The organism is Thalassobacillus sp. C254, from assembly GCF_001310615.1.
In genome coordinates, this window is record NZ_BAXQ01000015.1 from 1 (window position 1) to 56,138 (window position 56,138).

The 56,138-nt window shown below is 39.9% G+C and carries 61 protein-coding genes and 12 pseudogenes (1 of these 73 running past the window's edge); 55 read left to right on the plus strand and 18 right to left on the minus strand.

The window, feature by feature from the left end; genetic code table 11:
- Positions 1-713: peptidoglycan-binding protein (locus JCM19033_RS13885; protein WP_198153514.1), on the minus strand; the 713-nt coding region annotated here is incomplete at its 3' end.
- A gap of 766 nt (positions 714-1,479) precedes the next feature.
- On the opposite strand from JCM19033_RS13885, the gene JCM19033_RS25980 reads away from it, so the two are divergent.
- The 3 genes from JCM19033_RS25980 to JCM19033_RS25990 all read left to right on the plus strand — a co-directional run bounded on the left by JCM19033_RS25980 (position 1,480) and on the right by JCM19033_RS25990 (position 2,671).
- A complete protein-coding gene (locus tag JCM19033_RS25980; RefSeq protein ID WP_269758226.1) occupies positions 1,480-1,848 on the plus strand; it encodes a hypothetical protein in 369 nt (122 codons plus the stop codon).
- An 11-nt stretch (positions 1,849-1,859) separates the two neighbouring features.
- Positions 1,860-2,303, plus strand: coding sequence for a hypothetical protein (locus JCM19033_RS25985; protein WP_269758227.1), 444 nt, complete (start codon positions 1,860-1,862; stop codon positions 2,301-2,303).
- Between the two features lie 68 nt (positions 2,304-2,371).
- Entirely contained in the window at positions 2,372-2,671 is a 300-nt protein-coding gene (locus JCM19033_RS25990) for a hypothetical protein (RefSeq protein ID WP_269758228.1), read from the plus strand.
- A gap of 82 nt (positions 2,672-2,753) precedes the next feature.
- Here JCM19033_RS25990 and ytvI read toward each other — a convergent pair whose 3' ends face one another.
- Positions 2,754-3,884, minus strand: coding sequence for a sporulation integral membrane protein YtvI (ytvI, locus tag JCM19033_RS13895; RefSeq protein WP_054636724.1), 1,131 nt, complete (start codon positions 3,882-3,884; stop codon positions 2,754-2,756).
- Between the two features lie 154 nt (positions 3,885-4,038).
- Between ytvI and JCM19033_RS13900 the strand changes: the two genes are divergently transcribed.
- The gene (locus JCM19033_RS13900) at positions 4,039-4,686 is read left to right on the plus strand and encodes a mechanosensitive ion channel (protein ID WP_269758238.1); all 648 of its coding nucleotides are present in this window, start codon (positions 4,039-4,041) and stop codon (positions 4,684-4,686) included.
- Positions 4,687-4,980: 294 nt separating this feature from the next.
- Positions 4,981-5,524, plus strand: a pseudogene (locus JCM19033_RS13905) (cysteine hydrolase family protein).
- Positions 5,525-5,750: 226 nt separating this feature from the next.
- Here the strand turns inward: JCM19033_RS13905 and JCM19033_RS13910 are convergent.
- Both JCM19033_RS13910 and JCM19033_RS25995 read right to left on the minus strand, forming a co-directional pair.
- Positions 5,751-6,524, minus strand: coding sequence for a PD-(D/E)XK nuclease family protein (locus JCM19033_RS13910; protein ID WP_054636726.1), 774 nt, complete (start codon positions 6,522-6,524; stop codon positions 5,751-5,753).
- A gap of 20 nt (positions 6,525-6,544) precedes the next feature.
- Positions 6,545-6,700 (minus strand): hypothetical protein, encoded by a 156-nt coding sequence (locus JCM19033_RS25995; protein WP_269758229.1) that lies wholly within the window; start codon positions 6,698-6,700, stop codon positions 6,545-6,547.
- 182 nt (positions 6,701-6,882) lie between these two features.
- On the opposite strand from JCM19033_RS25995, the pseudogene JCM19033_RS13920 reads away from it, so the two are divergent.
- A pseudogene (locus JCM19033_RS13920) lies at positions 6,883-7,968 on the plus strand (PRK06851 family protein).
- A 154-nt stretch (positions 7,969-8,122) separates the two neighbouring features.
- On the opposite strand, the gene JCM19033_RS13925 reads toward JCM19033_RS13920, so the two are convergent.
- From JCM19033_RS13925 to mreBH, 8 genes and pseudogenes are all read right to left on the minus strand, one after another.
- On the minus strand, positions 8,123-9,274 hold the full coding sequence (locus JCM19033_RS13925; RefSeq protein ID WP_054636728.1) for a 5'-nucleotidase: 1,152 nt from the start codon (positions 9,272-9,274) through the stop codon (positions 8,123-8,125).
- A 20-nt stretch (positions 9,275-9,294) separates the two neighbouring features.
- Positions 9,295-10,092 carry a bifunctional UDP-sugar hydrolase/5'-nucleotidase gene (locus JCM19033_RS13930; RefSeq protein WP_083465462.1) on the minus strand — a complete coding sequence of 266 codons (798 nt, stop codon included), beginning with the start codon at positions 10,090-10,092 and terminating at the stop codon, positions 9,295-9,297.
- Positions 10,041-10,394: a hypothetical protein gene (locus tag JCM19033_RS13935; RefSeq protein WP_054636730.1), complete on the minus strand. Its 354-nt coding sequence runs from the start codon at positions 10,392-10,394 to the stop codon at positions 10,041-10,043. Before JCM19033_RS13935 ends, JCM19033_RS13930 begins: the two co-directional genes overlap by 52 nt.
- 258 nt (positions 10,395-10,652) lie before the next feature.
- On the minus strand, positions 10,653-11,075 hold the full coding sequence (locus JCM19033_RS26000; RefSeq protein ID WP_269758230.1) for a UTRA domain-containing protein: 423 nt from the start codon (positions 11,073-11,075) through the stop codon (positions 10,653-10,655).
- A gap of 93 nt (positions 11,076-11,168) precedes the next feature.
- Positions 11,169-11,366, minus strand: coding sequence for a GntR family transcriptional regulator (locus JCM19033_RS26005; protein WP_269758231.1), 198 nt, complete (start codon positions 11,364-11,366; stop codon positions 11,169-11,171).
- Between the two features lie 24 nt (positions 11,367-11,390).
- Positions 11,391-13,067, minus strand: coding sequence for an alpha,alpha-phosphotrehalase (gene treC, locus JCM19033_RS13945; RefSeq protein WP_054636731.1), 1,677 nt, complete (start codon positions 13,065-13,067; stop codon positions 11,391-11,393).
- A gap of 103 nt (positions 13,068-13,170) precedes the next feature.
- A pseudogene (treP, locus tag JCM19033_RS13950) lies at positions 13,171-14,583 on the minus strand (PTS system trehalose-specific EIIBC component).
- 587 nt (positions 14,584-15,170) lie between these two features.
- Entirely contained in the window at positions 15,171-16,175 is a 1,005-nt protein-coding gene (mreBH, locus tag JCM19033_RS13955) for a rod-share determining protein MreBH (RefSeq protein ID WP_054636732.1), read from the minus strand.
- Positions 16,176-16,443: 268 nt separating this feature from the next.
- Between mreBH and JCM19033_RS13960 the strand changes: the two genes are divergently transcribed.
- The 30 genes and pseudogenes from JCM19033_RS13960 (at position 16,444) to JCM19033_RS14105 (ending at position 39,093) form a co-directional block, all read left to right on the plus strand.
- Positions 16,444-16,806, plus strand: coding sequence for a hypothetical protein (locus tag JCM19033_RS13960; RefSeq protein ID WP_054636733.1), 363 nt, complete (start codon positions 16,444-16,446; stop codon positions 16,804-16,806).
- A gap of 554 nt (positions 16,807-17,360) precedes the next feature.
- Positions 17,361-17,594, plus strand: coding sequence for a hypothetical protein (locus JCM19033_RS13970; RefSeq protein ID WP_054636735.1), 234 nt, complete (start codon positions 17,361-17,363; stop codon positions 17,592-17,594).
- A complete protein-coding gene (locus tag JCM19033_RS26010; RefSeq protein ID WP_269758232.1) occupies positions 17,584-17,742 on the plus strand; it encodes a hypothetical protein in 159 nt (52 codons plus the stop codon). The genes JCM19033_RS13970 and JCM19033_RS26010 overlap by 11 nt, the downstream gene beginning before the upstream one ends.
- A gap of 262 nt (positions 17,743-18,004) precedes the next feature.
- Positions 18,005-18,445 carry a hypothetical protein gene (locus JCM19033_RS13980; RefSeq protein ID WP_054636737.1) on the plus strand — a complete coding sequence of 147 codons (441 nt, stop codon included), beginning with the start codon at positions 18,005-18,007 and terminating at the stop codon, positions 18,443-18,445.
- Between the two features lie 21 nt (positions 18,446-18,466).
- Positions 18,467-18,838 carry a DUF1992 domain-containing protein gene (locus JCM19033_RS13985; RefSeq protein ID WP_054636738.1) on the plus strand — a complete coding sequence of 124 codons (372 nt, stop codon included), beginning with the start codon at positions 18,467-18,469 and terminating at the stop codon, positions 18,836-18,838.
- 69 nt (positions 18,839-18,907) lie between these two features.
- Positions 18,908-19,999 carry a serine hydrolase gene (locus JCM19033_RS13990; protein WP_054636739.1) on the plus strand — a complete coding sequence of 364 codons (1,092 nt, stop codon included), beginning with the start codon at positions 18,908-18,910 and terminating at the stop codon, positions 19,997-19,999.
- A gap of 161 nt (positions 20,000-20,160) precedes the next feature.
- Positions 20,161-20,889, plus strand: a complete 729-nt coding sequence (locus JCM19033_RS13995) for a phosphoadenylyl-sulfate reductase (protein ID WP_269758233.1) — start codon at positions 20,161-20,163, stop codon at positions 20,887-20,889.
- A gap of 32 nt (positions 20,890-20,921) precedes the next feature.
- The gene (gene sat, locus JCM19033_RS14000; protein WP_054636741.1) at positions 20,922-22,061 is read left to right on the plus strand and encodes a sulfate adenylyltransferase; all 1,140 of its coding nucleotides are present in this window, start codon (positions 20,922-20,924) and stop codon (positions 22,059-22,061) included.
- 20 nt (positions 22,062-22,081) lie between these two features.
- A pseudogene (locus JCM19033_RS14005) lies at positions 22,082-23,160 on the plus strand (anion permease).
- Positions 23,161-23,201: 41 nt separating this feature from the next.
- Positions 23,202-23,800 (plus strand): annotated as a pseudogene (gene cysC / locus JCM19033_RS14010) (adenylyl-sulfate kinase).
- Positions 23,801-24,166: 366 nt separating this feature from the next.
- Positions 24,167-24,526 (plus strand): hypothetical protein, encoded by a 360-nt coding sequence (locus JCM19033_RS14015; protein WP_054636742.1) that lies wholly within the window; start codon positions 24,167-24,169, stop codon positions 24,524-24,526.
- A 33-nt stretch (positions 24,527-24,559) separates the two neighbouring features.
- Positions 24,560-25,213, plus strand: coding sequence for a hypothetical protein (locus JCM19033_RS22400; RefSeq protein WP_269758240.1), 654 nt, complete (start codon positions 24,560-24,562; stop codon positions 25,211-25,213).
- A gap of 2 nt (positions 25,214-25,215) precedes the next feature.
- Complete coding sequence (cobA, locus tag JCM19033_RS14025) at positions 25,216-26,655, plus strand: uroporphyrinogen-III C-methyltransferase (RefSeq protein ID WP_198153515.1); 1,440 nt, start codon at positions 25,216-25,218, stop codon at positions 26,653-26,655.
- Positions 26,656-26,667: 12 nt separating this feature from the next.
- Positions 26,668-27,444 (plus strand): sirohydrochlorin chelatase, encoded by a 777-nt coding sequence (locus JCM19033_RS14030; protein ID WP_054636744.1) that lies wholly within the window; start codon positions 26,668-26,670, stop codon positions 27,442-27,444.
- Entirely contained in the window at positions 27,419-27,874 is a 456-nt protein-coding gene (locus JCM19033_RS14035) for a bifunctional precorrin-2 dehydrogenase/sirohydrochlorin ferrochelatase (RefSeq protein WP_054636745.1), read from the plus strand. Before JCM19033_RS14030 ends, JCM19033_RS14035 begins: the two co-directional genes overlap by 26 nt.
- 167 nt (positions 27,875-28,041) lie before the next feature.
- Positions 28,042-28,830: a M20/M25/M40 family metallo-hydrolase gene (locus tag JCM19033_RS26015; protein ID WP_269758234.1), complete on the plus strand. Its 789-nt coding sequence runs from the start codon at positions 28,042-28,044 to the stop codon at positions 28,828-28,830.
- 46 nt (positions 28,831-28,876) lie between these two features.
- Positions 28,877-29,728 carry a hypothetical protein gene (locus JCM19033_RS26020; protein WP_269758235.1) on the plus strand — a complete coding sequence of 284 codons (852 nt, stop codon included), beginning with the start codon at positions 28,877-28,879 and terminating at the stop codon, positions 29,726-29,728.
- A gap of 97 nt (positions 29,729-29,825) precedes the next feature.
- Complete coding sequence (locus JCM19033_RS14045) at positions 29,826-30,593, plus strand: TspO/MBR family protein (RefSeq protein WP_054636746.1); 768 nt, start codon at positions 29,826-29,828, stop codon at positions 30,591-30,593.
- A 67-nt stretch (positions 30,594-30,660) separates the two neighbouring features.
- The gene (locus JCM19033_RS14050; RefSeq protein ID WP_054636747.1) at positions 30,661-30,888 is read left to right on the plus strand and encodes a hypothetical protein; all 228 of its coding nucleotides are present in this window, start codon (positions 30,661-30,663) and stop codon (positions 30,886-30,888) included.
- 161 nt (positions 30,889-31,049) lie between these two features.
- Positions 31,050-32,354 (plus strand): Na+/H+ antiporter family protein, encoded by a 1,305-nt coding sequence (locus tag JCM19033_RS14055; RefSeq protein ID WP_054636748.1) that lies wholly within the window; start codon positions 31,050-31,052, stop codon positions 32,352-32,354.
- 298 nt (positions 32,355-32,652) lie between these two features.
- Positions 32,653-33,990, plus strand: coding sequence for a lysine N(6)-hydroxylase/L-ornithine N(5)-oxygenase family protein (locus JCM19033_RS14060; protein WP_269758236.1), 1,338 nt, complete (start codon positions 32,653-32,655; stop codon positions 33,988-33,990).
- 115 nt (positions 33,991-34,105) lie between these two features.
- Entirely contained in the window at positions 34,106-34,540 is a 435-nt protein-coding gene (locus tag JCM19033_RS24315) for a hypothetical protein (protein ID WP_054636750.1), read from the plus strand.
- Between the two features lie 130 nt (positions 34,541-34,670).
- Positions 34,671-35,024, plus strand: a complete 354-nt coding sequence (locus tag JCM19033_RS14070; RefSeq protein ID WP_157049897.1) for a DNA primase — start codon at positions 34,671-34,673, stop codon at positions 35,022-35,024.
- A 67-nt stretch (positions 35,025-35,091) separates the two neighbouring features.
- A complete protein-coding gene (locus tag JCM19033_RS14075) occupies positions 35,092-35,541 on the plus strand; it encodes a hypothetical protein (RefSeq protein ID WP_054636752.1) in 450 nt (149 codons plus the stop codon).
- 206 nt (positions 35,542-35,747) lie between these two features.
- Positions 35,748-36,143: a hypothetical protein gene (locus JCM19033_RS14080; RefSeq protein ID WP_054636753.1), complete on the plus strand. Its 396-nt coding sequence runs from the start codon at positions 35,748-35,750 to the stop codon at positions 36,141-36,143.
- A 14-nt stretch (positions 36,144-36,157) separates the two neighbouring features.
- Positions 36,158-36,776, plus strand: a pseudogene (rnhA, locus tag JCM19033_RS14085) (ribonuclease H).
- 149 nt (positions 36,777-36,925) lie between these two features.
- Positions 36,926-37,441 (plus strand): type 1 glutamine amidotransferase domain-containing protein, encoded by a 516-nt coding sequence (locus JCM19033_RS14090; RefSeq protein ID WP_054636754.1) that lies wholly within the window; start codon positions 36,926-36,928, stop codon positions 37,439-37,441.
- Positions 37,442-37,628: 187 nt separating this feature from the next.
- Positions 37,629-38,119, plus strand: a pseudogene (gene msrA, locus JCM19033_RS14095) (peptide-methionine (S)-S-oxide reductase MsrA).
- 41 nt (positions 38,120-38,160) lie between these two features.
- On the plus strand, positions 38,161-38,538 hold the full coding sequence (msrB, locus tag JCM19033_RS14100; protein WP_374701251.1) for a peptide-methionine (R)-S-oxide reductase MsrB: 378 nt from the start codon (positions 38,161-38,163) through the stop codon (positions 38,536-38,538).
- A gap of 120 nt (positions 38,539-38,658) precedes the next feature.
- Positions 38,659-39,093 (plus strand): ferritin-like domain-containing protein, encoded by a 435-nt coding sequence (locus JCM19033_RS14105; RefSeq protein ID WP_054636756.1) that lies wholly within the window; start codon positions 38,659-38,661, stop codon positions 39,091-39,093.
- A gap of 98 nt (positions 39,094-39,191) precedes the next feature.
- Here the strand turns inward: JCM19033_RS14105 and JCM19033_RS28295 are convergent, their stop codons facing one another.
- Positions 39,192-39,275, minus strand: coding sequence for an aspartyl-phosphate phosphatase Spo0E family protein (locus JCM19033_RS28295; protein ID WP_083465473.1), 84 nt, complete (start codon positions 39,273-39,275; stop codon positions 39,192-39,194).
- Between the two features lie 199 nt (positions 39,276-39,474).
- On the opposite strand from JCM19033_RS28295, the gene JCM19033_RS14110 reads away from it, so the two are divergent.
- The 3 genes from JCM19033_RS14110 (at position 39,475) to JCM19033_RS14120 (ending at position 40,791) form a co-directional block, all read left to right on the plus strand.
- Positions 39,475-40,158: an alpha/beta hydrolase gene (locus tag JCM19033_RS14110; RefSeq protein ID WP_054636757.1), complete on the plus strand. Its 684-nt coding sequence runs from the start codon at positions 39,475-39,477 to the stop codon at positions 40,156-40,158.
- Positions 40,134-40,397, plus strand: coding sequence for an alpha/beta fold hydrolase (locus JCM19033_RS28300; protein WP_054636758.1), 264 nt, complete (start codon positions 40,134-40,136; stop codon positions 40,395-40,397). The genes JCM19033_RS14110 and JCM19033_RS28300 overlap by 25 nt, the downstream gene beginning before the upstream one ends.
- 64 nt (positions 40,398-40,461) lie before the next feature.
- Positions 40,462-40,791 (plus strand): SCP2 sterol-binding domain-containing protein, encoded by a 330-nt coding sequence (locus JCM19033_RS14120; protein ID WP_054636759.1) that lies wholly within the window; start codon positions 40,462-40,464, stop codon positions 40,789-40,791.
- Positions 40,792-41,105: 314 nt separating this feature from the next.
- On the opposite strand, the gene JCM19033_RS22415 is transcribed toward JCM19033_RS14120, so the two are convergent.
- The gene (locus tag JCM19033_RS22415) at positions 41,106-41,273 is read right to left on the minus strand and encodes an FbpB family small basic protein (protein ID WP_083465467.1); all 168 of its coding nucleotides are present in this window, start codon (positions 41,271-41,273) and stop codon (positions 41,106-41,108) included.
- A gap of 259 nt (positions 41,274-41,532) precedes the next feature.
- On the opposite strand from JCM19033_RS22415, the gene JCM19033_RS24320 reads away from it, so the two are divergent.
- From JCM19033_RS24320 to JCM19033_RS14160, 10 genes and pseudogenes are all read left to right on the plus strand, one after another.
- Positions 41,533-41,679, plus strand: coding sequence for a hypothetical protein (locus JCM19033_RS24320; RefSeq protein ID WP_198153516.1), 147 nt, complete (start codon positions 41,533-41,535; stop codon positions 41,677-41,679).
- 171 nt (positions 41,680-41,850) lie between these two features.
- Complete coding sequence (locus JCM19033_RS14125) at positions 41,851-42,549, plus strand: MBL fold metallo-hydrolase (protein ID WP_083465468.1); 699 nt, start codon at positions 41,851-41,853, stop codon at positions 42,547-42,549.
- Positions 42,550-42,599: 50 nt separating this feature from the next.
- Positions 42,600-42,785 carry a hypothetical protein gene (locus JCM19033_RS22420; protein ID WP_157049898.1) on the plus strand — a complete coding sequence of 62 codons (186 nt, stop codon included), beginning with the start codon at positions 42,600-42,602 and terminating at the stop codon, positions 42,783-42,785.
- A 149-nt stretch (positions 42,786-42,934) separates the two neighbouring features.
- A complete protein-coding gene (locus JCM19033_RS14130) occupies positions 42,935-43,318 on the plus strand; it encodes a hypothetical protein (protein ID WP_054636760.1) in 384 nt (127 codons plus the stop codon).
- Between the two features lie 290 nt (positions 43,319-43,608).
- Positions 43,609-43,890, plus strand: coding sequence for a hypothetical protein (locus JCM19033_RS14135; RefSeq protein WP_054636761.1), 282 nt, complete (start codon positions 43,609-43,611; stop codon positions 43,888-43,890).
- A complete protein-coding gene (locus tag JCM19033_RS14140) occupies positions 43,856-44,410 on the plus strand; it encodes a VLRF1 family aeRF1-type release factor (RefSeq protein WP_054636762.1) in 555 nt (184 codons plus the stop codon). Before JCM19033_RS14135 ends, JCM19033_RS14140 begins: the two co-directional genes overlap by 35 nt.
- A gap of 235 nt (positions 44,411-44,645) precedes the next feature.
- Positions 44,646-45,026 carry an OsmC family protein gene (locus JCM19033_RS14145; RefSeq protein WP_054636763.1) on the plus strand — a complete coding sequence of 127 codons (381 nt, stop codon included), beginning with the start codon at positions 44,646-44,648 and terminating at the stop codon, positions 45,024-45,026.
- Positions 45,023-45,643: a YitT family protein gene (locus JCM19033_RS14150; protein WP_054636764.1), complete on the plus strand. Its 621-nt coding sequence runs from the start codon at positions 45,023-45,025 to the stop codon at positions 45,641-45,643. The genes JCM19033_RS14145 and JCM19033_RS14150 overlap by 4 nt, the downstream gene beginning before the upstream one ends.
- A gap of 28 nt (positions 45,644-45,671) precedes the next feature.
- Positions 45,672-47,044: pseudogene (locus tag JCM19033_RS14155) on the plus strand (MATE family efflux transporter).
- Positions 47,045-47,219: 175 nt separating this feature from the next.
- Positions 47,220-48,011, plus strand: a complete 792-nt coding sequence (locus JCM19033_RS14160) for a YfkD family protein (protein ID WP_054636765.1) — start codon at positions 47,220-47,222, stop codon at positions 48,009-48,011.
- A 58-nt stretch (positions 48,012-48,069) separates the two neighbouring features.
- Here JCM19033_RS14160 and yfkAB read toward each other — a convergent pair.
- Positions 48,070-49,190 (minus strand): annotated as a pseudogene (gene yfkAB / locus JCM19033_RS14165) (radical SAM/CxCxxxxC motif protein YfkAB).
- Positions 49,191-49,360: 170 nt separating this feature from the next.
- Between yfkAB and JCM19033_RS14170 the strand changes: the two are divergent.
- Together JCM19033_RS14170 and JCM19033_RS14175 are read left to right on the plus strand one after the other, a co-directional pair.
- Entirely contained in the window at positions 49,361-49,546 is a 186-nt protein-coding gene (locus JCM19033_RS14170) for an SE1561 family protein (protein ID WP_054636766.1), read from the plus strand.
- Positions 49,547-49,552: 6 nt separating this feature from the next.
- A complete protein-coding gene (locus JCM19033_RS14175; protein WP_054636767.1) occupies positions 49,553-50,164 on the plus strand; it encodes a histidine phosphatase family protein in 612 nt (203 codons plus the stop codon).
- 106 nt (positions 50,165-50,270) lie between these two features.
- Here JCM19033_RS14175 and JCM19033_RS14180 read toward each other — a convergent pair.
- Positions 50,271-51,801 (minus strand): annotated as a pseudogene (locus JCM19033_RS14180) (AbgT family transporter).
- A gap of 288 nt (positions 51,802-52,089) precedes the next feature.
- Between JCM19033_RS14180 and JCM19033_RS14185 the strand changes: the two are divergent.
- A pseudogene (locus JCM19033_RS14185) lies at positions 52,090-53,612 on the plus strand (fumarate hydratase).
- Positions 53,613-53,676: 64 nt separating this feature from the next.
- Here JCM19033_RS14185 and JCM19033_RS14190 read toward each other — a convergent pair.
- Entirely contained in the window at positions 53,677-53,994 is a 318-nt protein-coding gene (locus tag JCM19033_RS14190) for a hypothetical protein (RefSeq protein WP_198153519.1), read from the minus strand.
- Between the two features lie 102 nt (positions 53,995-54,096).
- Here JCM19033_RS14190 and pdaA point away from each other — a divergent pair.
- Together pdaA and JCM19033_RS14200 are read left to right on the plus strand one after the other, a co-directional pair.
- Positions 54,097-54,907: pseudogene (gene pdaA, locus JCM19033_RS14195) on the plus strand (delta-lactam-biosynthetic de-N-acetylase).
- A gap of 94 nt (positions 54,908-55,001) precedes the next feature.
- Positions 55,002-55,388 (plus strand): cbb3-type cytochrome c oxidase subunit I, encoded by a 387-nt coding sequence (locus JCM19033_RS14200; RefSeq protein WP_232725387.1) that lies wholly within the window; start codon positions 55,002-55,004, stop codon positions 55,386-55,388.
- A gap of 49 nt (positions 55,389-55,437) precedes the next feature.
- On the opposite strand, the gene JCM19033_RS14205 is transcribed toward JCM19033_RS14200, so the two are convergent.
- Positions 55,438-55,800: a GAF domain-containing protein gene (locus JCM19033_RS14205; RefSeq protein WP_054636768.1), complete on the minus strand. Its 363-nt coding sequence runs from the start codon at positions 55,798-55,800 to the stop codon at positions 55,438-55,440.
- A 277-nt stretch (positions 55,801-56,077) separates the two neighbouring features.
- Between JCM19033_RS14205 and JCM19033_RS14210 the strand changes: the two genes are divergently transcribed.
- Positions 56,078-56,138: the start of a DNA-3-methyladenine glycosylase gene (locus JCM19033_RS14210; RefSeq protein ID WP_054636769.1), read on the plus strand. 722 nt of this gene lie beyond the right edge of the window; only the first 61 of its 783 coding nucleotides appear in the window; the start codon lies at positions 56,078-56,080; its stop codon lies beyond the right edge, outside the window.

Genomic DNA, 56,138 nt, shown 5'->3' on the forward strand with positions numbered 1-56,138 from the left:
TCTTCTGCAGGCTCTTCAACTGGAGCTTCTTCTTCTGCAGGCTCTTCAGCTGGAGCTTCTTCTTCAGCCGGAACTTCCTCTTCTGCAGGCTCTTCAGCCGGAGATTCTTCAACAGGCTCCTCAGCTACTTCTACAGTTGTTTCTTCAACTGATGCAGTGCCTACGGTCTCAGCATCGCTTCCGTTAACTGCTTCATGGAGTGCTGAGAATGTTTCTGGGCCTGCTAAGCCATCTACAGTAATACCTTGAGATTTTTGGAAATCTACTACTGCCTGATGAGTAATAGGACCAAAGATTCCATCTATTTTATATTCATAAAATCCAAGAGTGTTTAAATCTTCTTGCAGAGAGCTTACTGTTGCTCCTTCGTCCCCTTGTTCAAGAATGGAAAGGGAGCTGATAGTTTGAACGCCTGCTAAGCCATCTACAATCAGACCATTTTTTTCCTGATATGTTGTTACTGCTTGTGTAGTTTTAGCATCATATGTTCCAGTTATGTGCTTATCTTTTAAAAGGTTATTTTCGTTTAACATTGACTGGAGCTCTTCTACATGAACGTGATCCTTGCCTTCATAAAGAAGCTTCGATCCAAGTTCTGCTCCTGCTGCATCGTCATTTGGTAATCCTAAAAATACTGCTGCTGCTAAAGCCGGCGCACCGATCCATTTCATTTGCGGCTTTAACTTGTTTAATGTTGATTCTTTTACCTTCATGTGTGAAAACCTCCAATAGAGAAGTCATGATTTGTTCGACGCTTTGAATCGTATCAAGACTTTCCAGGAGAGACAATAGATTTCTAAGCTATTTAAATGAATTGAAATGTTTATGTAACATTGGCAATGCTGTGTTAATACAAATTGGAAAAAATATCAGGGATAATGAGAAAATAATCGAAAATCTCAAAAAGTATGGGACGAGGTTTTTCCAAAAAAATGGGGAAAAGAAATGAAGAAATATAGGAGAACATGTAAAACAAAATGTCGAATTTACGAGTATGTATTCAGTGTAATAGATATAAGAAGATAGTGAAAGAGCAAATTATAAAAAAATAATAATTAATACTATTCTCCTTTTAGAAGCAAGTTAAACTATGAATTTTTTATAAGCACAAAAAAAGCAAATCAATTAAAAATTACCAGACAGTGGAGTAGAAGAAAGATGGAAAAACTTCTTTTGTAGTTGGTAAGTCTCCTGTTTTTTAGGTGAGAAGGCTGGGCAATTGAAACGATAGATTAATAAGCGTAAAGTAAATGGGTATAAAAAGAAGCAATCTACTAAACATTTAGCAATAAAAAGGAGCAGCATCACGATGAAACGAATAAGTAGGCAATTATATATTTTTATTCTTTAGTTCTGCTTTTATATATCAGCAATGTATTTATTGAAAATCGGGCATTAGAGTACATTATAGGTACCCTTGCGATTCCCATGCTTTTCATATCGTTCCATGGAGCTGCAAATCTATTTCGTATCTTAGGTTTGCTATTTATTAGTGCAGGGGTCGGGATGTTTATTTATGCGGGGCTTCCTGTCGTGGAACTTCCATTTTATATGACTTCTACAATGCCGCTTCTTGCTTTTTTGACCATTCTTCCTTGGATGAATGGGGTAGTTCGTGCCGGTCGTTTTGATCGCCGCATTAATCAATTGATGAAAGCTAATGTTTCAGATTTGGGAAAGCTTTATACACGAAGCTCTTTTACATCCTATATTCTAGTAGCCTTTATCAATTTGTCAGCCCTTCCCCTCGCACAAGGAGTGTTGTTAAAAAATCTGTCTAATATGAAAAAGCAGCTGCGGGACTCATTTGTCAGCAGGACAACCCTAAGGCTTTTGCTGTTGCGTTAGCCTGGAGCCCTATGGAAATTATGGTTGCTATTACTGTAGACGCTACCGGTGTTAGTTACTTAACTTACTTACCTTGGCTGCTATTATGTTCTCTTATTGTACTCTTCATTGACTTATTATGGGGGTATATGGCTTTTCGAAAACACGGATATCAGCCTGCGATTGAAAGTGAACAACTCTTTCATCCTAAACAGGTGGCTGTTCAAATCATGAAACTGTTCTTTGCACTATCTATCTTTTTGGCTCTAGTAGTGTCAATCGGAAATGTAACGGGGCTTGATTTCATATTAACCGTGACCCTTGTTATTCTTCCCTTTGCCATCGTCTGGTCGTTTCTAATGAAACGGTGGAAGACCTTTAAGGTTATTGGCTGGGTAACATGGAAAGAACGGACAAACGGAATGCAGAATTTCGTAGTATTATTTTTATCCTTAGCTTTTTTTCAAGCAGCTTAAATGAAACACCTTTCCTTGATCTGATTCAGCAGCCTTTTCTTGGAGCAGCGGAGTACCCTTTAATTATATTGTTTCTTATTCAGTTTACTTATTTGTCGATGAGTATGATTGGAGTACACCCGGTAGCTACAGTTGGCGTTTTGATTGAAGTGCTGCCTCCTCTCTATGAAATTATCAATCCGATGAGCATAGGAATGGTCCTCGTCACTGGGGCCTTAGCGACCGCTTGTGCGGGTACGTATGGTATTACCGTTACGATGACTTCTATGAATACTAAGCAAAACCCCTATCGAATCACGTTGAGAAACCTGCCATTCGCGCTGACTTATGGTGCAGTCGGCGTAATCATGGGTTATTTGCTTCTCTAACCAATAGGTTAGGATCTTTGTCTGTTAATACTCACGTAAAAAAGGCAGCCTTCCTTTGAAGAGGCTGTCTTTTTTTACATTTTCATTCTTTTTTTGATGGAGCCCAACCATAAAGGATAAAATTCTTAATATCTTCAACTACTCCTATGTCAATTAGGATAACGATGATAACTAAAAGCAATGGGCCTAAAAACAAGCCAATGGCTCCAAATAGCTGCAGTCCTGCAAACAGCGAAATCAATACTGACAGAGGATGGAGATTCATGCTTGATGACAGCACCTTTGGTTCAACAAGCTGTCTGACGATTACAATGATCCCATACAAAATGGCCAGGGTGACACCAAGACCAATTTGGCCGGTAATAAATAAATAAACAAACCAGGGGATAAGGATGGTGCCGGTTCCCAGATAAGGAAGGAGTTCGGCAACACCAACCACAACTGCAATCGTAAGGGCATGCTCTATGTCTAAAATGGCAAGCCCCAAGAGAACAATTATAAAGGTAATTGTCATCAGTATAAATTGGGCTTTAAGGAAACCGAAGACCCTGATTCTCATTGCTCTTCCAAAAGACAGTCCCCTCATCCTTATTGATTCAGGAACCTTTATTGTTACCCACTTCGTTATCTTTTGCCAGTCTTTTCCTAAGAAGAAAACAGAAAGAAGAACGAAAAAGAATACAACGAGTAGAGTCGGCAGGGCCACTGCTACGGAGGTGAGCCAATCAGCTAGTCCTTGTCCCAGTGTTCCTAATATATTTCCAAGCTGTGCACCTAATTGGACAATCCCTTCTTCAAGCGTTTGTCTCTCCTGGCTGTTCATATTATCCAACAACCCTGTCAGCTGGTGCCAAAAAGGGAGCACTACTTCATTAAAAAACTGCTGAATGTTAATGGAAGCTGTTGCAAACCACTGAGGAAGCTGTTCAGAAAAATTTCTCACGCCATAAATGATGAGAAAGGTAATGCCAGTAATAACACCGCCTATTAAGCTAATGCCTGTTAGTAATCCAATTAGTGAGGCTAAACCAGCAGGAAACCGTAATTTTTCCTGGAGAATACGGACTAAAGGCATGAGCATCCATGTAATAAATGCCGCAATCCAAAAAGGGTATGTAAGCGAGAAAATTTGCGATATAAGCCATATGAGTATAACGATTGTTAGGGTTGATCCTGCAAACCTAAAGATCATCCATCCCTGTTCTTTTGTCATTCTTTCCCTCCTAACACAAAAACAGGCTTATCTTTCCTTTCCCCTAATGAAGTTACAATTACACCTGGTGCCTGGCACCATATATGAATGTAACAGATCTGTAATAAAGGTATGTCCTTTGCTTATTGAGTAATAATGGTTTAATGCAACTATCATCCCGAATACTTTTGTTGCTATTATTCTATTGCTTGCCGGGTACTATCTTGCTAAATTTGTATCTGAGCTGCTGACAAGCTTACTGCAACGAACAGGGATTAATTCAGTGTATGATTATTTAGGTTGGGACAGAAGGCCCTCAGCAGATTCTAAGTTTGACTTAGCTTCTATTCTTGGTCAAATTACAAAGGTTATCATTATCCTGTTTTTCACAGTTGAAGCCCTTAATGTGCTGCAGCTTGACGTATTAAACCAAATTGAAAATGCCATTATTGTGTATCTTCCAATGCTTATTAGTGCTTTAATTATCCTGGGTCTCGGGCTGTTTGGCGGAAACTTAATCCAGAACGTCATCAAAAAATACACTAACAGTTCATTTTCAGCAGCGATTGTAAAATATATCATTATAATCTTTGCTGTCTTTATGACATTGGATCAATTAGGCTTTGCTTCAACAATAGTAAACATCGGGTTCTTGCTTATTCTTGGCGGCTTATCTGTTGCATTCGCCATCTCCTTTGGAATTGGCGGAAGAGAATTTGCCAAGCGGAACCTTGATAAGTTTGAGAGAAAAATGGAAAGAGACACAAATCATTCTGAACCTGAGAATAAGAATGACAACGATATAAATGGTCCAACTCCTTAATGTATGAGGAGTGAGTGAAAAGACGAGGTCTCAGCCTCGTCTTTTTATATACTTTCGCTTTTGTATCATGGTTTACCTGTATATTAATAATTATGCAGCAGGCATCACTTCATTTTCGAACGTGAGCAAAGACCGCTCATGTTGATATTTGCAAATGCTGAATTTTCCGATTAAATCGCCCGGTATTTCATCTGATCTTAATAAAATCAGCTTACCCGACTGATGTTCCAACCCTTTACAACCCTTTAATAAGCTGGCATAGTAAAAGGAAATTATAGAGAGGGGCAGCGTAGGATGAAAGCTTTGCTGGTTATTGATTACACAGTCGATTTTGTTGCTGATGATGGAGCTTTAACTTGTGGAGAGCCTGGACAGGCAATTGAAGGTTTATTACGGAAACTACCAATCAGTTTGTTGAGCAAGGTGATTATGTAGTATTTGCCATCGACCTGCACAATGAAAAAGATGCTCATCATCCGGAAACGAAGCTTTTCCCACCCACAATATTAAAGGAACAAGAGGAAGAGAATTATATGGTAGTTTACACAAGGTTTATGACCATTATAAAGATCACACTAACGTAAAGTGGATGGACAAGACGAGATATAGTGCATTTGCAGGTACAGATTTGGAAGTACGGCTAAGGGAAAGAAGTATAAATGAGGTGCACTTAGTTGGAGTGTGCACCGATATCTGTATTTTGCATACAGCTGTTGATGCATATAATAAAGGTTTTAAGACTGTTATTTATAAGAATGGAGTAGCCAGCTTTGACCAGAGAGGACATGATTGGGCGTTAACCCATTTTACAAATGTGTTAGGGGCTGAAGTTTTATAAGAAATTATGAATCTACTGTTTTCCATTATGGAAAACAGTTTTTCTGATTAACGGGGAAATGCGTGCATACGTAAAAAGTACCCAACAAACCCTCCTTACTAAGGAAGGTTTGTGGATTATTCTCTTACTTTTTTAAAAGGAACAAGGTTTTCCATTACATCTCCCTGTTTAACCAGTTTTTTTCTTTCCTAGCTATCAATATAAAGATTCAAAAACCCCACAAAGCCTACGAGCGAGGTTCTTTTGAAGGAAAACAAAACTCCAAAAAGTTGCAGCGAGAACACTTTCTAGTATCTGTGGTTTGTTCAAATGATTCAATTGAAAGAGGACGGTTAATTCCGGGTTCTTCCAGATAATCGAACATTCGATCAACGCTCATCCCCATTAGTTCTTGGACTTTTTCCAAGGTGACAGGGGTAAGCTGGTGTTCTTCATATGTTCCTTCAAGCAAATATTCATTACGAATGACGATATCATCAAGATCTTTGATAGAAAAAGCTTCTTGAAGATAAAGAGCGTAAAGAGCCAGCTGGTAAGGGTCTTCTTCTGATTTTTTTCCCGTTTTCCAATCTACAATGATCCATTTATTTTGTTCTTTGTCCTTATAAACTAAATCAAGAACAACAAATACCTTTAATTGTCCCACCATTAAATGGCGGAAATTCTCTGCTTCAATAAATTGCATTTTCTCTTTGTTTAAAATATCTTGAAATGTTCTGCTTGATAGAAAGTGGGCAATAACAACCTCAAGGCGGCTTTTCATTTTACTGACTTTATCAGAGGGCAGCCTGCTTTCCCCGTAGTATATCTCGTGCAGCATATCCCAGTGCTTCGGCTTGTTAAGCCAATCATCAAGGTGTCTTGTAGAATGAATAAACGCTCTGTTCATTCTATCTTTTACTCGTTCAGTAAGCTGCTCTTCTGATGGAACTCTTTCTGTCTTTAAGTAGTAGGTGATGACTTCTTCTATAATATCGTGGACTTCACTCCCAAACAGCATTTCCAGACTCGTGAGCTTTTTCAGCCGGTAGCATGTCTTGAAACCGGTTCGGCATTTTTCAGCCAGCCATTGTGAGAAGTGTAGTATTGATAAGCATATTGTCTAGGACATTCCATTAATGTTTTATGCCTGGACAAAGACCAGGAAAATTCCGGGTAATCTTTTATTTCAAACATACGTTAAAATACACCTGCTTTCTTCTATTATCCTACCAAAGAATAAAAGAGAAGTGGAGTTGAATAAAGAATTGATAAATTTTTTGCGCGGAGGGTGGGTAATCACCCAGGCGGCATGTTTTGCATAATGTATGAGAGGTGAATGCCAATGAAGCTCTATACTAGCGAAGGGAGTGTTCGGGGTGGCGGGGAAGGTTTTGAACTATTATGCAGGAGGCAATACAGCAAGAGGGTTTTATGATTTATTTGATTCCATTACCGAGGGTTTAGAAAAAGTATTTATTCTAAAAGGAGGACCGGGAACAGGAAAATCAACTTTACTAAAAAAAGTGGCATCTTCATTAAACCAAACTGGAGAAGATATTGAATTAATTCACTGTGCCTCAGCACCCGGCTCTCTTGACGGTGTGATTTTCCCCCATTTAAAAGCAGGAATTTTTGATGGGACTGCTCCTCATGTCATAGAACCAAAAGCACCAGGAGCTATTGAAGAATATGTAAACCTGGGGAAGGGCTGGGATTCAAAAAAATTAGCAGGAAGTAGAGATGAGATCCTGCTTTTAAACAAGCAAAGAAAGGATTTTTACCTCAAAGCACATGAGGCATATGCCAGGCTCTTACAATCCATGATGACTGGGAAAAGATTTATATAGATAATATGGATTTTGCTAAAGCTAATAATCTGTCCAGTCAGTTGATTGAAACAATGTTTTCCCATATTCAACTTAATAAAGAGAGCAGGGTGGTTCACCGGTTTCTTGGGGCGGCTACTCCTGAAGGCCCAAAAGATTTTATACAAAATTTAACCGGGGATGTTCAAAAACGGTATTTTATAAAAGGAAGGCCTGGATCGGGAAAATCAACCATGTTAAAGAAAATTGCGGCGGCTGCGCAAGAGAGCGGCTGATACAGAAGTTTACCACTGCGGCTTTGACCCGATGAGTGTTGACATGGTCATTGTCAGGGAAATTGGGATCGCTATCTTTGATAGTACCTCTCCTCATGAATATTTCCCAGAAAGGGAAACAGATGAAGTAGTGGATATGTATGTAAACACCATTACAGAAGGTACTGATGAAAAGTACGCTGACTCTATTAAACAAATTGAAAACAAGTATAAGGAAAATATGAAACTAGGAACCTTCTATCTACAACAGGCAAAAAAAATACATGACCAATTGGAGAAAGTATATATAAAGGCAATGGATTTTAAAATAATAGATCAAATAACGATGGAGATAGAAGAGGAAATAAAAAATATTTTATGAACCGAAGGCAAGGGAGAATGGAAGGCTGCCAACAGATGAGGGAAAGGATATCCTTTAAATATTGACAGAAGGCTTCTGAAGCCGTTTAGATAGTTTTAAACTATAAAAGGTGCCCAGTAACAGGCACCTTTTATAGGGTTATCAATAAAGTGATTTATTTTGCTGTATCAATGCATTCTTTTGCAGGAGAAAGCTCTTCAGGTAGATCTACATTTTTTCCGTTTTTGTAATGGACAAGCATTGACGTCAGCTGTCCGCGATTATAACCAATCTCATTGTTTGGTGGAGACGGAATCAGTTCATGGACTTTATTGATGATACAGGTTTGCATTACCTTCTCTTCTTCTTCAGCTTCATCGTTGAGGGCAATTCGAAGTCCTTCTTCATAATCAATAGGTTCTTCTTGAGCCTCGATAAAGGTAACTACGGTTTCCCATACCAAGCCGATTTCATCAGTAACGATGTGTTCTGAAAGGCTGTAAAAGCTCGTCCCGTGCATATAGTCATTGTAGGCTGCGAGATAGCTTTCATTGTTCTGTAATTCCGTACCGTCCTCTAATGTGACAATGACATCGGAAAACCTTTCTTCACCACTTTCTGCTTCTATTAATTGCACGTGGAGACCAGAAACTTGAAGATCGACGCTTCCATGGTAGTTTGACTGCTCTAAGATGACTTCTTTTACTTGTTCACCAGTTGTTTCCACCACTACAACCGTATTTTCGAATTGGTCTAATCCTTCAAGTTGTTCATCAGTAATGACTTCTGGAGGGATTTCCCCTGTGACAGAAGAATTATTTAAAATGGCAAAATCAGCTTCAGCTTCTGAACGGAGGGCATCTGTATACAGGTTTCCAAGACCTGCATCCATTTCAGTTTTATTCTCAGAATATAAACCATTAGCAGTATTGCCTATTTCCTCGCCCCCAGGCTCTGCCTCAGCCTCGATATCAATGGATATACGGCCTTCACTTTCATAATCAATTGCTCCCTCGGTATTCATAAGAGTGTTTGCATACATAAGCATGGCGTTTGTCATATAGCCTGCGCCTTCCTGTTCTACAGTGCCCGCAAACTCATATCCCGAACCTCCAGTACCAATATAGTCAGGAACAGCGACAGAATAGGTGGCTTCTGGATCAAGTGGCTCTCCATCCACTGTTAATTTTGCATCTGTATAGCTTCCGGAAGAGTTTGTAAGAATGGTGTATTCTAAGCCGGAAGTTTGCAGATCAATATTGTCGCGGCGGGTATACGAGTATTCTATGACATCTTTAATCGCTTCACCGGTCATTGTCATTTCCATTATTTCATTTGCAAAAGGTTCTACAGTGTAAATATCCCGGGCTGTGATATCACCAGGGCGATGCTGTCTCTGATTCCTCCATTGTTAGTAACCGCTATATCTGTACCAATGGAATCACGCATAGCATCAGTCCAAAAATTGCCTAAAGGGACGTCTCCATGGTCTCTTCCATCTCTGGAAAGGCCCGTATTTGTATAGCCTATGACTTCTCCAAGTAATTCTTCAGCTTCTTCTGTATATGTGTCCACCATCGCCTGAATATCTTCATCAATGGCTTCAAGTTCATCTATGTTATGTAATTGGCCATTGACATTGGTGACTTCAGAGGTTTCTAAATCTACTGTGATTGTGAGCTCGCCGATATAATCCAAGTTAGCGCCTGCTTGTGTTACGGGAGTGCCATTCACTGTTGCAGGTTCACTTAAAGCAGTATGAGAGTGGCCGCCGATAATGACATCAAAGAAATTCACGTCTTCAGCCAGGCTTTGATCAGCACCGTGTCCAATATGAGTAAGGCCCACAAAGATATCTGATTCATCTTCTAAGTATTTAAATTCTATAGCGACTTCTGCGTAATTTTCAGGAAATTCCAAACCTTCTATTCCTGCAGGTGCCGTAGCGGGAGGAGCTTGGGTTATTCCAAGAACAGCTATACTGACATCATTAACTTCAATTATTTCATAGGGAGAGGGTTCAGCAAATGGCACTTCATCACTCACTACTTTAGTATTTGCACTAAGCCATGGGAAGTCAGAGTTCTCCATGTTCACAGCAAAGGCTTCTTGTCCATAATCAAACTCATGATTTCCAATAACCATGCATCAAGCCCTACATTATTTAACAGATCAACCATCGGCGCACCTTGAGGTATATCAACAATTGGATCACCACTAAAAATGTCTCCGCCATCCAGAAAGACCACATGATCGCTTTCAGATCGTTTTTCTTCCAGGAAAGCAGCTAACTTTCCAAAGTCCTCGATTGATGAGTGAATATCGTTCGTATGTATAATCGTGACTTCTGTTTCTTGTTCTGAAGCTTCTCCTGAAGCAGGAGACAGTGTGAAAATAAGTCCTGCTGCAGCTAAAGATAAAGGCATATATAATTTTGTTTTCTGCATAAGAATCCTCCTAAATAAGATGTCTTTTCATAATAGTGAAAAAACTACCGGTGGTGTTTACAGAAGGATTAAAAAGAAATTGCAGTTTTGTAAAGGGTAGGGCGTTATGAATCGTCAAAAAGACCACTATATTTGAAAAAATTTTCCACTATGAAAACACTATGCTGAGGATACAGGAAAAAATGGGTAGGAAGGAAAATGACAATAGAATCGTAGGAGAGTCTTTTGATATAGTGAAAACCCGCCAAAATGGCGGGTTTATTTATTCCGTCTGGCAAAGTCAATAAACCTGAATTTATCTGGACGGTGTCTGGACTCTGTGTATTGAAAAAGGGAGGCATCTTCTAAATAAACAAAGTTTTTTACAACGACGATGTTTGAAAAGCCGTTAAGATGAAGATATTTTCTGTCTTCATCGGTTGGCTCTTCAACGGTAATTTCTTTCTTGGCAAAAGCAATCGATAACCCCAATTCCCCTTCAATATATTCATATAAAGAATTCTTGCATTGCTCCAAGGGTAAGTTGGGAATTTTGGATTGAAGCAGGTAATCTTTATCTAAAATGATGTGTTCTTTGTCAATTTCTCTTACCCGGATTACTTCCCAAATAAATTCTCCCTCATGTACTTTCAACTGTTCTTGAAGGTGAGGGCCAGGGGACAGGAGTTCAAGGCTTTCCACATGACTTTTTCGCTCGCTGGCCCATTTTTTCAGAAAGCTCTTTAAAACTGACCAGACCTGATATTGGGAAATTTAGTTTGTTGATATCAAGCACTATGGAGCCCTTTCCTTGAACCTTTTGAATATACCATGTGTAGATAAAAGGTTTAAGGCTTTTCGAATAGTCTCTCTTGATGTCTCGAATTGCTCTGTTAATTCTTTTTCAGAAGGGAGGAGAGTACCTGGCTTAATAACACCCTCTTGTATCTGCTTTGCCAGCTCATCGTATATTAAATCATATTTTCTTTTCATCAGGCATCACCAAAGATTAAATAATCACTTTCCAGTAATGTGAAAGACAATCGATTCATAAGGACGAAGAGAAAGCTCAGATAAATTACGAGAGGGTTCATCGTAATTCGAAAGAAGTACATTAACTTCCTCGTTCGAAAGCTCCTCTTTATACGAATATGTTGTTTCTTTCCCATAAAAATTGTTTACGACAAGCAGTTTTTCGTCCCCGGAAGTACGAAGATAAGCAAACACTTGGTCATGATCTGGGGTAAGGAGGGTATAATCTCCTGTTGTAATAATCTCATAATCCTTCCTAAGTTTAATTAAAGCTTGATAAAAGTAAAAGATGGAATTTTCGTCTTCAAGGGCAGCTTGTGCATTTATGGTTTTATAATTGTCAGCCACATTTATCCATGGAGTACCTGTTGTAAAACCAGCATTTTTGCTGTTATCCCATTGGACAGGAGTCCTTGAGTTGTCCCGAGATTTAGCCTTAATAATTTCCATGATAGCCTCTTCTGACATGCCTTTTTCTTTCATGATCTTATAGTAATTGTGAGTTTCTACGTCTCGATACTCATCAATGTGGTTAAATTTAGGGTCAGTCATGCCAAATTCTTCCCCTTGGTAGATGTAAGGTGTACCTTGCATCATGTGAATGGCGGCAGCCAGCATCTTAGCTGATTTTTCATGGTATTCCTGGTCATTTCCGTAGCGAGTTACAACTCTTGGCTGGTCATGGTTGCACCAAAACAACGCATTCCATCCGCCACCCTCATGCATGTGGACTTGCCAGGTTGATAAAATATCTTTCAACGCATGAAAGTCAAAATCAGCCAGCGCCCACTTTTCTCCATTTGGATAATCAACCTTCAGGTGGTGAAAGTTAAAGGTCATACTTAGTTCATTTCTGTCTGGGCGAGTATACTTTATACAGTGGTCAATCGTTGTAGAAGACATTTCCCCAACAGTCATTATATCGTATTTAGAAAAGACTTCTTGATTCATCTCCTGCATAAATTCATGGACGCGAGGACCGTCAGTATAAAACTTTCGTCCATCTCCCGGCGCTTTTGAGCCATCATCATTTGGGAAATCCTGGTCTTTGGAAATAAGGTTAATGACATCCAGGCGGAAGCCGTCTACTCCTTTTTCAAACCAATAATGCATCATTTCGTAAACTTTTTTTCTAACTTCATCATTTTCCCAATTTAAATCTGCTTGTGTGACATCAAAGAGGTGAAGATAGTACTGACCAGTATTTTCATCGTACTTCCAGGCAGCCCCCCCAAACTTAGACTCCCAGTTATTTGGTTCCGCCCCATCAATGGGGTCTTTCCAAATATAAAAGTCCCGATATGGGTTGTCCTTTGATTGTTTCGATTCAACAAACCATTCATGCTCTGTTGAAGTATGATTAACAACGATGTCCATAATAATCTTAATATCTCGTTTATGTGCTTCTTCTAACAGTCGGTCAAAGTCTTCCATTGTTCCATATTCTTCATGGATTGAATAATAATCACTAATATCATACCCATTATCGTTTTGCGGGGATTTGTACGGAGGAGTCAGCCAAACGACATCCACTCCCAGCTTTTTCAAATAGTCGAGCTTTTCAATAATACCAGGGAGGTCTCCAACACCGTTTCCTGTTGTATCATTAAAGCTTTTTGGATAAATTTGATAAACGACTGAATTTCTCCACCATTCGTTCATTAAGACACCACCATCATATAATAGTTAAAGTAGGGGAAATGAAACAATACCATTGTCTGCAGGATGATTCCATAAGAACAATGGTATTGTTGTTTATTCTGATTTACACTTCCACTTTTTTAAATTTAGCCCAAAGATAAGTTAAGACAAACGGAACAATAAGGCTATAACCATTCCGATTGCAAACGCCAGCCATCCGCCTGCCTGAATTGAAAAGATACCAGGCAATCCGCCGACACCAATTGCCGGAGCCACTACGTTATTGATAGTAATAAACATTCCTGCAATTCCAGAACCGATGATCGCACATATGAATGGGAAACGGAAACGCAAGTTTACACCAAACATTGCTGGCTCTGTGACACCAAGGAACGCTGATATGGAAGAAGAAATAGACAAGCCTTTGGTGTTTTCATTTCTTGTAACAAACATAATAGCCAGACAAGCAGCTCCCTGTGCAATATTTGACAATGCAAGGATTGGCCACAGGAATGTAACACCTGTACTTCCAATTAACTGTAAGTCTACAGCCAGGAAGGTATGGTGCAATCCTGTAATAACAAGCGGGGCGTAAATAAGCATATAGTAAACCACCAATTGCAGCAGCTTGGTCAAATACTCCAACAAAAACAGAAGTGATTGCATCACCAATAGTAAACATTATTGGTCCAATCGCAATAAAAGCAAGAAAACCTGTGATCAACAGCGCAACAGGAGCAACTACGAGCATTTGAATAGAATCATGTACCCGTTTTCTTAAAAAGATTTCGATTTGAGCTAATATATAAGATGCAAAAAGTATAGGAAGTACTTGTCCCTGATAACCAATTTGCTGAATTTCTAACCCAAAAATGTTCCAGGTTGGAATTTCTCCAGCCTCTTGAGCTTCTCCGTATGCCCATGCGTTTAATAAATCAGGATGTACGAGCATCAAACCTAATACTATACCGAGTAGAGGACTCCCTCCAAACTTTTTCACTGCCGACCAGCCTATTAACCCGGGTAAAAACACAAAGGCTGTATTAGCTATTAGATGAATAATATCAGCGAGATCTGCCATTGGGGATATACATCAATAACAGATTGTCCGGTAAAGAAAATATCCGGAGCGGTAAGAAGGTTATTAATACCCATAAGTAAACCTGCAGTAACAATCGCCGGAATGATCGGAATAAAGATATCGGCAAGTGTTTTTACGAGCCTTTGGATGATATTCAAATTTTTCTCAGCGGCGGCTTTTGTTTCTTCCTTTGAAGAATCCTCCATCCCTGTAATAGCCATCATTTCCTTATACACTTTTTCTACTGTTCCTTGACCAATAATTACCTGGAACTGGCCGCTGGTAGAAAAGATCCGCGGACAAGCTCGTGATTTTCCAGAGCTTCTTTGTCAACCTTGCTTTCATCATGCAAAGCAAAGCGTAAGCGTGTTACACAATGAGTGGCAGAAGCAATGTTATCTTTCCCGCCGATGGCTCAATGATCCTTTCGACTGCTTCCTTTGTAACTTTCGCCATCTTTTCACCCTCCCTGGTAAACGGTTTCATTTAAAACCCAAGTTTAATTGAAAGAAGTAAAGAAGTAACGGGTGTTAATCCGCTTACATTTTACTTGTATATACAACTCATCTTTCGGGATAATATTAACTTGTATATACAAATTGGTCAATAGAAACGGTGAAAATTATAAAATTCATTTTATTCCATGTTGTATGCTTCCCAGAAATAGATAATCTAAACCATGAAATGGAAGAAACACGTGAAAAAATGTGACGCCTATTTAGGAAAGGAAATAAAACAAGGAATGGGAGAAAATCAAAAAAGAGAAGAGCTCTCAACATCAACAAAATCGGAGTGTAGTAACGAATAAGGCTTGTCCTGATGGAGGTGAACTTGAAAACGTACACCGCTCATCTGTATAACCAAACAGTTATGAATGCAAAAATAAGGCTCCAATTATCGTCTTGATAATTGGAGCCTTATTTACGTATATGAGACAGTTTTGTCCCAGCACCTTTTATTCTATTGGATTTGTGATCTTCGGTAAAAGACACTCGCTTGCTCATATAGGCACAAATGAGATAGCCATTCATACTTCAGCGCTGTTAAACACCCGCTTTTTGAAGTTTACTTATAATACCCAGGGACTTTCCGGTTCCTTTTGCGACACATTCTAATGGAGTGTCCGCTAAAATGACTGGTACATCTATTTCATTACCGAGCCATGCCTGCATTCCATTTAATAATGATCCGCCGCCTGTAAGAGTAATTCCATGATCCACAACGTCCCCGCTTAATTCTGGCGGGCAGTTTTCCAGTGTATTACGAATAATTTCAAAGATGTTTTGAAGTGTATCTTTAATAGCTTCGTGAATCTCTTTAGAGTTTAAAGTTAATGGTTTAGGCAAGCCAGTCACTAGATCACGCCCAAAAACTTCCAACGTTTCTTCTTCATGATCAGGTAAAGCATGGCCTAAATTAATTTTGATATTTTCAGCAGTCCGCTCCCCAATAAGCATGTTATATTCTTTGCGTACGTATTGGATAATATCCTCATCTATTTTATCTCCGCCCACTCTGATTGAATCAGAAGAAACGACACCTCCGTAGGAAATGATTCCTACCTCTGTGGTTCCCCCGCCGATATCTACTACAACATTTGCCACTGGCTCATCAACTGGCAGTCCGGCTCCAAGAGCAGCCGCTATAGGCTCTTCAATTAAGCTTACGTATTTGGCTCCACAGCTCATCACCGCATCCCGAATTGCTCGTCGTTCTACCGAGGTAGAGCCTGATGGTGTACAGACTACTACTTTGGGCTTCCTCATGGATCCTATGTTTTTCTGTATACTTTTCATAATATGTTTGAGCATAGTAGAAGTAATTTGGTAGTCCGCGATAACTCCTTCCTTTAACGGACGCATGGCTATAATTTTCCCTGGAGTCTTTCCTACCATGTCTTTAGCGTCAGTTCCCACAGCCAGTACATCACCAGTTTCTGTATTAATCGCTACAACAGAAGGCTCATTAAGTATAATTCCTTTTTCTTTGGTGTATACCAGAATATTGGCAGTACCAAGGTCAATTCCAATTTCGGAGGTAGCAAACATTAATTTCTTCACCCTTTATACTAGATTAGTCTCACCTTAGCGCTCATTCTAATGCTTATCGTTTTAGATAGAAAGAGGCGTTTAGCACATATTGTCTAAGTTATCTATGGAATAAAAAAGAAAATGCAGGCAAATATTCATATCTTTTTCCACTTCTTTAGTTGTAATTGAAACATAGATTTCAAGAGTTAATATATATATGGGAGGTTTTCTTTGATAAAATCAAGATTAGAAGTTGTGAGAGTGCTAACAAAAAGGTGGGAATAGAATGAATCGTTCTTTCATATTAAATCTGCTTGTCTGGGTGACGTTAATCATTATGATCCTCACACTCAGCCTGCGGACTTTTCATCCAGTGGAATATGCAATAGGAGCCCTTATTGTTCTTTATAACGTCTTATTTCTATATAAACAGTATATCCAAAAATTTACGGATAAGGAAGAGGAAATAGGGTTTCAGCGGAAGAATAGCATGAATATATTGATGATGCTTGCTATTACTACATACCTTGCTACAAGGCAGGAGGGGGCTGCTCTCCCTGGTTTGATAGCTGTCATGGCTGTTATCTCAATGTTCTTAATGGTCTTTATGATTGTTTCTGATTTACGAAGTTCTAAAAATGCTGCTTAGTACGAACCGAGAAGGCGAGGGAAATTGAGTGTTAAAGCTTATCATCAATGGGATAGTCATTTTTATGTTGTTTTTTCATTTAGCAAACTTTTTCTATCAACTAATAGAATATCGAGAGGTTAATTGGCTTTCTCTGTTACTTACACTGGTTCTTACTATTTATGTATTAGTGATAGCTGAAAAGGCAACAAGACCTAAGAAATCAACTAAGTAAATAAAACGAAGAGCTGAGCTATATCATGTTATAAAACCGGGTCTAATAGAAAAAAGTGAATGGGAAGGTAAGATAGGCTTCTTTATAAAAGCAAATTCAATCGGTTTAGAGCTGGAAGAAGTAATGATTGAAAAGGGTCCCTCAGTCCATGAAAGTTGTGTTAGAAAAAGTAAATTGAATACATAGGGAGCATTCTTCTTTATAGAGAGGGATGCTTTTTTTCGTGGAAATGATGGTTTTCCATCCCTGTGGTATAATAAAATAACAAAAAGATATCCTTAATACAGAATATGTTCGTCCGTTAACTTGTTCCTGGATTATAATGAAGCAGGTGATAGCAATGAAGAAATGGATCGCTGAGGTAAAAGCCCGGAAAGTTGAGTACAGCATTGTTTTACTCATACTAATAATTTCTGCTACCGTAGGAGCTTATTTTACTACAATGATTGCTGCCAGAGACAATTTCGTAGGGTTTTACATGGGTTTCGTTTCAAGTACTATTGTATTATTTGCCGTTTATTCTTTAGTGGATAAACTTTTGCACATGTTTAAAGGAAAAGAGCGTGAAGCATGATTTAGTGCTTGCACGCTTTTTTTTAAAAGATAAGAAAGTATACAATTTGACGATTGCTTCACTGCAGGGGGACACTTTCCGCGGGCAAGGCTTCAGCTACCTTCGGGAACACCGCCCTGCGGGATCTTCAGCTCTTGCTATTCCCTGAGGATGAAGCACAGTCTGAAGATCCAATTTTGCGAAGTGGCAGCAAGAAAAATTTAGCTGAAGGCAAGCCCTTGGGAAAGCGTCGGTTTGAAGTGAAGGCCCCGTCTTTTTTCACAATTAAATGTAATAAAACCGGCTTGAGTGCTTTTCTCAAGGCCGGTTTTATTACACCTGGATTTTTTGTTTTTTAATTAATTAGGATGGCTGTTGCATGGTATGATAGAAGATGTTATAGGAGTTATACGTAAAAGGAAGGTTTTTATATGACACATGTGATAACTGCGTTTTTTTCCGCCTTTATTTACTCAGCCGGTTTTGCCTTAGCCGGTTCTGAGCCGGCTTCCCGGCAAGTGGACGAGGTATATTATTTTTCCTTTCAAGAATTGCTGTTATTTTCACTTGTGTATGCGTTGCCAGTTTATTTTATCGGAGGGATTCCATCAGCCATACTCCTCGAAAAAACTGTGAGAAAAATCAGGGCTTCCCAAGGGGCTTCTTATGTGTATCGTTTATTATTATACAGCGCTGCCGGCTTTGGAGTGATGTGTGCAGCTGTTGTCATTATTTCAGGTGGGCATGTTCTGACATTTCTTACTGACCTTATAGGATATGGTGTTTTTGGCGCAGTCGGAGCAGTTTTGTATTTTCATATATATCTAGCTGTAACCAGAGTGAGAAGGTATGTTGCACAGAAGAAACAGTAAGGGGAAAGGGGGCGGCAGTTTATGGAGTTCTCGGCTAGGCTGTCGGAGGAGCGTATCAAAGCATCCATAGAGAAGGGGGAGTTTAGTAATTTGCGAGGGGCAGGGAAACCTCTGGTGATTGAAAATGATTCTATGATTCCCGACGAGCTGAGAATGGGCTATAAAATCATGAAGAATGCTGGATTTCTTCCAGAAGAGCTTCAGTTAAAAAAAGAGATGATTACGCTGAAAGAGCTTCTTTCTTGCTGTGACGATGAGAATGAACAAACAGAGCTGAAAGAGAAGCTGAGCCAAAAAGCCCTTCGTTTTCATCAGCTTGCAGAGCAACGTAAATTTAAAAACTCCAAAGCTTATCACGCCTATAGTGGAGCGGTAAAAAAACGTCTCTTTTGAGAGCTTTTTTATCGCTTTTTTTACCTAGATTTGTTTTTTACCCAGCTTGTTATAAAGGGGGCTAAAACATTGCAGGAGCTGATTCAATCCGTCATTACACCTTTAACAAAGAAAAGCAAGAGTATTCATGTCGGGATCACTCTGGAGGGAAAGCATTCCTACCAAGGGTTTGGCAGTTTGTCCGAAAATAACAAAAACCCTCCTGATTTATACACTTTATTTGAAACGGGAGATATTGGTAAAACAGTAACTGCAGCTTTACTTGCAAAGACGATCAGGGAGGGGAAGGCACCCTACCATGAACCTATCTCTTCATTCGGATGGGAATTTACGAATCTTCCTGATGAAATCACGCCCTACACACTGGTCACTCACACGTCAGGAATGCCGTTTATGCCTACCAATATAAAACGTTATTTGTTAAGGAATTATAAGAATCCCCACCATTATTACAATGATGAAGACTGGATTGTTTACTTACGCAAATATAAAACAAAGCAGAAGAGCAAAGTCGATGATTTGCATTATTCCCACACTGGTTATGCGGTTTTAGGTAGGTTTTTAGAAAGGATATGGGAGGAGCCTTTTGAAATCCTGGCAAAAAAGCTGGTCATGGCCCCCCTCGGCCTGGAGGATACAACCCTGACCTTTCCCGCTGAAAAATTGAAGAGAATAGCTCCTCCTTACAATTACCAGCTTAAAAAGACACACTTGGACAGGCCATCAACCTTTCAGGGCGCAGGAGGATGGATTTCATCAACTGCGGATTTATTATATTATCTCGAAGCGCACCTTTCCCCTTCCCCGGCATTTGCTTACTTTGCAGATACCCATGGCATAAAAGAAAAAGGCAGAAAAGGGATCAAAGGAGCGGAAGGAGTTTCTCGCGGCTGGATGATTGTCTTTCCTTTTGGAGAAAAGTATCCAGTTCATTTTATTTCCGGCAGCACGGCAGGTTCTCAATGTTTCATCGGCTGGTGCAAACCAGCTCATGCAGGAATAGTCATCTGCAGTAACAAAGGGGCAAAACGAAAAGAAACCCCCACTAGGACGGAGATATCGGCAGCTGGACTGGCTATTATACGAGAAGTGGTGCAGGAAAGACTGAAGGAGAGAGGGATTTTTCGAACACCGGAGCTTCCTGCTTCATTTAATATATAAAGCATAGTAAAAATATCAGAATTCCCCAAAAAAGGTTTGACTTTTCTTCCTATCCTTTCTAAAATACACTTAACGACTAACCATATAAAGTATATAAAAATAGTAGGGATTAAAATGAGACTGTAAATATAAGCAGCCTCAGTTTTACATTTTTTAGGGGAATGGAAAGTGGAGGTGACCGGATGCTTTTGGAATATCAAACAACTACTCCGGAGAAAGTAGATAATATTAACAAAGAATTAACAGGTAAAAATGCATCTGAAGTAATTGAATGGGGATATAAAACCTATGGTGATGATTTAGTTTATGCATGCAGTCTTGGGGCTGAAGGAATGGTCCTGCTTGATTTAATAAACAAAGTCCAACCTGGTGCGAAAGTTATTTTTCTTGATACGGATTTTCATTTTAAGCAGACTTATGACCTCTTAAAAAAGGTACGGGAGTTTTTTCCTGATTTAGAGATCAAAGCAGTTAAGCCAGAGCTTACTGTAAAAGAACAAGCCGAACAGCACGGAGATAAATTATGGGAAACAGACCCTGATAAATGCTGTGCTCTGCGAAAGCTGGAACCACTGGAAAATGAACTGGCTAAACACAAAGCCTGGATGTCAGGGCTTCGGCGCGAGCAGTCACCTACAAGAAAAAATACTCAATTTGTGAATATCGATAACCGATTTAATTCCATTAAAATATGTCCATTAATTCATTGGACCTGGGATGAAGTGTGGGAGCACATTAAAAACAACAATCTTCCATATAACATTCTTCACGACCAGAACTTTCCCAGCATAGGCTGTTTTCATTGCACATCTGCCGTTTTAGACGGTCAGGATTCCCGGAGCGGCAGATGGAGCGGATCCGGCAAAACAGAATGCGGACTTCATAAGTAAGCAGAATATACTAAATTCAAGGAGTGGAAAAAATGACAGCTAGCAAACCTCATGGCGGTACTCTAATTGACAGAAGACAATTTGGTGAAGATGTATCATCCATCAAAGCAGCAATTGAACTTGACGACGTAGCATTATCTGATGTGGAGCTTATTGCAAATGGAGCATTCAGTCCTCTTGAAGGCTTTTTATCAAAAGAGGATTATGAATCTGTTGTAGAAAACATGAGGCTGAAAAACGGAGCCATTTGGAGTATTCCTATTACTTTGCCTGTAACTGAAGAAGCTGCAGAGCAATTACAGATTGGGGAGAAAGCAAGGCTTTCGTTTGAAGGAAAAGACTACGGCTATATCGTTGTCGAAGAAACGTACACTCCTGATAAAACGCGGGAAGCGGAGAAGGTGTATCAGACGACAGACCTTGAGCACCCGGGTGTAAAGAAAGTGTTTGATCGCCCAGACGTTTACGTAGCAGGTCCAATTACGCTTACTGAACCCGTTTCACACGAACGCTTTGAATCTTATTATCTAGAGCCGGCAGAAACAAGGGAGGAATTTAAAAGAAGAGGCTGGGAAACAGTTGTTGGCTTCCAGACTAGAAACCCTGTTCACCGTGCTCATGAATATATTCAAAAAACAGCCCTTGAAACAGTAGACGGTTTATTCTTGAATCCGTTAGTTGGAGCAACCAAAGCCGGAGATATTCCTGCTGATGTACGGATGGAGAGCTATGAGGTAATCCTGGAAAATTACTACCCTCAAGATCGTACCTTCTTGGCCGTATTCCCTGCTGCAATGAGATACGCAGGTCCACGTGAAGCAATTTTCCATGCAATGGTAAGAAAGAACTACGGTTGTACTCATTTTATTGTCGGACGTGACCATGCTGGGGTAGGCGACTATTACGGCACTTATGACGCCCAGTTGATATTCCGTAATTTTGATATTGATGAGCTGGGAATTACTCCACTTTTCTTTGAGCATAGTTTTTACTGCAAGAAGTGTGAAAATATGGCTTCTGCCAAAACATGTCCTCACGATAAGGAACATCATGTAATTCTTTCAGGAACAAAGGTTAGAGAAATGCTTAAGAACGGTGAAATGCCTCCTGCAGAATTCAGCCGGCCGGAAGTTGTAAAAGTCCTTATAGCTGGAGTAAAGGAAACGGTTTAAGGGCGTAGGAAGGTGAAAAAATGGATTGGACCATTGTAGCTTATATTATAGCTTTCTTTTTCGCCATGAATATTGGGGCAAGCGGAACTGCTGCTGCAATGGGACCAGCATATGGCAGCGGCGCAGTGAGCAGCAAAAAGACTGCTATGCTGTTAGTCGCTGTCAGTGCTTTTTTGGGAGCTTTAGCTGGCGGAGAAGTAGTGAAGACCATCGGGGGAGGAATTATCTCCGAATCCCTGATAAATGTTGAGATAGCAGTTATTATATTAACCGGAGCATGCTTAACCTTATTTATCGCAAACCTAATAGGTATCCCTTTATCGACAAGCGAGGTGGTCGTTGGGGCCATTGTCGGTGTAGGAATTGCTTTTCAGGCCTTGCTTGTTAATAACCTCTTGTATATCATATCCTTTTGGATCATTGTGCCATTTGTTTCATTTTTTCTTGCTTTAGCAGCGGGTGTTCTTATTCTCAAGGCAGAGAAGAAATGGCCTCACTTGAAAGGGACTGGCAAATGGCGTAAAGGATTAGCAATTTTACTTATTCTAGCCGGGATGATGGAGCTTTCGCTGCCGGTATGAACAATGTAGCAAATGCGGTAGGGCCGCTGGTAGGTGCCGGGTTGATTTCGATCCCATCTGCTGTTTTGATTGGCGGATTCTTTTTAGCGGCAGGCTGTGTTTTATTGGGCGGAAAAGTTTTAGAAACAAACGGGAAGAAAATTACGAGACTGTCTTTACTACAGGGGACTGCTGTGTCTACAACAGGAGGAACACTTGTAATTATAGCTTCCTTACTAGGGATTCCTGTTCCCCTTACCCAAGTTACTACATCTGCCATTGTAGGAATTGGAACAGCTGAGCACGGATTTCGGCTGTGGCAGAAATCTATCTTAAAGCAAATTGCTAATGTGTGGATATTATCGCCGATAGTGGCTCTTGTCGTTTCATATTCCCTTATGATGCTTTTTATTCACAGAGATATCTATACATTTATTATTATTGTAAGTGTATTTTTAGCTACGATAGGTTCAATTCATTTAATGCAAACGATAAAAAAAGAAAAGAGAAGCTTTCATGATGAAGGAAGCGGAATATAACACGTTAATTGATACGCGTATAAAATAGTGGAGGGATAAACATGGCTTCTGATCGAAACATTGTCTGGCATGACGCTCAGTAAGCAAAGAAGAGCAGCAGGAAAGAAATGGCCATAAGAGTTTTGTCCTTTGGTTTACAGGGTTGTCTGGTTCAGGTAAATCTACGTTAGCAAATGCTCTTACACGTAAACTGTTTGAAAACGATAAAAAGGTCTATGTGTTGGACGGAGACAACATCCGTCATGGTTTAAATAAAGATCTCGGCTTTAATGACGATGACCGTAAGGAGAACATTCGCCGAATCGGCGAGGTTGCCAAGTTATTTGTAGATGCAGGCCATGTTGTAAGTACAGCATTTATTTCTCCTTTTCGTGAGGATCGTGATACGGTCAGAGAGCTTTTAGGAGAAAGCGAGTTTCTGGAAGTCTACGTAAAGTGTAACTTGGATACTTGTGAACAACGTGACCCTAAGGGGCTTTACAAAAAAGCAAGAAAAGGCGAAATTCCTAATTTCACTGGAATTGATTCTCCTTACGAAGAACCGGAAAATCCGGAAATTGTAGTAGAAAGTGACTCGCAGGATGTGGAAGAGTCTGTTGAACAACTATTACGTGAGTTGAAAAAAAGAGACCTCATTTAAGAGGTGATGAGCACGGATTACAGTGTAAATGATTAAACGGCACGATCAAGGGGATTCTTGGCGGAGTCCGGCAAAAAGACTTGGCATTAGCCAAGTCTTTTTTTTAGAAAGGTTTTGTTAAAAATACAGGTTGATTATTATTAGTCATTTGATTGTAGATAAAAGAGCAAGATCTTATCGGCAAGAGCCTCATAACAGGGGGGTTCCCGAGGAAGGACCAAGGCATGAATGCCGTGAATGTGAATGAAGGGAAACATGAGTGAACGCCGCACTTGTAACTTGAGGTGTAAGAGAGTGTCTTTAAAAAAGTAATAAATCCTTTAGAAAAAAAGCGAAATGCGAGTGGGCAGCAAAGGAGGAAAAAAGATGAAGGAGTGGCTGAAGGAAGTAGCAAGAGGTGAAAAAGGTTCCAGAAACTTAACGTATGATGAAGCATATCAAGCGGCAACAGCTATCACTTCTAATCAAGCTACAGATGCACAAATTGGTGCTTTCCTTGCTTCAAAACGGTTGAATGGAGAGTCTTGGGAAGAGATGAAGGCTTTTGTGGACGCAATCAGGGAAAAATCACAACTGGGCGGGTCAATGAAAGGCGAGTCACCATCCATTGATTCTGCCGGTCCTTATGACGGCAGAAAAACGTTTCCGGCTACCATCTGTTGCATTTATTTTAGCAGAAGCTGGCATCAAAACTTACATACACGGCGGAAGGTCTCTGCCCCCTAAGTATGGTACAAGCATGCCAGAGCTATTTTCTCAATTTATTGGGAACCTTGCAAAGCAGTTTCCGCTGTACGTGAAAAAGATGTTGAACGGGGAGTTGTTTTTTCAGATACATACCAACGTTCGGAAGCTTTAGACCGTTTATATCGCATACGTGATGAAATTGGAATCAGAACATTTATTAATACAGTAGAGAAACTCCTTCATTTAATTGAAACAGACATCCTTTTTTTCGGAGTATTTCATAAAAAAGCAGCAGAGACGATCATTCCTTTGATACAAAGCCTTCCATATGAAGAAGCTTTTGTGGTGCAAGGAATCGAAGGATCAGAGGATGTACCTGTATTCAGGAATTCTACCTTTGTGTACCATGTGCAAAAAGATTCAGTTGAAACCTTAACGTTTCGACCAGCTGATTACGGGCTCAACAGATCTAAAGAATTGTTTCCTGAATACCCGTCTGTTCATGAACAAGCAGGATGGATAAATAACATTCTGCAAAACAATATTGACGATGTAACAGAACCTCTTTATGCTCAAGTTCTTTTTAACGCAGCACTTAGGTTATACTTAGTAAAACAAGCATCCTCCATAGAAGAAGGAATTGAAACAGCTGAGACAATATTGAAGAGTGGCGGTCCATGGAAAAGAGCGGAAAGATGGCGAACTCAGGAAGAAAGGGAGAGATAAGTATGGGAGTTGGAACGGTCTACCTTGTAGGTGCAGGGCCTGGTGATTCAAAGTTAATTACAGTACGAGGATTTGAATATCTGCGGACTGCAGATGTAGTCCTGTATGATCGTCTGGTAAACCCCCTGCTTTTGGACGAAGCAAAACCAAAAGCCGAGCTGATCTATTGTGGGAAACTTCCTGACCGTCATCACTTGCGTCAAGAAGCCATTCAGGAAGTTATGATAGAAAAAGCAAAAGAAGGTCTTCATGTCATTCGTTTAAAAGGTGGAGATCCTGGTGTTTTTGGAAGAGTAGGCGAGGAGGCAGCTGCATTGGCAAAAGCCGAAGTACCCTATGAAATCATTCCTGGCATAACAGCTGGCATCGCAGCTCCGGCGTATGCAGGAGTGCCAGTCACTCATAGAGAGCATGCGAGCAGCTTTGCTATTGTGACAGGTCATGCCCAGACAGGAGAACCCTCTCCGAACTGGGAAGGTCTTGCAACCAGCATCGATACCATCGCTTTTTATATGGGAGTGAAAAACTTGTCTTTCATCGCTGAAAACTTAATAAAGCATGGAAAAAGCAAAGATACTCCTATTATGCTTGTAGAATGGGCAACGACCAGCAGACAAAGAACGGTAGAGGGGACACTTGAGAATATTACGGAAGTCGTAGAAAGAGAAAATATAAAAAACCCAGCGCTTACTTTGGTTGGTGACGTAGTAGGACTTCGGAAAAGTCTGCACTGGTTTGAAAAGAAAAAACTCACAGACCAAACTATTCTTGTAGGACAAACAAATAGTAAAAAAAGCTCCATTGCTGCAAAGCTTCGTGAAAACGGGGCAGAAGCGTTTGAATTTCCTTCATTTCGAGAGACTCCGGAATCAGAATCTTTTCCTGAAAATCTAAAATCTTTTTCTAAGATCGTTTTCCTTGCTTCTGAAAGCGTAACTCCGTTTTTTAAAGAAATTAAAAGACGAAGAATAGACGTAAGGAGCTTACCCTCTGAAATCACGGCAACGACTAAAAGGGGAGCTGTGTATTTAGAAGAGCATGGAATTTTTTCTGAAATAGACTCGTTTATACAGGAAGAAGAAGGAGTACTTTATATCGGAAAGGAAGATCAGATAGCTCCTCTTAGTGAGGATGGCTGGATCAGCCACAGGGCCGTGACTAATGAAAAAAGCAATATTACGCTTGTAAGGCTGCATCAGGATAAGAGGTTAACAACCGTTGTCTTTCCTTGTGCTGAATCAGTAGAAACAGTAACAAGGGAAGTAGAAGAGGCCGGCATCTCCTTTAAAGAGTGGAAAGAAGATAAGCTGTTTATATGTTACGGCCCAAAGAGCCGCATGAAGGCAGAAGAAACAGGTTATGAGAACTGTATAGAGTTAGAACAGCCTGATGTCGATCATTTAATAGCTTCTTTAGCTGCCACACAAATTACGTACAGTTAGCAGGTGATAAATATGCAAGGTGTATTATATATTGGACATGGAAGCCGTGTTCAAGAAGGGAACAGGCAGTTTGAAAACTTTGTAAAAGACACCATGTCAATGATCGATATTCCAGTACAGGAAACGTGTTTCTTAGAGCTGGCTGACCCTGGTATTTCTGAAGGCGTCCGTCGCTGTAAAGAGAAAGGTGTAACAAAGCTTCTTGTCATTCCGGTTCTTCTTTTGACTGCAGGCCACGCAAAACAGGATATACCAGAGGAGCTAAGAAAAGCCTTAGTACCATATCCTGAACTAGAGGTGTCCTATGGCCGGCCATTTGGAATTGAGGAAAAGATTTTTAATGTATTAGAAGAACGGTTGCGAAGAGAAGGCTGGAAGCCGGGAGACGAGGCTGACGTGCTTCTTGTCGGACGGGGAAGCAGTGACCCGGAGGCTATTGAGGACTTTCATACCATCTGTCATAAATTCAAAGAATTTGCCGGGCTTTCACGAGTAGAGGCATCATTTTTGGCAGCAGCTTCTCCTAGCTTTCCGGAAGGATTAGAGGTCATGAAAAAGACGAAAGCAAAAACGGTGTATGTACTTCCTTATTTATTGTTTACTGGCGTATTAATACAAGAAATGGAAGAGGCAATCTCCTCATTGGAAACCAATGTTCCATTTCGCCTTTGCTCCTTTTTGGGCTATGACCACGAACTGGCTGATATATTAAAGGAAAGGGTTCTTGAGTGTAAAAAAGCTCAAGAAGGGAAACTGGAATCTCATGCGGTTATTGCCTCTTTCACTTGATATTTCTCAGAAGGCAGTGGTAGTTGTGGGCGGGGGACCCATAGCAGCAAGAAAGACAGAAAAAGTCCTGTCTGCCGGAGGAATTGTGACTGTAGTAGCTCCACAGATTACGGAAAAATTGGAGCATTTATCAAATGAAGGAAAAATTAAGTGGGTTAAAGACGTTTGCAGGCCGGCATACCTGGTGGACGCATTCATGATTATCTCTGCTTCTGGATCAAAGGAAGCTCAAAGCATTATCCAGCGATCAGCGCAGCCTGGACAGCTGATCAACGGAGCCGATAATCCGGCTATCGGCAATGTGGCATTTACAGCAACCATTGAACATGAAGATTGTATGATCTCAATTTCTACATTAGGAAAAGACCCGTCTTTAGCCAAGAGAATGAAGCACAAGCTGCAAAAGATGCTTAATAAAGAGGAAAAATAAAACCAAGAGGCTGTCTTCAAGGAACTATCCAGAAGACAGCCTTTGGCGTGTTATCTTTGTTTTGTACGTGGCCTGCAGTCCTTATCACACTTTACACATCACAACATAATGTAAGTAACTGTAACAGAGGCTTTTAAAAAGAAGGTAGAGAAAGGAACGGGTCGTTTATGGGAAATACCAAAGAGAATACTTGTAAAGATCCAAAGCAGCTTTTAGATTCCATTTCTAATAAGCCGCTTGCTGAAAAAATTGAACTCATAACAAGACAGTTAATGAGACTGCCTAGTGTGACCGACACGAAAGGGGAAAGGGAAATTGCTGATTTTCTGTTTGAATTTTTAAAAGAATTTCCTTACTTTAAAGAGAATCCTGAGCAAGCATGGGTGCAGCCCCTTAGTAATGATAATTTAGGAAGAAAGAATATATTTGCTTTTGTCCAAGGTTCAGGTTCATCATCTGATACGGTGATCTTTCACGCCCATATCGACACAGTAGGTATACATGACTTTGGATCTTTAAAAGAGCACGCTTATGACCCTGATCGATTGGAAGAATACTACTCTGCTCACTACGATCCAGAGGTAAGAGAGGCAGCCCAAAGCGGGAAATGGCTTTTTGGAAGAGGTTCAGTAGATATGAAAAGCGGGGCAGCGATACATCTTGTTAACCTTCTTTATTTTACTGAACACCTGGAAAAATTAAATGGTAACATTCTTTTGCTTTTGAATCCGGCTGAGGAAAATGACCATGCCGGTATCATTGAAGCATCCAAGGAGTTTTCACGTTTGAAAAATGAGGGATTAAATTTTTCGGTGGCAATAAACAATGATTATACAACATCACTGTATGAGGGAGACAGTCACCGGTATATCTATACCGGGTCAGCCGGAAAGATTCTACTGTTTTTCAATTCATGGCAGAGAGTCCCATGTTGGAGAAATATTGAGAGGGATTGACCCAACATTTATTTCCTCTGAAATTAATAGGAGAATAAGCTGTAACATGGATTTAACAGAACAAATTGAAGGGGAATTGGTTCTTCCTCCTACATGTTTATATCAAAGAGATAATAAAGACACTTATAATGTACAGACACCCCCGTCAAGCCGGATGTACTTTAATTATTTTATGTATGAAACGACACCTAAAGATGTGATGAAACTGTTGATAAGAGAAACAAGGGAAGCTTGCCGTGTGGTGGAGAAGCACATGGAAAAGCAGCATCATGTATTTTTGTCCACAACCCAAATGCCTTTTTCGCAGCATCTCGAGTGGAAAGTTGATGTCTTGTCTTTTGAAGAGTACAAAGAGAACCTGGTTCAAAAAGGAATTTCAGTTGATGATATCGTCAAGAAGACAGTTGACACTTATAGTGATCTAGATAAGCGTGAGCTATGTTTTAAAATTACGGAAATGCTGGTTGAAAAAGACCCGGATGACCGTGCAAAGGTAATTATTTTCTTTGCTCCCCCATTTCTTCCATGTAATTATTTTCAAGAAAACAGTGGAAAGATGATAAATAAACAATTGCTGGAGATCGTAAGCGAAGAAGAGAACAAAAATGGAGAAAGGTTTCTTGTTAAGAAGTTTTTCCCTTTTTTATCAGATAGCAGCTTTTTGTCATTTCCTGGTAACACAGACGACGTAAATCACCTGAGAAGTAATTTTCCTGCTATGGATGAAATATTTCCCTTGCCTATTGATCACATTCGGTCGTTAAATATTCCTGCTATAAACATAGGGACCTATGGAAAAGATGCTCACAAAAGAACAGAGAGGGTTTACAAACCTTATACTTTCGAACAACTGCCCAGGATTATCCGGGATTTCACCATAAGGTCTCTCAGTTTATAAGCTTTGTAAACAAAATGTAAAATTCCAAGGTAATATGTTTTTGTTTAATAGGGTAACAGTGAAGAAGGCAGGGCATTTTCAGTTAGGGGTGTAGATTATGTTTAAAAGACAACCTTCTTTAATAAAATGGGTGAATGTTATTGCCTTGTTTATCGTCGTAATTATGAACGCATTGGCAAACTCACTTCCGCTGAATAATCAGACAACCGGAGAAATTGCTGAAGCGCTGAACATTCTTTTCACCCCGGCAGGTTATGTCTTTTCTATCTGGAGTGTAATTTACATTCTGCTGGCGATTTGGGTCTTTAAGCAGTTTTTTTCAAAGCCTAAAGAAGAGGAAATATACGAAAACATTGGGTACTGGTTTGTTTTAAGCTGCGTGTTTAATGTGGCCTGGCTTCTATTCTTTCATTATAATTTCTTTAACTTAACCATGGCTGCTATGGGCGGGCTTTTAATAAGCTTGATTATGATCTACACGAAAATAGGTTCTTTTACAAAAGAAAATGCTGTACACACGATACCATTTTCCCTCTACTTAGGCTGGATTTCTGTTGCAACCATTGTGAATGTTGGTATTTTATTTACTGTAAATGATGCGAACCAATTGCTGTTTTCAGATGTCTTTTGGACAAATACAGCTTTGGTTCTTGCTTTAGGGATTGCACTTGCTATGGTCCTAATAAAGCAAAATCCTGTGTATCCTTTGGTATTTGTCTGGGCTTTTTTTGGGATAGGAATTGAAAGAATTGATGAATTTATTTCTATTACGTATACTGCCTGGTTCGCGGCCATGGTTCTGCTTATCCTTACAGTGGTGAATATTGCCCGGCATGGTTTCTTTAACAGAAAAACTTACGATTAATTATTCTTGCTACCGGGTAGTGAAAAACAAGGTCATTAATAGGAAACACCATTAGGAGGGAACGGAAATGGCTGTAACAAAAGAAGAAGTCCGTCAGCTTATAGATCATCTGTCACCTGATCAATTAGAAGAGGTATATACACTTATCCGTGAAATGAAAGAAGTAGAAGAGCAGGATGAAATGTCGATGAAGGAAGCAGACGGTTTAAGAGACCAGGAAGTATATTTTGAAAGCGAAAATAGTGTAAATGATGAAATAGCTGGAAAAGATCTGTCAAGAAGAGATCCGTTATAGACTGTAATGCAACTGCCTTCCCTGCTGAAGGCAGTTTTATTTTTATCCTTAGAAAATTATCAAACTATTAAAGCTTTTTAAATTGAATTGAACTCCTTACAGGCAGCTTGTATACTTTACTTTGGTAGAGAGCTAAATAGATGAAGAGGAGTTTAGTATAAATGAATGCTGTAATTATCTCTGTTCTAGTGATGATAGTTTTGAGTCTATTAAAAGTAAATGTTGTTTTGGCCATCTTATTTGCTGGATTAACAGCGGGTCTGGTTGCCGGCTTAAATTTAAATGAAACTTTGGAGCTCCTCATCTCTGGCATGGGAGGCCAGGCAGAAACAGCTCTTAGCTATATTCTGCTTGGGGTATTTGCCATGATGATTGCTTACTCTGGAATTACAGGGGTACTAGTTAAAAGGCTGATTAAAGTCTTAAAAGGCAAAAGAGGCTTCTTGCTAATGACAATAGCGGGGATTGCTTGTTTGTCCCAAAATGCAGTGCCCGTGCATATTGCTTTTATTCCAATTTTAATTCCTCCTCTCCTTCAGTTATTTGACCGAATGAGGGTTGACAGAAGGGGAGTTGCAGCAGCATTGACCTTCGGGTTAAAAGCACCATACGTAATGCTTCCCCTTGGATACGGATTTATTTTCCATAACATCATTTCAACTGAAATGAGTGCTAATGGCATGGAGCTTGCTGTCGGGGAAATATGGAGAGCTATGCTTGCTCCGGGAATCGGCATGATTGTTGGGTTGCTTATCGCTGTCTTTATTACTTATCGAAAGCCAAAGGACAGCAAGGTCACAAATCAAGAAAATCAAGAAAATGCTGCTGTCTCCAACGAGGAAGCACAATTTAAGAGAAAGCATATCTTTACTTTGTTTGCCATTGTAATAGCGTTGGTCGTACAGCTGCTAACAGAATCTTTAATTTTTGGAGCGTTAACAGGAATAATAATCATGTTTATGCTGACAGTTATTCCGTTCACCAAAGGTGATGAAATGGTAAATGACGGGATTAAAATGATGGGTATGATTGCTTTTGTTATGCTCATAGCTTCTGGCTTTTCAACCGTCCTGCAAGAAACAGGTGCGGTAGATGCTCTCGTTACTTCTGCTATAGCAACTGGCGGAGAAGCTAACCTTCTTACTGCTGCGATTATGCTGTTGGTAGGCCTGTTAATTACTATGGGGATTGGGACTTCCTTTGGTACGATACCTATTCTGGCTGCACTGTTTGTGCCATTTGCTTTAACGATTGGTTATTCTCCTCTGGCGACTGCTGCCTTAATAGGAACAGCAGGAGCAATGGGGGATGCAGGTTCCCCTGCTTCAGACAGCACACTCGGACCAACTTCGGGTCTTAATGCTGACGGCGGCCACCATCATATATGGGACACTTGTGTGCCTACGTTCCTACATTACAATATACCTTTGTTTATTTTTGGTCTGCTTGCGGTAATGATATTTTAAAAGCTGGCTCTGTAAAAGGATAATGGTGAATTCTATAAGTAATTTGATTGAGCTTCGTCTTTTAACGAAAATCATCTGTAACATATCGTAAAATTATAGCGAGACGTAAATGATAGAAAAAGCACTGTTTTTTTCATTAGGAAAACAGTGCTTTTTTGTATAAAATAATAACCGGTAACTGGTCTGGTTTGATTGATAAACGGTTCGACGCGGCAAGCTTATTGAAACATCCGAAAACCTGTCTTATGAAGGGTTCTATTAGGGAATAGGTCTGTTCATATCCTGTTAAAAAATAAAGATGAAATATATACAAGGCGGTGGCATAAGAATGGATGCTGGTAAGTTATATGACGTAATTGGAATAGGTATAGGTCCCTCTAATTTGGGTTTGGCAGCCCTTCTGGATCCATTAGAAGAAATAGACAGCTTGTTCTTTGAACAGAATACTTCGTTTGAGTGGCATCCTGGTATGCTCATAGACAAATCTGTTCTCAATTCAAGCTTTTTATCCGATCTTGTTACTTTTGCAGATCCAACAAATCCCTATTCATTTCTGAACTACTTACATAAGCATAATCGAATGTACCAATTCTTTTTTTATCAAAAATTTAACATTCCAAGAAAAGAGTATAACAGTTATGCAAAGTGGGTTGCTTCCCAACTCGGTGATTGTAAATTCGGGAGACAGGTCACAAATGTAGAAGATGGTACTGGTGACTGGTATGATGTGACTGTTTTTAATATTGAAACAGGAGAAAATCACTCATACAGGGCCAGGCATGTGGTTATCGGTACAGGAAGCACTCCGATGATTCCTGAAGACATTAAAGATGAAATGAATGAAGATATTTGTCACACCAGCTCTTATCTCTACAATGAAAAAAATATTAAAAGAGGAAGCCATGTATCGGTGATAGGCTCTGGTCAAAGTGCGGCAGAGGTCTTTTATGATCTGCTACAGGACCAAAAGCATTATGGTTATAAGCTTTCCTGGCTTACGAGATCACCCCAGTTTTTTCAAACCGAGGATGCGAAAGTAGGGAGAGAAATCTTTTCCCCTGATTTTGTTGATTATTTTCAGTCCTTAAGCTTCGATAGCAGGACAAGTGCTCTTCCCTATCTTGACCAGGCAAGAAAGCAAATAGAGCCTGGGGTGTTAGAGAACATCTATAATGAGCTGTATCATCGCTCCATTGAACGAAAGGATCCTGACGTCCTTCTTCAGCCTATGACTGAGCTTAGAGGGATTCGCTCGCTTTCTGAAGGGAATTATGAGCTCACTATGCATCAATGGCAAAAAAACATGTCCTATTCCCACATTACAAGCAAAGTGATTGTCGCAACAGGATATAAACCAAATGTGCCAAAATGGTTAAAAAAGTATAAGGATAAAATTTACTGGGAAGATGAAAACACCATGGTGGTTGGAAAGGATTATGAATTTCTGTTTAAAAAAGAGCGGCCTAATCATTTGTTTACTCTTACTAATTTGGACCAATCCCACGGAACCGGAGCGACAAATCTCGCTTTATCAGTTTATAGAAATCAGCGAATCATAAATAAAATTGCAGGTTATGAAAGGTATGCTATTCAAGAAGATACTATTTTTCAGCAGTTTATGCCTGATGAAAAATAATATGTGTGAGTTTGGCAGAAGTTTGTGAAAACATGTGAATTTTATTTTATTCGTTTTATTTCGTGCCATTGTGGAAAAACACTCCTTAGACAACGTTGTAAGGAGGAATATAACAATGAATAAAAAAGTATTATACTCAGCACTTTCTGGAATGTTAGCAGTAGGGATGCTAGGAGCATGCGGCGAAGACGATGGCGGTGACAATGGCGGAATGGAAGACGATCCAGGCATGGAAGATGATGGCGGAGTGGAAGACGACGGCATGGATGACGATGGCATGGACGATGACGACGATGATGATATGCTAGGCGACGATGATGACGATGATGACGATGATGATATGCTAGGCGACGATGATGACGATGATGACGATGATGATATGCTAGGCGACGATGATGACGACGATGACGATGATGCTTTTGACGACGATGATGATGACGATGATATGCTAGGTGACGACGATGACGATGACGACGATGATATGCTAGGCGACGATGATGATGATGATGATGACGATGATGTTTTAGACGATGACGATGATGATGCTTAATAGAATGACAATTTAATTTTTAAATAAAGAGGGCTATCAATAGATCGCCCTCTTTTTATCAGAATAATGATCTTGAACTTATTTATTTTATTTTATATTTTCATAAACTAGAAACTCCTCAGGAGGGGACATGATGAATAAAAGATTATTATATTCAGCATTGTCTGGTATGGTTGCGATAGGTGTTTTAGGAGCATGCGGTGAAGATGGAGGAGAAGATGCTGACAATGGTATAGATGATGATCCAGGGATGGAAGAGGACGAAGGTACCCTGGAGGAAAACGGTATGGATGAAAATGGAGATTTGGAAGATGATGAAGGGTTAGATGGAGATGGAATGCAAGAAACTGACGATCATGGGATGCAAGAAGATGAAGGTGAAGGAGACGCCTTGGACGAGGACGCAGAATATGACGGTGATGATGCGGGATTAGGCGAAGAAGAGGAAGATGAGGAACCTGAAATTTTAAATGATGATGAATAAAGGGCTCAAAGGAAGAATCATTGTTTACGAGATTTAAAAAATAGATTATTAAAAGGAGGAATATATTATGAATAAGAAAGTTTTATATTCTGCTTTATCTGGTGCGTTAGCAGTAAGTATGCTGGGAGCATGTGGTGAAGATGACGGAGGAGACAATGGCGGAATGGAAGAGGATCCAGGAGTAGAAGATAACGGAGAAGCAGACGAAAATGGTTTGGATGACGGTGGTCTAGACGATGACGACGATGCTGATCTAGACGAGGATGACGACGCTGAGCTAGATGAAGAAGACGAAGATGAGGATGACGACCTTCTAGATGGTGATGAAGAGGACGAAGAAGATGATGAAGACTTTCTAGATGGTGAAGAAGGCGACGACGGCTTTGATGTTGACCAGGAAGATGAGGGTACAGAAGAAGGCTTAGAAGAAGATGAAGATGGTTTTGATGTTGATCAAGATGGTGAAGGCACAGAAGAAGGCTTAGATGAAGAAGACGAAGAGGACGAGGAAGAATAATATTTGAATAGTAGTATGAGAGCTCTCAATTTCTGAGAGCTCTTTTTCGTTGAAAATTAATATAAAAATAGAAAACATGTATTAAAGAAACAAAGGTATGCTTTTTACTAAAGAAGAATTATATATAATGAGAGTCCACTAACTTTTTAATGGCAGGTGGCTTCTTCTATAATTAGAGCAACGATAATAGGGTGGTGGGTAGGATCATGGGAAACTTGCTTTTTCTTATTTTACTGCCATTTTCAGGAGCTTTGATTACAATGGTTATTGCTTTAAAAATGAAATGGATGCTAGAGAGAGAGGTAAATAATAAACAGCCTGTTTTTGCTTTTCATCTGTTTAATGTTATATTTACCCTTATGACATTTGGAACGATTTCTCTTTCTATAAGCGGCGTGGTCAGGGGAGGGATCAGCGAAAATGGCTGGGGAACTGCTTTTCTCTATGCATACGTGTTCCCACTCCCATTTCTTATTATTACGTACATGCTGATAGCTCCAATGTTTGAAAAGTATATGCGACCTTATATTGAAAGTGAAGATAGTAACATTGTTTACCTGAAGAAAAGACTATATAAAGGTAACAGGACAGACAAGGGATGAAAGGAGTTTTACCAGTGGCAAAGAAAAAGTATTATGTAGTTTGGGAAGGGCGGAAGCAGGGATTTATGAGTCCTGGGCTGACTGCCAAAAACAAGTACAAGGGTTTTCGGGTGCCAGATTTAAGTCCTATCCTTCAAAGGGAGAAGCACAAAAAGCATTTGGGGAAGAAAAAAGCAGTACTGGTAATAGAGCTGTGATCTCGGAAAAGGGGAATACCTCCCATCCCTATATAGAAGATAGTATATCAGTAGATGTCGGATCCCATGGGAACCTGGTTTAGTAGAATACAAAGGGGTACATACAAAAACTGGTGAGGTAGTTTTCATTCATGAAGGAATTGAAAAAGGAACAAACAACATGGGGGAATTCTTGGCTATTGTTCATGCCCTTGCTTTTTTAAAGGATAAAGAGAGCAATATCCCTGTTTATTCTGATTCCCAAACGGCCATGAAGTGGGTGAAAGAAAAAAAGGTAAAATCTACATTAAAAAGAGAGAAGGAAACGGAAGAAATGTGGTCCCTGGTCGAAAGAGCAGAATCATGGTTGAAACAAAATACGTATACAAACCCTATTTTAAAATGGAACACAAAAGAATGGGGCGAGATTAAAGCAGATTATGGAAGGAAATCTTAAGACGGATAGGTAAGAAAAATGCTGCAAACGTCTTATCAGACAGTTTGTATAAGGCAGTGGATCATTCGAAAGAAGGTTTAAAAATGATAACTCAAAGGGTACACATACGATGTAATATACTTACATTTCTTTAAAGGAGTGTTTCTCTTATGAGTAAGAAAGTTGCTGTCCTAATGACAAGTATGTTTGAAGACGTGGAGTACACTGACCCTAAAAAGGAGTTTGAAAAAGAAGGTCACGAACTCACAGTTATAGAAAAGGAAAAAGGAAAAACCCTTGAAGGAAAGCAGGGAGAGGCAAAAGTAACCGTTGATGCAGCTGTTGATGAAGTAAGCCCTTCTGATTTTGATGCTTTGTTTATCCCAGGAGGATTTTCACCAGATTTACTTCGTGCTGACGAACGGTTTGTTACGTTTTCAAAACACTTTATCGATGAAAACAAACCGGTTTTTGCTATATGCCATGGACCTCAGTTATTGATAACCGCTAAAGCACTAGAAGGCCGCAATGTGACAGGTTTTAAATCTATCCAGGTAGACCTTGAATACGCCAAAGCGAAAGTTCATGATGAAGAGGTAGTTGTTTGCCATAACCTTGTAACAAGCCGGGAACCAGATGACCTACCGGCGTTTAATAGAGAATCCTTAAAGCAGCTTCAATCGTAGTTTACAACGAAAAAAGTGCTCCCGAAATCGGGAGCCTTTTCTATATCTTCACTTAACAATAAGCAAAATCAATGAAAAAAGTCATTATTCGTGGTACATATTATATAAAGATACTTTATGAGAATCGAAGAAAAAAGGAGAGAATAGAATGGCACTAGCAACTTTTGCGGGAGGATGCTTTTGGTGTATGGTCGGACCATTTGCAGAAAGAGAAGGCGTAATTACCGTGACATCTGGCTATACAGGCGGTGAAACAGAAAATCCTAGCTATGAAGAGGTATGCTCCAATACAACAGGCCACGTAGAAGCCGTTCAAATAGAGTACGACTCTGAAATAATCTCCTATAAAGAATTACTGGATATTTTTGGAGACAAATTGATCCCACTGATCCGGGAGGACAGTTTAATGACCGGGGGGAGTCTTATCAAACTGCAATCTTTGTGCATAATGATTACCAGCTTGAAGTAGCAAAAGAATCAAGGAGGGACCTGAACGCTCACGGACCGTTTAACGCTCCTATTGTTACAAAGATTTTACGGGCAAAGCCATTCTATAAAGCTGAAGAGCATCATCAGGACTATCATGAAAAGAATCGTTTTCACTATCTTTTATATAAAAAAGGATCAGGAAGAGAAGATTTTATTAAAGCACACTGGGGGGACGGAAATGAAAAATAAAGAAGAGTTAAAAGAAAAAGCTCACTCCTATACAATTTGAAGTGACACAAAACAATGGAACAGAGCGGCCATTTGACAATGAATATTGGGACCATAAAGAAGAGGGTTTATATGTTGACATTGTTTCAGGAACGCCGCTTTTTAGCTCTCATGATAAATTCGATTCTAATTGTGGCTGGCCTAGTTTTACAAAACCTCTAAATGAGGAACAGATAGTAGAAAAAGCGGATTTTAGTTTTGGTATGAGAAGAGTGGAGGTAAGAAGCAAAGACGCCGATTCTCATTTGGGTCACGTTTTTACTGACGGTCCAAAACCGACAGGGCTTCGTTATTGTATTAATTCTGCGGCAATTAATTTTATTCCAAAGGATCAATTGGAAGAGTATGGCTATGAAGAATATAAGAATCTGTTTAATTGATGGAGAAAAGGGAAAAGTTTAAGTGGAGCAGAAGAATGGGTAAAATAATAATGACACTACAACAAGATCCCTAGCAGAAAATAGCTTAAAATCATGTTGATCGTTTAAGGAGGAGATTATATGGATCCGAAGCTACAGGAATTAATTGACGGTTTGAATGAGGATTTGGCTAACGAGTATGCAGCTTCTATTATGTACTCTAACTATGCAGCAGTGGTTTCAGGTTTATACCGCCAAGTGTTGAAGCCGTTTTTTGAAAGTGAAATATCAGATGAACAAGGTCATGCTCTTTATCTGGCAGAAAAAATCAAAACTTTGGGCGGTACCCCAACTACGAGAGCTGCAGAAGTAAAACAAACAACTGACGTTTATGAAATGCTCCAACATGCACGTCAGTCTGAGATTGATACTATTGAACGATATAAGAAAAGAGTTAAGCTGGCAGAAGAGCTTGGATTTGTAGAACTGCAAATTAAACTGGAAGATTTAATTGCTGATGAAACAGGCCATATGGAAGAACTAGACCGCCTGTTAGACGATCCTCGGCTTCAGTAACAGTAGATAAACCACTAAAAGCTCCCTGTCAATGTGACAGGGAGCTTTTAAGACTATCCCTAAAGCAGATAATGAATGAGCTATGGTTTATGATTTGATCAGGTTTGCCAATGCTGGACTTCGGAAATTAAATGATCCAGCTCTTGACTACAGGAGAGAGTTTCTTCAGAACTAAGCCAAATTTTTCAGCAGTCTCTAACATTTCTGTGCGCTTTTCCTCAATATTTTCTAATAAGGACATAGTTTTCCCTTCCTTATAATATAGTTATCAAAAAGTATAACAACAATTGGATTTTTCTCTACCCTTTTGACAGAAGAAGTCATAAACTTACATAAAAAGCCTTTAGAATAAGCGTTTTCAAGGACTGGAGGACATAGGACATGGGCAAGTTTCGCAAAGATAAACTAAAAGCTAAAATTAAAAAGTACCATGGAATATATAACTTTCCTGGAGAAAAAGAACGGGTAAAAGCAGATTATGAATTCTTGCCTGTAAATAATGATTTTCTTTTTTTTCAATGCTTTACTCCGGAATCTTACCAATATAATATACTGATTTTGCATGGATATTTCGACCATGCAGGAATGCTTTCAGAATTTATTCGTTACCTGACAGAAAATAAAGGGCGCGTGTTTATTATTGACCTGCCGGGACACGGGTTGTCAACCGGGGAGCAATACGTGATTGAGGATTTTACATATTACCAAAAGGTCCTGTATGTGATGGATCAGCAAATGAAACAATACGGTGCAGAAAAATACCATGTTATCGGCCATAGTACGGGAGGCGGGATCAGTGTCCAGCATGTACTCACCAAACCAGATCATCAGTTTGAAAGTCTTACTCTTATTGCTCCACTGGCACGTTCCAGTAAATGGCATTTATCGAAAGCAGGGCATTCGTTAATATCTCCTTTAGTCAAAGAGGTGCCAAGGAAAATACGGACCGATAAAGAAAATCCAGAGCTATCTGAAAGGATTAAAGAGGACCCCTTGCATGGCCCTTCCATTCCTCTATGCTGGCTCGAAGCAATGTTTGAGTGGGAAAAAGAAATGAGGCTCTAGAGCCAAGTCAATTTCCTGTTCATATTATTCAGGGTAATATGGACAGAACTGTGGATTGGAAATACAACCTTAGGTTTTTAGAAAAAAAATTTCCTAATGCTTTTTTTTACTTAGTGGACCAGGGAGGACACCACTTGCTAAATGAAAGAGACAGTATTAAGCATATGGTTTTTTCACTTATAACAAAAAAAATAATCTACAAAGCAGAGGATTTAACAAACAACATGTCAAATAAATAAAAGGAGAACAGCAGGGCTGCATACCTCTTTGCAGGTAAAAAAGAAATAAAAGGAGAAGACAGTTATGAGAGTGATGGAGGAATTGGAAAACCTATCCAAAAAAATGAATGAAGATCCGAAAGAAATTGAAGGGGTTGAAAAAACATATCAATTTGATATAACGGGGGAAGAAGAAGGGGTTTTTCAGATTCAATTTACCGATGGGCAGGTCCATTATCAAAAGGGAAAGCTTCATGCCCCAGATTGCACGCTAAAAATGAAAGACAATAATTTTCTGAAACTGGTTCAGGGAGAGTTGAATCCTGCGACAGCATTTATGACAGGGAAGTTGAAGATTGAGGGCGGGATGGGAAATGCACTAAAGCTGCAAAAAATTCTTGAGACCTACAATTGAATGACTGGTCATTCATTTACTCTATCTTTTAAGAGATACACAGCTGTGGCTAGACCATCTAACAGTGAGCAAAGTAGTGGCCGGCTGTGTGTAGTTTGCAAGTGAAATTGTCAACATGGGTTGCCGTTGTACAAGGGACTTAAAAAGCAATACACTGAACAGGTATAAAGAAAATCGCCTTCCTCGCCTTATGGTGAGGAAGGCGATTTTCTTTAACGTAAGCATCAAAAAGAATATAAGAAAGAGACTCCCATGTTTTCGAAAAATAAGGGAGTCCTGCAATCTTAAAGGGCAACGTTCTTTTTCCCTTTTTATTAATTCTGTGCTTGCTTCTCCCGAGGCTTGATTTTTACTTGCACTTCTCTGGACTGGCGTTCTTCCAAACGCTCTTCAATTTTGTCTAATGCAGACATATCTTCCAGCAGTTCACGTTTGTTTTCAGCAACAAGTTCTTCGAATGTGTGTCTAAGAGGTTTTCTCACAGATAATCATCCTTTATTTAAAATTGTCAATGACAGGAACATGTATATACAGTTATGTACCCTTATTTTACCGCATAAATGCAATAAAGTATAAGAAAAATGTTAATTTTTTTTGAATATTGTCAAATTATTTTATAATGAAAAAAGGATTTACAAAGGTGTATTAAATTGATAGAATATTTACAACTTTAAATTGATAAAGTTAAAGAGTTAGTGAATACATTTATATATAAATTAATTTTATTAGGAGGAGAGAGGAATGACTGTATCAGAAAAGAAAGCTATGGAAGATATGCAAAGGAAAATTGAGGAATTAACTGTAGAGTTAAGAGAGCTGAAGTATCACAACAGAAATGATTTTGAGAATCTAGATACTGACAGCTTTTTAACTGAAGTATATAACTAATATACATTCGTTTGTTTTTGAAATTCCAGATAAATCAATCGGTAATGAAGAAAGGTTTTATTTTTTTTTCTCAAAAGTGAACAAGTGCTCAGACAGCAATGCGACTCTTTATAAAAGAGGGGAGATTGGTATGGTTAAACTTGCTTCTGAAAAAGGGATCTACAGGATCACATTACCAACCCATTTCTTGTCGGCCCTGTTAACGTGTATATTATTAAAGGCGACACACTGACTTTGGTGGATACGGGCCCGGGCACTGATGAAGCCTGGGCCGTCCTGAAAAAAGAGCTAACCAGCCTTGGTATAGATCCGGAAGATATCGAACAGGTAATCATCACTCATCACCATCCTGATCATACTGGAATGGTCCACAAATTCTTTCGGAAGGCAAGAATTCTCGGTCACTGGAAAAATGAACCCTGGCTGCAAAAAGATCAGCATTTTTTGGCAGAGGTGAGGAGTTTCTTTCAATCTTTATCCCGGACAGCTGGAGTGCCGGATTTATTGACTGAAAAGATCATTCAAAATCAGGCAGCTTACCAAAAATATATAAGCACGGCATCTCTTACTTACCGTCTAAATAATGGAGACACTGTTCCTGGATTGCCAGGGTGGAGATCCTATGAAGTACCAGGACATGCTCAGAGTCATATTATTCTGTATGAAGAACAGACTGGTATAATAATTGGTGGGGATCATTTGTTGGCTCACATCTCTTCAAACGCTATTATAGAAGCCCCTTACAATAATAAAGATTCAAGACCAAGAACCTTGCTTCAGTACCGGGAGTCTTTATTGCTTTGTACTGAACTCCCTGTTTCGATGGTATATCCGGCCACGGGGACTCTTTTGATAAACCACATGCTTTGATAGAGAAACGACTAAACGAACAAAACAACAGAGCTGAGTATATATACCATATGATTAAGGACAACCCCGGAAAAACTGCTTTTGCTGTTTCAAAAGAGCTTTTTCCAAGGGTATACCAAAAGCAGCCTGACCTTACGCTATCTGAGGTTATTGGACATCTTGACCTGCTTCTTGTGCATGGAAGAATCAAAGAAGATTGTTTTGGAGATCAAATTATTTATTCTAATTATGAATGAGTATTCACTCATAATTAGAAGCCTTGCTGAAGGATATTTTCAGGTTAAAAAAACCTCTTTAGATGGGTATAGAGTACATTACAGTGCAGACGTTATGGTAAGATGATAACAAGCAAACTGTCTATACTCTGAAAGGAAGGCGGATAATTATGGAACCTCAAGAAAAGAAGGGGAAATCGGGTCTTCAAATTGGTATGGCTCTCGGTGGAATCATTGGTATTGGACTCGTAGTGGCAAATAAAAAAACCAGAGAAAATGTGTTTAGTGCAACTAAACAAACCGTTAGTACTGTAAACGAGGCTACGCGTTTTGTCTCTCAAAATCGAGATGAAATTATGCAGCAGTTGAAAAATACATCCCAGAGATTTTCAGAATTAATGAAAAAGGCCAGTGAAGATTTACAGTATATTTCTGATAAGGCGTTGGATTTAAAAGAAACAACAGTTGAATTTAAAGAAGTGACAAAGGAATCAGCCAAGAAATCCGTGAGCTCAAAAGTGAAGTGGAAAAAGAATTTGAGCAAAACAAAATAGCAGGAACAATTCCTGGTGACGTAGAAGCGGTAGAAAAGCTTCCTGAAGAAGGAGAAGAACCACTGGACCGAACACATTAATCCAGACAATGTTAAGAGGCTGGTACAAAACTCAGCTATTGAGAAGAGCTCTCACCATCGGTGAGAGCTCTCTTTTTTACGTCTCAAAAGCGCTGTCGATTCCTGTTCTGTTACAGTGGAGGATTTTCTATGTTTACTGCTAAAGCGTAAAGGCAATATATCCTATAACGAAACAGTTAGGTTATCGTCACTTAGAAAGGAGAATTGCACATGGCACTAGCAGAAGAATTACTAAAATATAAAGAAAAGAAAGATGATCATGGAGTTCTTTCAGTTTATCTGAATACCGATTTTGGTGAAGGGACACAGCACAATGGAGAGTGGAAAATCCGTCTGAAAAACGGGATGAAGAGGCTTCAGGAATATGTTGAAAAAAGCGGTTCTGACGAAGAACTAAAAGCATTTAAAAATATCAGCAAAAAAGGTTCACGAGCACATCCTGTCACAGCAGACAGATATGCAAAAAGGCATTGTTGTTTTCGCTTCTGCTGATGGCGGTTTTTGGGAAGAAACAAAGGTGCAGGTATCCCTTGAGAGCGAGTTTCATTGGGAGAAATCCCCGGTAGTCGAGCCCTTAGAAAAACTGGAGTCTACCTATCCTCCAGCAGGGCTTCTTCTTATCCAACAAAGAGATGTTATCTTGATCGACTCTGCAATGGGTGAGATAAGAGATGAAGTGAAATACAGCTGGGAATTTGAGACAGAAGACTGGAGAGAATATAAAGGGAATGCATCAAGTGACAGGCTGGCATCTGGCTCAACCCAGGTGGATGAGTTCCAGCATAGATTTGAAGAAAACCGTCTACGGTGGTATAAACAGCTTGGACCAATCATTGATAAGCAAGTGAAAAATAGAAATTTAAAAGGGGTTTATTTAATAGGAAATAAAGAATACGTCAAAGACCTAGAACAACACTTGAATAAAGAAATATTAGATGTTATTCCAAAAAACCTGTACTCCAAGCCAGCACATGAGATCTTAAATGAGGTGTACGGCGAATCAGTTCGATAAATATAGACAAGCTCCCAATCTGTTGGGAGCTTGTTTCATCGTTTTTTCAGATTCAAGGGATCTTTCCTTCTTTTTCTTTCTTGAGACTCAAACATTTGCATTCTGCCTGTATAAAGTCCCTCTCCCTGCCTGCGGCTTCTTTACGTGAAGAGAAGGAAGAATCCAACCATTCGACTTTCCTTATATCACGCTTTACAATAAGTAAGAAATACAGTCAAAAAAGGAGAGGGCAAGAGTGAAATTTATTATGCAGGAGCAGGGTTTTAGCACAGAGACTGAGTTTGGTTCTTTACAAATTTCAGGAAACGAAAAATATGGTTTCCGTCCGTATCAGCTGCTCGTTTCTTCGATTGCGGTCTGCAGCGGCGGCGTACTAAGAAAGGTACTTGAAAAAAAACGTATAGAAGTAAGAGATATTACAGTCGATGCTGACGTTACGCGTAATAATGAAGGGGCTCAAGAGATTCAAAAAGTACACCTGCATTTCGTCATTAATGCTCCTAATGCAAACGATGAGCAAATAAAGAAAAGCCTGGAAGTGACAAGAAAGAATTGTTCTATGGTCCAATCTGTTCAAGAAAGTATACATATTACAGAATCATTTGAACTAGTATGAAATCTCTCCTTGTCACAGCTTTATGGCTGACAGGAGGGGCAGTTTTGCAGGGGACAGCCATGGCTTTATTTTTGTTTCCCTATGATATTCCGTCAGGAGGAGCAGCGGGCGTGACAATACTATTTCACCACTGGTTTTCTTTTCCTCATGAATATACGTTATGGGGATTGAATGCGGTTATGCTGGCTGGTGCTTGTCGCTGGATAGGTGTAAAAAGTGCTCTTAAAACTTTGTATACCGTCTCAGCTGCTTCCTTCTCTATATTTCTTTTATCTTCCTATGTAAGGTTTGACTCTTTCCCGGGAATGATCTCTATTCCGGCTGGAGCTTTACTTTTTGGCTTAGGAGTAGGCTTATTGTATTGCAAAGGAGCTTCTTCCGGTGGGTTCGCAATACTGGCTCATATCATTTATCGTCTTAGCGGTGTGCTGCCGGGACGTCCATTGTTCTGGATGAATATGTCTATATTTTTACTATTAGCTATTGTGATCGATGTATGGGTGTTTTTCGTAGCTTTGCTTACCCAGTGGATTAGCACCTCTTTAATAAATGTGACTGTAAGAACTTATGAGAAGTCAAGTAAGGAAAAGTATAATAACGATTACCTTCCAACATAGGATATGAGAGAGCGGGCTCTGGCAAGAAATGAGGGTGAAGAGGTTGAAGGAGAAGCAAAAAACACATGAACTGGATTTTACCGAAGGAAGCATTATGAAGAAAATGATTTTTTTCTCATGGCCTATTTTCTTCGGTAATTTACTACAAAGCTCGTATCAGATCATAGACAGCTTATGGGTAGGAAACTTGCTTGGTGCTGAAGCACTTGGAGCCATCGCCATATCCAGTACCGTAATTTTTACGGTCCTTTCTTTTATTATTGGAATTAATGGCGCTACGTTAACAGTGCTTTCTCAGCGAAAAGGTCAAAAAGACGACGAAGGACTTAAGGCTTCATTAAACACCTTTGTCTTTGTATTAGGAAGTCTCGCGATTATTATGGGTATTGTTGGTTTTTTCTTAGCACCCTATATTTTACGTTTTATGGGTACCCCAGACACCATTATGCCGATGGCTCTATCTTATTTGCAAATCAATTTGATCGGCATTGTTCTCTTGTTTGGATACAATTTTATCGGAACGGTTTTAAGAGCTCTGGGCGATAGTAAAACCCCCCTTCGTTTTATCATGATGGCTGTCGCTTTAAATGCTGTATTGGATCCTTTGTTTATTTATGTCCTGGATTTAGGGATCAATGGTGCTGCGTATGCAACGATTGTTTCTCAGGGATCTGCTTTCATATTTGGCCTCCTGTATTCCATTCTTAAAAGAGGAGTGCCCTTTTCAATACCCTTCTTGCCCCCTTTGGAAGAGTTTAAACGAGTCTTTAAGCTCGGCCTTCCATCCGGTCTTTCAATGATGGCCATTTCCGCAGGGGTTCTTGCAATTATGACGGTAGTGACAGCATTTGGTGATACCGTCGTAGCGGGATATGGTGCAGCCCAGCGAATAGACAGCCTTATTATGCTTCCAGCTTTAACTCTTGGATCGGCCATTAACAGCATGGCAGGACAGAACATTGGAGCAAGGAAGTGGGAGCGTGTAGGAGACATTGCAAAAAGCGGAATGATTCTAATTCTTGTAGTAACCATCACGATAAGCTTGTTTGTCTTTCTATCGGCAGAATACTTAATGAGAATGTTTGTGGATGATCAGGCAACCATAGAATTTGGTACGGTTTATCTACAGTGGGTTGCTTTTTTCTATCCATTTCTAGGCATAAACTTTGTTCTGAACGGTATTGTAAGAGCGGCTGGAGCAATGTTTCAAGTACTGGTGTTAAATATCCTTTCCTTTTGGATCCTGCGTTTTCCCCTGGCCTGGTTTTTTCATCCTGGCTTGGAGCAGAAGGGATTGCGTTAGGAATAGGCGTAAGCTTTATTATAAGCAGTCTCTTCGCCGTTGGGTATTACAGGTTTGGTAAATGGAGAAAAATAGATCTCTTTGAACAAAGATCATAATTAGTGAAAAAAAGAGTCCTTCCAAAAGTCTTAAGGCGGCAAGTAAGCCATATATGACTTAAGGAGGGGCTCTTTTCTTATGGAATATTCATTTCTAGAATATTTCTCTAATTGTCGGATATTTTTCCTACTCCCTGAAAACAATAGAAAAAAACAAAGAAGGAGGATATCTCCGATGAAAATATGGGTGCTGCGATTAATCGTCGTTTTGCTAATACTAATACTTCCGGTTTCTGGAGCAGCGTTAGCTGAAGAAAGTGAAAAAGCAGACGATAAACCAGATTATGTCTTTGATATTTCAAAAGAGAATACATTTTCAAGCAGTACAAAAGATGAGCCGTTTCTGCATCCAAGCTCTCTTTCCAAGGAGTTAATTGAAACATCAAATGTTCCTGTAATGAACCCGGAGCTAATACGAATTTTAAATGAAACAACCATTGATGGTTCAAAGTTTGCTTTTGGCTTCAAAGCCTCCATATTCCTTGGCGAGTGGGCGTTATGCTACGAAGGGGAAAGCTCTGAAGCAAATTGGGAGTATGAAAAGGTAAACACGAATTCCTTTGATAATCGGGGCGGGAACGAAACCTTTGCTTTAAAGTATAAACAAGACCAGGCAAAACGAGTAAAAGGGGAAATTACAGCGGACATTCCTGATGGAGATGAAGTAAAAAAAATGATGGTCCTCCATGCGGCTAAAGAAACAAAGCTTCCTGTCGCAATGGAGACAACAATTGGGAATGGAACAGAGCTTGATCATGCTTACCGTGTAAACGGGGGGCAGTCAGGGTCATTGCATGGGTATGTTCCAGCTGTAAAAGAAAAAGGAAGCGTCACCTATGGGGAAGTATATTTAGTCCTAAGAGGCGGAAAGCAAATGATTGAAGTTAAAAATGTGACGCAGCAGGATGTGCAGGCCTGGCTCCCTGTCCAAAACCATCTTTCATTAAAGTTTATCCCAGGAAATTAAAAAAGGTGCCCCCATCAGCGTAAAAGAGCAGCACGGTGTTGGAGGCACCTTAATTTTGTTACAAGGTAATATTAGAGGACAGCTTTGTGAAATCTTTGTTTTTGTAATAAGCGTTTTTTACAAGAACATTGGGGCCTAGGCATTTCACTGCAGGGCAATGACAATTTAAAGAGCGAGCAAGGTTACTATTTAACCAGGAATTATAAGCATCAGGTAAGCTGGTGTGCTTAATATTGCCTAAAGAAGGCTCATCCCCAAAGTCAGTAACAATGATTTCACCGTCAAATATGTTAACGTTTAGGCGTGACCGCCCGTCAGGATCGTTTCTTACCGTGACACCTTCTTCATTGTATAAACGTGTAAGTAATTCCAAATCTTCATCACTAGAGCTGCAGGCGTAAAATGGAAGCGTACCAAAAAGCATCCATGTATCCTTATTTCGGTGGTCAAGCAAACGATGAATTCCTTCACGAATCTCTTGCAAGGAAGCAGGCTTGAGGGAGCTCGCAAAATCACTTGGGTACATTGGGTGAACTTCATGGCGTCCGCATCCCATCGAAATAATTTGATCATGAATGTCCTCGAGATGAGGAAGAGTTCGTTTATTGAGCATGGTTTCAGCAGAGACCATCACACCTTGAGATGAGAGAATTTTAGCATTTTCAACCATCCGGTCAAAATAAGCTTCAGCTTGCTTTTGAGATGGTTTTTTGTTCATCATGGAAAATCCGATGTCAACAAAGTCATCTTTACTTCCATAATTATGCGAAATATGAAGGACATCCAAATAAGGGATGATCAGTTCATAACGATTAATATCAAGCGTGAGATTTGAATTTATCTGTGTCTTGACCCCTCGCTCATGGGCATATTTCAGCAAAGGCACTACATAATCTTTTACAGATTTCATAGATAGCATAGGCTCCCCGCCTGTAATGCTGAAAGCTCTCAAATTTGGAATTTCGTCCAGGCGTTTGATGAGTATATCCAGCGGCAGGGGTTCAGGGTCTTTGGGCTGGAGCATATAGCCTACAGCACAATGCTCACATCGCATGTTACATAAAGTGGTTGTCGTAAATTCTATATTAGATAGCTGAAGAGAACCAAACTCTTCTATATCCTTATAGCTTCCCATGCATCCGTTGCTGGGGCCTGTGGTTCATAAGTATTTGTTCGCATCAAAGATGCTCCTTTTCTTCATAGTTCCGTTCTTTCCAAATGGTATTCCTGAATAAGACAACCCTTATCTTACCTTAAAACAAGGAAAAGAGAAAGACGTAATAAGGCTCCTCTCTTGTTCTTTCGTTTGGCCTTTGGTATGGTAACTCCAAAAAGAAGGATTGTTGTGTATGGGAAGTCCTGTTTACGACAAAGTAAGGCAATTGGAATATTTGCAGAAAAGAGTTGAGTTAATGAGTCATATGCTTGAGGCGCTGGATCCAGCTGAAGCTGATATTAATGACTTAAACAGGTTTCAAGAAATGCTTGATCAGGTTAAAATTAAGACCAACCAATTTCAAAAGAACTGGGAGTAGAGAGACATGGATTTATTTTTAATACGACACGGAGAATCAGAAGGGAACAGAGCGGGGAAATTACAAGGATGCCAGGACTTCCCCCTGTCGGTTGAAGGGAAAAAGCAAGCTTTGCTGCTTGGACAGTTTCTTAAGTCAACAAAACTTGATGCTTTATACAGCAGTGACCTGTCAAGGGCTTATGAAACAGCAAAAGCAATTGAAAAGTATCAGCACGTACCGCTTATAGCTTCAGAAGCCTACCGGGAAATTCACCTGGGACCTTTTGAAGGAAAAACAAGAGAAGAAATTTACAAGGAATTTCCTGATATGAGAAACAAAAACCTTCTGACATCAGGAATAGAAGGAACAGAACAGGTAGGAGTAATAACTGAAAGATGTAAGCAGCTCATAAACGGGCTGAGTGAAAAGCACCAGGAGAAAACAATTGCACTTGTTTCTCACGGAGGGTTTCTTTCCATCTTTTTAATGTTTCTGATGCTTGGTGATGACTGGTACCAATTCCACAGACCTTTTCGTCTTGGAAACACTGGTGTAACAAAGATCACAGTAAAACAAGAAGGGAATCCAGTGATTCATTATATTAATCGGGATACGCACCTGGCTTCTAAATACTGATTCCAGGGGCACTATATTCCACAAAAGACAAACACCCCACATGTTAGAATTTTGCTCTAACATGTGGGGTGTTTTTTAGGACTGTTTGGTTTCAGTCTATTAGTTATTAGTCAGCTGGTGCATACTCGATAGGAGATCCTGGTCCAAGGTCAATTCCAAAGAGCATCCATACGATCAGCATAATGGTCCAAACAATCGTAAATATGATGGAATATGGAAGCATAACTGAAACAAGGGTTCCGATTCCCATTTTCTTATCATATTTTTGAGCAAACGCAATAATAATCGCAAAGTACGTCATTAATGGCGTAATGATGTTAGTTGTTGAATCAGCAATACGATAGGCCATTTGTGTGAGCTCTGGAGAATAGCCTAGCTGCATCATGATTGGGACAAAGACAGGAGCCATAATTGCCCATTTTGCAGAGGCGCTTCCTATAAATAAGTTGATAAAGCCCGCTACAATAATGAAGGCTATTACCAGAGGGATTCCCGTAAAGTTTACACTTTGAAGGAACTCAGCGCCGTACACTCCCAGGACTAGCCCCATGTTTGTTTCATTAAAGTAAGCAACAAATTGACCGGCTGTAAAGGCAAGGACAATGAACATTCCCATTGCAGCCATTGTGTCAGACATTTGATTTGCTACGTCTTTATCATTTTTAATGGTTCTTGTTACCATGCCATACACAAGACCTGGAACAAGGAACAGAATAAGAATAACAGGTACTAACGACTGCATAAATGGCGACTGGATAATAGGCTGAGGATCTTCTCCGCGCATAGGTCCCCACTCAGGTACAATTAGAAGTGCCATTAGGATACTAGTGATGACAAAGGAAATGACAGCCCATAAGAGTCCTTTCTTTTCTGAAGCTTCAAGGCCATTAAGTGATTCTCTGTATTCCCCTTTGTATTCTCCTAAACGTGGTTCTACGACTTTTTCAGTAACTATACTTCCTACTATAGAAAGAACAAATACTGAGGCAAAAATAAAGTAGTAGTTCATTGCAATATTCATAGTCTCTGCGTAAGCAGGGTCTATGGTTGCAGCAGCCTGGATAGTTAATTCACCGAGCATTGGATCTGTTGCAGACAAGAACAAGTTCGCACTGAACCCTGCAGAAACCCCAGCAAATGCAGCAGCCAGCCCAGCTAATGGGTGACGTCCTAATGCCGCAAATATTACTGCTCCTAATGGAGGAAGAACTACGTATCCAGCATCTGATGCTACGCTGGACATAATACCGGCAAACACCAGGCCGAAAGTGATCAGACTTTTTGGAACCGAAAGTACGAAGCCCCTAAGAGCCGCACTAATTAGTCCTGACCTTTCAGCAACCCCAATCCCGATCATCGTGCAAGTACCACGCCGAGAGGAGCAAACCCAATAAAATTATCAACCATGCTGGTAAATAAATACTCGATGCCGTCAGCTGATAACAGGTTAGTGACTTCTACTGTCTCCCCCGGCTCAGCAGGATCATCTACAGTGATACCTACTGCAGAAAGAATGGCTGATACAAAGATAACGACAACAGCTAAAATAGCGAAGAGTGTTATAGGATGAGGGAGTTTGTTCCCGACAACCTCAACCTGTCGAGAGCTGCTTGTGTGAATTTTCTGTTTTTAGCCATAAGTAGACTCCTTTCTAAATAATGTAAAAATTTATACCACAGGCTTTTACGGCAGACATCAATTCGAACAAAGTAACATTATAAGTATAGGATAAGATTTTTAAAAGAGTTTTAGGCAAAGTCTTAATCTTGGTAAAATATCAATAAATCAAACAAATGATTATACCCCTTGGATCTGTTAGTTAAACACCTTTTTATGTGCTTCTTTCTAAATGTTGTGAAAACGCTTATAATGAAAGGGAAAAGATAATAAAGGAGAGGGAGATTGTGAACAATTTCAAAGAAAGTATGTACCAGTTAATTGTAGAAACTTCTACGAACCTGCCGTATGATGTGCGGAAAGCGATAAAGCAGGCAAAGGCACAGGAAAATGCAGGAACCAGAGCAGCTTTGTCATTGTCAACGATTACGGAAAACATATCAATGGCTGATGAAGAAGTTTCTCCAATCTGTCAGGATACCGGCATGCCGACATTTAAGATTAAAGTTCCTATAGGAGCAAACCAAATTGAAATAAAAAGGGAAATTGAAGAGGCTCTTGTACAGGCCACGGAAGATGGTAAGCTTCGTCCTAACTCCGTTGATTCATTGACTGGAAAAAACAGTGGAGATAATCTTGGCCCTGGTACTCCTGCCATGTACTTTGAACAGTGGGAAAAAGATTACATAGATGTAAGGTTAGTCTTAAAAGGCGGCGGCTGTGAAAACAAAAATATTCAATACAGTCTGCCCGCTGAGCTTGAAGGACTGGGAAGAGCGGGACGTGATTTGGACGGCATAAGAAAGTGTATTATGCATTCAGTCTACCAAGCGCAAGGACAAGGCTGCAGTGCAGGTTTTATTGGTGTCGGCATCGGCGGTGACCGTACGTCCAGTTATTCATTGGCAAAAGATCAGCTGTTTCGTTCAGTAGACGATGTAAATCCAAATCAGGAATTAAAGAAGCTTGAAGAGTATGTCCTTGAAAATGCGAACAAGCTTGGGATTGGAACAATGGGATTTGGAGGGGAAGCCACTCTTCTTGGCTGTAAAGTGGGTACTATGAACCGTTTACCTGCAAGCTTTTTCGTTTCTGTAGCCTATAACTGCTGGGCTTTCCGCCGTCTTGGAGTAGCCATTGATCCTCAAAATGGTGAAATTACTGACTGGTACTACCAGGAGGGTGAAAAAATTGATTTCGCCGAAGAGGCGAAAAAAGAAGCACAGGAAGCTACTGGAGAAGAGGAAGTAAAGCAAGTAGTATTGCAAGCTCCTGTAACTGAAGAACAAATTCGCGAGCTTAAGGTAGGAGACGTTGTCGTTATTAACGGAGATCTTCATACCGGAAGAGATGCTATTCACCACCATTTGATGAGCCATGATGCTCCAATAGACCTTAATGGCCAAATCATCTATCATTGCGGCCCTGTTATGCTAAACGATAAAGAAAAGGCTGGCAGGTCAAAGCAGCGGGCCCGACCACGAGTATCCGGGAAGAACCATACCAAGGTGACATTATGAAGAAATTCGGTATTCGTGCAGTAATTGGTAAAGGTGGCATGGGACCAAAAACGTTGAAAGCTCTTGAAGAACATGGAGGTGTGTACCTCAACGCCATCGGAGGTGCTGCTCAGTACTATGCTGACTGTATTAAAGATGTAAAAGGAGTAGATTTAATGGAATTCGGCATACCTGAAGCAATGTGGCATTTGGAAGTGGAAGGCTTTGCTGCAATTGTTACGATGGACTCTCATGGAAACAGTCTTCATGCCGATGTGGACAAGTCTTCTCTTGAAAAACTTGGTCAATTTAAAGAACCTGTGTTCAGCTAAAATAGAATTAATAAATGTAAAATGAGGGTATCCCAATTGCAGACTTGGGATACCCTCATTTCTGTTATACTTTTTCTTCCCACGTTTCCTGTTCAAAGCTCTTCATATTATTTTCCGTTTCTTGTGGGAAGGCAGTACGGAAGTGGTGAGAATCTGCCTCTATGACTTCAACCATTTTTGCAATCATATCTTCCGGATCGTACTGCTCTTCAAGTACTTTTTCCGTTTCCGTTTCTGCGATAGAATCTCTGCTGGTGAAACCTTCATTTTGATCATACCATTTCCATTTTTCTTCAAACATGCGGTCATTAAAGCCTGTTTCAAAAGGTCCTGGGTTTATTGTTGCCACCTGTACGTTAAACTCCTCAAGCTCTGCTTTCATGGTTTTGACTAAAACTGAATTCCTAATCATTTCCTTTTTGTGGAGGCGGGATAATTTATACGTATTGAGCCACACTAAGGTAAAAAAAGGGGCCATGGGCTTATGAGGCATTGGGCAGTATGGGTTATGGCAGTAGTGCTGCTAGGAACAGGATTGTTTTTTATTCAACACTCAGTGACAGATGCAAAACAAATCAGCAGTGAAGTATTAAACTGGAATTTCAAACCGGCAAAAGATCAGCAGCCAGCTGATGCTGATCCTCATTATAAAGAATTATTAAAGGAATACGATGGGGTATTTATGGGGTGTCCCCAGGATAAAAGCTTGTACCTTACTTTTGATAACGGGTATGAAAATGGGTATACAAAGCAGGTGTTAGACGTACTCAAAGAGAAAGAAGTGCCTGCAGCCTTTTTTATTACGGGACATTACTTAACGACAGAAACAGACTTAATTAATAGAATGATTAAAGAAGGGCATATTGTTGGCAATCATTCATACCATCATCAGTTTGCCGGAAGTAAGTGAAGAAAGAGCAAAGAGAGAGCTGACGAAACTAAAAGAAGAATACAAAGAAATAACTGGTGAGGAATACATGCCTTACTTGCGTCCCCCGCAAGGTAAGTTCAGTGAAGAGAGCCTTTCGTTAAGCAGGGACTTAGGATATATAAACGTGTTCTGGTCACTTGCTTATAAAGATTGGGAAACAGATAACCAAAAAGGGGCAGATTATGCCTATGAACAAATTATGAATCGTATCCACCCAGGGGCTATTATGCTGCTTCATTCCGTTTCCAAAGACAATGCGGAAGCCTTAGGACGTGTCATTGATGAATGCAGAAAGCAGGGCTATGAATTTAAGAGTCTGGACGATTTAATGATGAAAAAAACAATGAGGAAGTTTCACCCCTAATCCATGATAAAGCTGTTTCTGCCTCCCTTTGGGCTGCTGAGACAGCTTTTTTACTATTTCTACATATAGGAAAGAGAATGAGCATAAATATGCAATGAAGAGAAGGGAGTGGGTTGTTATAGGGGTTAAGCTGATTAAAATATCTGTTATTTATTTCTTTGCCGCAGTATTGTTTGGTCTATTTATGTCAATGACTTATGAATTTCAGTACACCGGAGTTCATGCCCATTTAGCGCTGCTGGGATGGACTTCAATGACGCTTGCTGGCCTTATTTACCACCTTTTTCCGCGGGCAGAAAAGAGTAATCTGGGAAAATGGCATTTCTGGCTGCATAATATTTCCCTCCCTATTATGCTTGGTTCTTTATTTATGGTCATCCGCGGATATGAAGCATTTGGCCCGATTATAGGTATTGGGGGAATTACATTAGCCATAGGGGTCGTGTTGTTTGTCATTAATGTGTTTCGAAATGTAAAGTGAAAAAAGGAGCTCACTCTGGTTATTGGATAACCAGAATGAGCTCCTTCTGTTAATTCATAGTGATTTGCTGGCTTAAAGCGTCCGCCACCGTCTCCAGGGTAGAAACGTCAGTCACATCAAAGGCGATTGGTTCTTTGCTTTTTACTACAAGTATACCTACTTCTTTTCCGTTCAGATCTTTAAGCGAAAAGCTGAGCTGTCCGTTATGCTCCCAGCTGTTATTATTTTCCTCTGAAGCACTGGCCATCAGCCGCCATTGTTCGTTCTCTCCTACATAAACCCCGCACCAGTCAATGTAAGGCACATGTTCTACGAGACGTTCAACGGTTTCTTTAAAGATTTCGGCCGGTTTGTCTTTTTTGTACACAGCCGCCATAATATGTATGGAAGCAACATCCGTGGCAATTGACAAATCAATGATCCCCCTTTTAAATTGGCAGCTCTGTTAATTTTTTTATTTATCTTCACATGCAGCCGGCATTCGTTTCACCTTCAAAGGGCCAGCTGTATTGTAAGAGTTTGCCAGAGCTGAATAAATAAAACAAAAAAGCCATAGCTGCTTTTTGTTTAGTCACATCCATTTTAGCAAAGGACAAGCCGTTACTGTTCTAGAAAGTTTAGGAAGTGGAAGAAAACATGGTAAGATAAGTTGTTATAGAATTCCCTTTTCTGGAAAGAGAGGAGAAACCATGTGGAAAGAAGAAATCATGCTTCCTGCTCCTATTAGTGTACCGGTAATGCTTAAACGGC

What these genes read in the sequence shown, in the direction of transcription:
- JCM19033_RS14130 (WP_054636760.1), top strand. Translation starts at nt 42,935, where the DNA reads ATGGAACCTCAAGAAAAGAAGGGGAAATCGGGTCTTCAAATTGGTATG.
- mreBH (WP_054636732.1), bottom strand. Translation starts at nt 16,175, where the DNA reads ATGTTTGCTACCTCCGAAATTGGAATTGACCTTGGTACTGCCAATATT.
- JCM19033_RS14170 (WP_054636766.1), top strand. Translation starts at nt 49,361, where the DNA reads ATGGGAAGTCCTGTTTACGACAAAGTAAGGCAATTGGAATATTTGCAG.
- JCM19033_RS14035 (WP_054636745.1), top strand. Translation starts at nt 27,419, where the DNA reads ATGCGGTTATTGCCTCTTTCACTTGATATTTCTCAGAAGGCAGTGGTA.
- JCM19033_RS25995 (WP_269758229.1), bottom strand. Translation starts at nt 6,700, where the DNA reads ATGTTTGAAATAAAAGATTACCCGGAATTTTCCTGGTCTTTGTCCAGG.
- JCM19033_RS14190 (WP_198153519.1), bottom strand. Translation starts at nt 53,994, where the DNA reads ATGAAAGCAGAGCTTGAGGAGTTTAACGTACAGGTGGCAACAATAAAC.
- treC (WP_054636731.1), bottom strand. Translation starts at nt 13,067, where the DNA reads ATGAACGAATGGTGGAGAAATTCAGTCGTTTATCAAATTTATCCAAAA.
- JCM19033_RS14135 (WP_054636761.1), top strand. Translation starts at nt 43,609, where the DNA reads ATGGCACTAGCAGAAGAATTACTAAAATATAAAGAAAAGAAAGATGAT.
- JCM19033_RS13925 (WP_054636728.1), bottom strand. Translation starts at nt 9,274, where the DNA reads ATGGAAATGACAATGACCGGTGAAGCGATTAAAGATGTCATAGAATAC.
- JCM19033_RS24315 (WP_054636750.1), top strand. Translation starts at nt 34,106, where the DNA reads ATGAATAAAAAAGTATTATACTCAGCACTTTCTGGAATGTTAGCAGTA.
- JCM19033_RS14075 (WP_054636752.1), top strand. Translation starts at nt 35,092, where the DNA reads ATGAATAAGAAAGTTTTATATTCTGCTTTATCTGGTGCGTTAGCAGTA.
- JCM19033_RS22420 (WP_157049898.1), top strand. Translation starts at nt 42,600, where the DNA reads ATGATTAAGGACAACCCCGGAAAAACTGCTTTTGCTGTTTCAAAAGAG.
- JCM19033_RS14090 (WP_054636754.1), top strand. Translation starts at nt 36,926, where the DNA reads ATGAGTAAGAAAGTTGCTGTCCTAATGACAAGTATGTTTGAAGACGTG.
- JCM19033_RS13995 (WP_269758233.1), top strand. Translation starts at nt 20,161, where the DNA reads ATGGAAAGTGGAGGTGACCGGATGCTTTTGGAATATCAAACAACTACT.
- JCM19033_RS14030 (WP_054636744.1), top strand. Translation starts at nt 26,668, where the DNA reads ATGCAAGGTGTATTATATATTGGACATGGAAGCCGTGTTCAAGAAGGG.
- JCM19033_RS14160 (WP_054636765.1), top strand. Translation starts at nt 47,220, where the DNA reads ATGAAAATATGGGTGCTGCGATTAATCGTCGTTTTGCTAATACTAATA.
- JCM19033_RS14150 (WP_054636764.1), top strand. Translation starts at nt 45,023, where the DNA reads ATGAAATCTCTCCTTGTCACAGCTTTATGGCTGACAGGAGGGGCAGTT.
- JCM19033_RS14105 (WP_054636756.1), top strand. Translation starts at nt 38,659, where the DNA reads ATGGATCCGAAGCTACAGGAATTAATTGACGGTTTGAATGAGGATTTG.
- ytvI (WP_054636724.1), bottom strand. Translation starts at nt 3,884, where the DNA reads ATGACAAAAGAACAGGGATGGATGATCTTTAGGTTTGCAGGATCAACC.
- JCM19033_RS14200 (WP_232725387.1), top strand. Translation starts at nt 55,002, where the DNA reads ATGAAGAGAAGGGAGTGGGTTGTTATAGGGGTTAAGCTGATTAAAATA.
- JCM19033_RS14050 (WP_054636747.1), top strand. Translation starts at nt 30,661, where the DNA reads ATGGCTGTAACAAAAGAAGAAGTCCGTCAGCTTATAGATCATCTGTCA.
- JCM19033_RS14055 (WP_054636748.1), top strand. Translation starts at nt 31,050, where the DNA reads ATGAATGCTGTAATTATCTCTGTTCTAGTGATGATAGTTTTGAGTCTA.
- JCM19033_RS14070 (WP_157049897.1), top strand. Translation starts at nt 34,671, where the DNA reads ATGATGAATAAAAGATTATTATATTCAGCATTGTCTGGTATGGTTGCG.
- JCM19033_RS14015 (WP_054636742.1), top strand. Translation starts at nt 24,167, where the DNA reads ATGAAGGAGTGGCTGAAGGAAGTAGCAAGAGGTGAAAAAGGTTCCAGA.
- JCM19033_RS13960 (WP_054636733.1), top strand. Translation starts at nt 16,444, where the DNA reads ATGAATCGTTCTTTCATATTAAATCTGCTTGTCTGGGTGACGTTAATC.
- JCM19033_RS26020 (WP_269758235.1), top strand. Translation starts at nt 28,877, where the DNA reads ATGGATTTAACAGAACAAATTGAAGGGGAATTGGTTCTTCCTCCTACA.
- JCM19033_RS13985 (WP_054636738.1), top strand. Translation starts at nt 18,467, where the DNA reads ATGGAGTTCTCGGCTAGGCTGTCGGAGGAGCGTATCAAAGCATCCATA.
- JCM19033_RS25985 (WP_269758227.1), top strand. Translation starts at nt 1,860, where the DNA reads ATGGAAATTATGGTTGCTATTACTGTAGACGCTACCGGTGTTAGTTAC.
- JCM19033_RS14110 (WP_054636757.1), top strand. Translation starts at nt 39,475, where the DNA reads ATGGGCAAGTTTCGCAAAGATAAACTAAAAGCTAAAATTAAAAAGTAC.
- JCM19033_RS13930 (WP_083465462.1), bottom strand. Translation starts at nt 10,092, where the DNA reads ATGGTTATTGGAAATCATGAGTTTGATTATGGACAAGAAGCCTTTGCT.
- JCM19033_RS13970 (WP_054636735.1), top strand. Translation starts at nt 17,361, where the DNA reads ATGAAGAAATGGATCGCTGAGGTAAAAGCCCGGAAAGTTGAGTACAGC.
- JCM19033_RS14120 (WP_054636759.1), top strand. Translation starts at nt 40,462, where the DNA reads ATGAGAGTGATGGAGGAATTGGAAAACCTATCCAAAAAAATGAATGAA.
- JCM19033_RS13935 (WP_054636730.1), bottom strand. Translation starts at nt 10,394, where the DNA reads ATGCAGAAAACAAAATTATATATGCCTTTATCTTTAGCTGCAGCAGGA.
- JCM19033_RS13980 (WP_054636737.1), top strand. Translation starts at nt 18,005, where the DNA reads ATGACACATGTGATAACTGCGTTTTTTTCCGCCTTTATTTACTCAGCC.
- JCM19033_RS14175 (WP_054636767.1), top strand. Translation starts at nt 49,553, where the DNA reads ATGGATTTATTTTTAATACGACACGGAGAATCAGAAGGGAACAGAGCG.
- JCM19033_RS13910 (WP_054636726.1), bottom strand. Translation starts at nt 6,524, where the DNA reads ATGCTGTTTGGGAGTGAAGTCCACGATATTATAGAAGAAGTCATCACC.
- JCM19033_RS14060 (WP_269758236.1), top strand. Translation starts at nt 32,653, where the DNA reads ATGAAATATATACAAGGCGGTGGCATAAGAATGGATGCTGGTAAGTTA.
- JCM19033_RS14045 (WP_054636746.1), top strand. Translation starts at nt 29,826, where the DNA reads ATGTTTAAAAGACAACCTTCTTTAATAAAATGGGTGAATGTTATTGCC.
- cobA (WP_198153515.1), top strand. Translation starts at nt 25,216, where the DNA reads ATGGGAGTTGGAACGGTCTACCTTGTAGGTGCAGGGCCTGGTGATTCA.
- JCM19033_RS24320 (WP_198153516.1), top strand. Translation starts at nt 41,533, where the DNA reads ATGACTGTATCAGAAAAGAAAGCTATGGAAGATATGCAAAGGAAAATT.
- JCM19033_RS14080 (WP_054636753.1), top strand. Translation starts at nt 35,748, where the DNA reads ATGGGAAACTTGCTTTTTCTTATTTTACTGCCATTTTCAGGAGCTTTG.
- JCM19033_RS26015 (WP_269758234.1), top strand. Translation starts at nt 28,042, where the DNA reads ATGGGAAATACCAAAGAGAATACTTGTAAAGATCCAAAGCAGCTTTTA.
- JCM19033_RS26005 (WP_269758231.1), bottom strand. Translation starts at nt 11,366, where the DNA reads ATGAAAAGAAAATATGATTTAATATACGATGAGCTGGCAAAGCAGATA.
- sat (WP_054636741.1), top strand. Translation starts at nt 20,922, where the DNA reads ATGACAGCTAGCAAACCTCATGGCGGTACTCTAATTGACAGAAGACAA.
- JCM19033_RS14140 (WP_054636762.1), top strand. Translation starts at nt 43,856, where the DNA reads ATGCAAAAAGGCATTGTTGTTTTCGCTTCTGCTGATGGCGGTTTTTGG.